Here is a 57,316-nt window from a genome sequence, read left to right as displayed (position 1 = left end):
CAAGTTCCTTTTTCTTTCCGAAACGGGGGCTAAATCGGTGCCGAACTGGGCGCTGCCCGACAACTTCAAGAACCACGGCAACTATGTCATCAGCCTCGCGAACGTCACGCGCTGGCTGGGCCAGCAGGCGGAAGCCCTGGGCGTGGAAATCTTCCCCGGCTTTCCGGCCGCCGAAGTGCTCTACAACGACGATGGCTCGGTCAAGGGCGTCGCCACCGGCAACATGGGTGTCGGCAAGGACGGCGAGCCTACCGGGAACTTCCAGCTCGGCATGGAGCTGCACGCGAAGTACACGCTGTTCTGCGAAGGCTGCCGCGGGCATCTGGGCCGTCAACTGAACGAGAAGTTCAAGCTCGGCAAGGATTCGGATCCGCAGGTCTACGGCATCGGCATCAAGGAACTGTGGGAGATCGATCCCTCGAAGCACCAGCCCGGCCTCGTGATCCACACCGCGGGCTGGCCGCTCGAATCGGACACCTACGGCGGCTCATTCCTGTACCACATCGACCACAACCAGGTGATGGTGGGCTTTGTCGTGGGTCTGGCGTACCAGAACCCGTATCTCTCGCCGTTCGAGGAATTCCAGCGTTACAAGACGCATCCGGAAATCCGCAAGTACCTCGAAGGCGGCAAGCGCGTGTCGTACGGCGCGCGCGCGATCACGGCGGGCGGCCTGATGTCGCTGCCCAAGCTCGTGTTCCCGGGCGGCGCGCTCGTGGGCGACGACGCGGGCTTTTTGAACGCCTCGCGTATCAAGGGCAGCCACGCGGCGATCAAGACCGGCATGCTGGCCGCGGATGCGGCGTTCGAAGCCGTGCAGGCGGGCCGCCAGAGCGATGAACTCGCGGCTTACCCGGAAGCGTTCAAGCAGTCGTGGCTTTACACGGAGCTGTACAGGGCGCGCAACTTCAAGCAGTGGATGAGCAAGGGTCTGTACCTGGGCACGCTGATGGTGGGCATCGAGCAGAAGCTGCTGGGCGGCAATGTGCCGTGGACGCTGCATCACCAGCATCGCGACCACGAGATGCTCAAGCCCGCTTCGCAGTGCAAGCCGATCGAGTATCCGAAGCCTGACGGCAAGCTCACGTTCGACCGGCTCTCCTCGGTGTTCATCTCGAACACGAACCACGAAGAGAACCAGCCTGCGCACCTGACGCTCAGGGACGCGAGCGTGCCCGTGAACGTGAACCTGCGCACCTACGCGGGCCCCGAAGCGCGCTTCTGCCCGGCCGCGGTGTACGAGTTCATGAAGAACGACGACGGCAGCGACCGCCTGCAGATCAACGCGCAGAACTGCGTGCACTGCAAGACCTGCGATATCAAGGACCCGACGCAGAACATCGTGTGGGTCACGCCCGAAGGTGGCGGCGGCCCGAACTATCCGAACATGTAAGCAGTACGTGGTTAAGTCTCAGAGGCAAGATCCTGCATGAAACTGATTCGGTCTGTCGAGGAACTGCGAGCTCAATTGCGCGGGCAAAACCGCACGGCCTTCGTGCCGACAATGGGCAATCTGCACGAAGGACATCTTTCGCTGATCCGTCTGGCACGACAGCATGGAGATCCTGTCATTACCAGCATTTTCGTGAATCCGCTGCAGTTTGGACCGGGTGAAGATTTTGAGCGTTATCCGAGAACGCTTGAGGCGGACCTGGAGAAGCTTCAGAAGGAGAATGTCTACGTCGTCTTCGCCCCTACGGAACGGGACCTCTATCCGCAGCCGCAAGAGTATCGCGTGCAGCCTCCTGGTGGGCTTGGCGACATGCTCGAGGGGGAGTTCCGGCCGGGCTTCTTTCAAGGCGTTTGCACAGTCGTAATGAAATTGCTGTTATGCGCGCAACCGCGCGTGGCGGTGTTTGGAAAAAAGGACTATCAACAGCTGATGATTGTTCGGGAAATGTGCAAGCAGTTCGCGATGCCCACGGATGTTGTGGCCGGCGAAACCATCCGCGACATAGATGGACTTGCGCTGTCCTCTCGCAATCGTTTCCTGACGCCGGAGCAACGCGTGGAGGCCACTACGCTACATCGGCTCCTCAACAGCGTGCGCGAGGACATTTTGAGCGGTCGACAGGATATCCAGCGAATCGAACGGAGCGTGTTCTCAACGCTGGTCGATCGCGGCTGGAAACCCGACTACATCTCGGTCCGAAAGCAGGCCGACTTACGCTCTCCAATGGAGTCGGATGTCGTCGATCGAAAGCTCGTCGTGCTGGCGGCGGCGCGCCTCGGCAGTACACGCCTTATTGACAACCTTGAGATTTGAACCCTTGATGCTATGCCTTGCCACGGTGACTGGAGGGTAGGGCGAGAGCGCAACTCGAAGGCGCACCCTGCGCCTGCCTGACATTGGCGTTTCGTTATGACTGAACCAGCAATTCATTGCGGCGGCTCTCGTAGGCAATCGGTGCTTGTGACCGGAGCGGGCCGGCGAATCGGTCGCGCGCTCGCCCTTGGTTTTGCCGCGCGAGGATGGGACGTTGCCTTGCACTATCACGAGTCGAAGCGCGAAGCGCAGGAGGTTGTCGATCAGATCGCTGCGCGAGGCGGAAGAGCAATTTCCCTTTGCGCGGATCTTTCGAAAGAGGAACAGGTGAGGCAGCTTGTGCCCGCTTGTGTGCAAGCGTTCGGACGACTCGATTGCGTTCTGAATTGCGCGTCGCGGTTCGAGGAAGATACGGCCCAGACCTTTACTTACGATCTCCTGCTGGCGCTCATGAAGATCAACGTCGCTGCGCCGCTGGCTTTGGCGCGTGAACTCTACGATGCGATACCGGACTGTGCAGTTGCCGACGAGGCGCAGCGCGGCGTCGTTGTCAACGTTCTGGACCAGAAGCTTTACAACATGAATCCAGACTACATCTCCTATACCTTGACGAAAGCAGCGTTGGCGAATGCAACGATAGCGCTTGCGCAGGCGCTAGCGCCGAAGGTCAGAGTGGTCGGATTGGCCCCCGGACTTACGCTTGTCTCCGGCGATCAAACGCAAGAGCAGTTTGAGACAGCTCACCGAAAGACCCCGCTTCGGCGCGGGTCGCGGCTTGAAGACATCGTCAACGCAGCCGTCTATCTTGCCGAGGCCCGTGGAGTGACAGGGACGACCTTGGTCGTCGACGGAGGTCAACATCTTGTATCCAGCCAGCGCGACGTGATGTTCGCGAAATTTGAGTAGGCTTGCGGGACAAGGCCTCACATCTCGCGGCAAAGAGGGCGGATAGCTGTGCAGCGCGACAAGAGAACGCGTAGAAGACCGAGGGGACACGGTGAAGCGAAAAGTACAGGGACTCGTAACACGGGAAAAGATCCTCGACAGCGCGGAGATTTTATTTTTCGAGGGTGGCGTCAGCTCTACGTCTCTTGAAGACATCGCTCACGCGGCTGGTATGACCAGAGGCGCAATCTACGGTCACTTCTCAAACAAATGGGCCCTCGTGACGGCTTTGTTCCAGCGATCAGCTTTGCCTCTGGACCCGTTCACAATTCCGCCTGAGAAGTCGAACGGGACAACGCTTAGCGCTTTGCGCTCAAAACTTGAAAGGAGATTGGCCGACGTCCTTCACACCGGCACACAACGGCGCCTGTACTCCATCGCATTCTCCACTGCGAAATCTGAAGGAGGTACCGTTGTTTCTACATCGACGTTGGGGGAAGCTGCGCGAATCGCGCAGTCATCTATCGAGTCTGCGTTAAGGCTCGCCGCGGCAGATCGTGGCACCACTGATCACGTCGACTACGCCGTGGAAGCGATATACATTCACTCACTATTGACGGGTTGCTTTCACCTGAGTTTGCTCATGCCTTCGCATCAGGGCGCGGAGCAAGCCCTTGCGTCGGCTGTTGTAGCAAGGGCGCTTTCGACCCTTCTCTGACAATCTTGGCGGCCCGTTCTCTTACTACTTCTTCCAGTAGCTGAGCTGTTTGCCGGTCAATGATCGATGTGATCCAGTTGAGCCGATGTGTATCGATGGATTCCCAGCCTAGAGAAAGCATCCTCGATCGCCGTGTGAGGTGAATTGCTACGAGCTGGCCGGTAATGGTCAGGGCGCTCTTCATGGCGCGGGAGCAGGCGGGCCTGGGACCTCAGTTTCCCAACGCTCAATTGCACGATCGTATCTTTTGCATTCTGCTGATGCTGAACGAGATCAATCCGGTCAAGCCGATTTATTTCCCGCCCATTAAACCTCCGAATTGAAGAGGCTTGACAGCCGAGTCCTCATAGAAGCGGACATCTGAAAATGGCTTTGACATCAATTAGGGTTCGAATGACCGTTCGTTTTCAATGAGCCTCACTGCTGGCGAAGCTCCGGAGCCGGCACCGCACCGACGCAAAATACATAGGACCGCAAACTAAGCTGCGACTGTTATATTTATGTATCGTCGTGACGACGCTGTACAGCAACCCGCCTGACGATGTGGCTGGACGGCGACGAGCAATCCAGCCACCCACCTGAGCCGGCTAACTTCATCCTGACGGCCAGGTTCGTGCGGGTTACAGAAGCGTCGCATGATGGCCTTGCCTTGTCAGCAGCGACACGGCCCTCCTGTCAAACGAGTAGAACATTTCCCCCCCGAGCCATTTGCCGTCCCAGGCTATGACCCCGTCGGCAAAATCGCCGCCAGCCTCAAGCAGATCAAGTCCGGCCTCCGCCGCAGGCCGGTTGGCGACGACGTTGCGCGTATTCAGGATCGAACGGATCGCTGCCGCGATATCGGGCCGGTCAACCTTGTATGCGCTGCGCAGCACCGAGACCAACTCGCACAGTGTCTGCAGACTCACTGCCACCATGTCTGCCGTGTCCAGAAGCATGACGGCCCTGGCCGCCTGCTCTTCGTCGTCGTCAACGATCGTGCGCAGCAAAACATTCGTATCCACCGCGATCTTCACGCTTTACCCGCCCCCGCCCTGGTGCCGGCTTCAGCAATCGCGTCGTTGATCTCCTCGATGCTCAACCGCGCACCGTTAGTCTTTCCCTTGAGGACGCCCCGAAGTTGCTGGAATGATCCCCCGGGCCGCGCGGCCCGCAGTTCGGCCCGGCCGTCAGGCAGCAGGTCCAGCTCGATCTTTTCACCAGGCTGGATGCCCAGGTGCTGCAGGACTTCCTTCCGGAACGTAACCTGACCCCGGCCGGTGACAGTCAATGTGCTCATCTCTCACCTCTTCAGTAATACGCACACTGTAATGCATATTTGCATTACCTGCTATCAGACTCCTGGCACGGCAGCCGATTTGGCCGAAGGAATTGCGAGCGCGTCGATGCGGCGATTCTCGGCCTTGTCCTCCATGCGCTTGCCCTCCATGTCGACCGTCCAGAAAGCAGGCAAAACGTCGCGTGAGCCCGGCGCTGACATCGGGCCACCAATGAAACTACCCCCCCGTATCCGGAACGCTGCCGTCCTCCCGGCACGTCCGTTGCGGCACCGAAACGGTAACGGGGCGCTGCATTCGCTGCCGCGCACACCGGTCGCGAATGAATTCGACGGAGTATCCATGGCCAACGTGCTGTTCGTTGACGACGATCCGGAAAACGTCTGGCCGCTTGCGCTCGCGCTGGAAAGTCACGGTCACCGGGTGAGCGTTGTCGCTGACGCCAGCGCTGCCATGGCTTTCATGCGGCGGGAATTCGTTCAGTGTCTCATTACCGACTACCAGATGCCGGACATCGACGGCATCAGGCTGTGCCAGATGGTGCGAGCCTCGCCCACCATCGCCGGGTTGCCCGTCGTACTGCTTTCGGCTGCGCCGGAGCCGGATGGGTGCCCCCGGTGCTGGTCCCGGTTCCTGCGCAAGCCAGTGCAGGTGGGCCAGCTGATCGAGGCCGTGGATGCATATATCGCGGAGCGTCTGACCGTCGCCCGCCCTCCCTGCCGCCACGCCGCGGGCAGATTCCAGTATCTGTCGGCTGCGAGGTGGGCGCCCGTGAATAGCGCCTGCGGACCGTAGCGGGGAGTCGGCAAGGGTAGGACCAGATGGTGCCGTTGGCCGGCCGGTCCGCAGGCGGCCCCTGTCGCCGCGGCCATCGCCGTCGCGCCGGTCACGTCGCCATGTCACGATGCCAGAAGGTGTCGGAGCTGCTCGAGGTCCACCGGTTTGCCCAGATGCTCAATGAAGCCTGCCTGAATGGCGGCGGTCCGGTCGTGGCTCGAGACGTGGCCAGTCAGTGCGACGAGTTGAAGACCGGTTTGGTTCGCCATTGACCGAATGCGGGCTGCAAGGGCATAGCCATTCATGCCAGGCATTTCGATATCGACGAGGGCGAAGTCCGGTCGCCATTCTTCGAGAATCTTCAGCGCCTCGGCGCCGTCGGCGGCCGACCGCACCTCGTGACCTTCGAGTTCGAGCAGTCCGCCGAGGGCAAATCGGGCGTCCGCATTGTCGTCCACTAGCAGGACACGCCGCCGAGGCTGCTGACCGGTTGCCAGCCGGCCACCGCATTCGCCGACGATGTCGCTGCGGCGCAACGGGATCGTCAGGCGGGCTTCCGTTCCGAGGCCGACCCCGTTGCTGGTGATATCGACTACGCCGCCATGCAGCTGCGCGAAGCGCTGGGCCAGCGCCAGCCCGATGCCGAGGCCACCATCCTCCCCGGTGCGCGCCCGCGCGAACTGGGCGAAAGGCTCAAAGATGTGCGGCAACGACGCCAGCGAGATGCCGATGCCGTTATCGCGAACTACCACCGCGACGTGGGGTTCGCCGTTTCGCATGAGCCGTTCGACACTGACGGCAATATTTCCGCCCGGCGGGGTGTAGCGCACGGCATTTGACAGAAGGTTCGCAATGATCTGCGTAAGGCGAACCGGATCGGCAATCAGGCACAGGCCTTCTGGGGGAGTGGTTACGGACAGCGTGTGATGCCGCTCAAGCCGTCTTTCCTCCACGGCGCCCACCGCGTCGGCGAGCACGTCGTTCAGGGAAGTTTCGACTGGCGCGATGGTGAGCTTGTTGTGGTCCAGCCGGCTTGCGTCCAGCAATTCGTCCATTAACCTCTCGAGGTGCCGGATCTGCCGATGGGCGACAGCGAGATACCCACTGAGCGGCTCGCGGCCTTCGTTGACGACCTGTATCGCGTCGATTGCATTCCGGAGCGGACCGAGCGGATTGCGAAACTCATGAGCGAGGACGGCGATGACCTCGGAGTAGCGCTGCGTCTCGCGGCGGCTGCGGTCACGTGCTCGCACGAGCTCAAGCACGCCGCCGGCTACAGATGCCAGGTCCGTCAGCACACGCTGGTCTTCCTGGGTAAACCGGCAGTCCTCTTCGAGCGACGCCACCCACATCGCTCCCACCCGTCGGCCGCCGGATACGATGGGCAGTATCAGCGCCTCATGCACGACGCCGCACGTGCTCGCGAGAGCAGGAAAGTCGGTGGCAAGGGCTGTGAACAGCAGCGGCTCGCCGGCTTCAACCACTAAAGCGCAGGGGCATTCGCTCCATGGGGTAACCAACCCGCTCAGATGCGCGAGCCGGCCCGCAACTGTGCGCCACCGGAAGACGTTTTCCTCTCCTGCGCGCTCTAGAAGGCTGATGCCCGCCGTCTGCGCGCAGCATAACTCCATGGCGAACTCGGCTGTTTTCTGCAGGAGGGCATCACGCGAATCGGTCTGCGCGCTGGCGAGCGCAAGCAGGGCGCGGCATTCGCGCTCATAGTCGGGCTTTCTTGCCGCCCGGACGGCGAGGTTAGCCAGTGAAATACCGCCGAACCGTGTTCGCATGGAATCGCTGCCCTCTCTGATCACACCAATGCAGACGGACTTGCCTTCCGGCACACCTATTAGAGGATAGCCCGTTCCGGGCGGGCACCACCCTGGAAACGCGTCTGCAGTGAGGTTTGTCTCACAGCAACAACGAGGGAGGACGCACCGGTGCGGGAACTCCCCAAAGCCCCGAAGCGATAAGGGAGTATCGCCGCTTGGGGCGGCAGCCTGAGCGTTCGAGCAGCCGATCAGCCGTCAATCGCGACGATGCCGCGCGACATTGGTCATTCGCGCCAGCGCGCGGCCTTCGCCGCGTCGCTGGACCGGATCGCGGCTGTGGCTTGAGCGGCCACTCATCGCTGCTCGCCGGACGTTTCGTCGCTGGGCACGTCAACAATTGTTCCCCGGAGCGACTTCCGCGGCCCGCGCCACGACGTCCCGGGACATGCCAAAGCGAGCCGAACGCGAGGCGCGATGTGGCTACGATGACACCCATTTCGGGCCGTCACCCGCGTTGGCTGAACCGGACGTGCCGCACCGTGTTTTCCGCCGTCGGCGTTTCCACAGCGGCTCCGCTTTTGCGAAGGCGTTGTCAAGTTGGCTGCTGTAGGTCAATGTATCGACACACGCGTAGTTATCCTCATTAGATAACTGTCTGAACCGGGTCTGAGACGGTCCAGCCACGCCATGTTGCGAGACGCTCTTTCAGGATAGCGCGATGACGAGCAGCGTTCGTCTGATGTCTTGGTAGCGCGAAGTGCTGACGGATCGGGCCGAAGCACGAAAGAAAAGCCTGCGTGCGACGCGCATCGCGAAACCCGCACATCTGGCGTTCCCGCCAACGGGTCGGCTGGTGGCTGTTCTCGGCGCGGTTGTTCACGCGTGCGGCCGCTTTGACGAAAACGTGCTTTACCTGAGCAAGCTCAGGGATATCAGCCTTCGCCGCCGTGATAAAGCGATTTCATCTTATTCATCACTTCATTTTACCGCCCCATCTCCAGCAACCTGACAGTGCCACTCCCCGTGTGTCCTGTCATCGCGAGCGCGCTTTTCCTGTGTATGCGCCAGAGAGGAAATGGCCATAAGTCGTCGTAGTTGCAGCAGAAGGAACGACCGACCGCGATTGTTGCGCGTGCCGACCATGGCGCAATGCTCGAGCAGCGCGCGCGTAGCGCACCGTGAAGTATTACTCCCGAATTTCCTCACCCAATTGATATGCTCTGCGTCGTCCTTCCCATCAGGAAATCTTCATTGGCTTCCGCAACTTCCCGAATGTAGTCCCATAGCGCCTTGACGCGCGCCAGCTCGCGTCGCTCCGGCGGAGCCACCAGCCAGAAGGTGCGAGTGATGTTCACCGAATCGGGTAGCACAGGGATCACGTTGCCGATCACGCTGCCAAGGAAACACGGCAGCACCCCGATTCCGAGGCCAGCTTTTACGGCTTGTGCTTGTGCGATGACGCTCGTGCTTCTCAGGCAAGGCTTAAGTGTGGGGAGCCATTTTTGCAGCGAGAACTGCTGAGGCGAGAAGATGAGGTCGTCGACATAGTCGATCCATCGATGACCGACCAGGTCATCGATCGTTCGGATAGACGGATGCTTGTCGAGGTACTCAGGCGTTGCGTACGGCAACATGCGGTACTCGGACAGCTTGCATGTCACAAAGCTGTTGGCGCTCGGGCGGTCGATTGCAACCGACGCGTCGGCTTCGCGCTTTGACAGATTCAGCGTGCGAGGCAGCGGCAGGATGTCGACAGTGATGGCGGGGTGCCTCGTGCAAAACTGGGTCAGATGCGGGGTGAGGAAGAAGGTGCCGAAACCCTCGGTTGCACCCAGCCGGATTTCGCCGGTCAATGCGACGTTGTCGCTGAGCATGCTCGACTCCACGGCCGTGACCGTGCTTTCAAGCTTTTCGACATGCTCGAGTAACCGATGGCCAGCACTTGTCAGGCGAAGCCCTTGAGAACTGCGGTCGAATAGCTTCGAGCCTGTGTCACGCTCCAGTCGCTGTATCCGTCTGGAGATTGTCGACTGACTCATCTTCAACGTGTGCGACGCCTCCAGAGCCGACTGAGACCGAGCCGCCGCCAAGAAGATCCGCAGGTTATCCCAATCGAAATGATTCATCTTTTCCTCAGCGCTTCGCTATGCAAATTTGCATAGCTCAGTTCCATTTTATCCTATATCAAATGCAGAAACGGTGAAATACCATGCTTACCAATGCATAGAAATCAGCGCCGAGTTCCCGCCGGACATTCGCGCGCAATGACACAAGATTCCTACCAGGAGGCAACCCATCGTGAGCAGTTACATCGAGCATTTCATCGCAGGTAAGCCCTACTCGGAACCGGCGGCCCGATCCGGCGCGGTCCACAATCCTTCGACGGGCGAGGAGATTGCCCGCTGTGAGTACGGCACGCGTTCAACCGTCGATCATGCCGTTGCCGTCGCCACGGAAGCCGGGCGCCGCTGGGGGCGCGCCTCGCATGCCGCACGTCAGGCGGTGATCTTCAAATTGCGCGATCTGATGATCGCCAACATGGATGTGCTGGCCGAGGCGATCGGGCGCGAGCACGGCAAAACGATCCCGGACGCAAAAGGGGAACTGGGGCGCGCCATTGAAGGGATCGAATTCGCGTGCAATGCGCCGCACGTGACCAAGGGCGAATACACCAACAACGTCGGCGGCGAAATCGAAGTGTTCTCCATGCGGCGACCAATCGGTGTGGTCGGCTGTATCACGCCGTTCAATTTTCCCATCATGGTGCCCGCCGTCATGATGACCATGGCTGTCGCCGTCGGTAACAGCATTGTCTGGAAACCCTCCGAAAAGGTTCCGAGTGCGGCACTCGAATTTGCCCGGATCTGGAAGGAAGCTGGCTTGCCCGATGGGATCTTTAATGTCGTACAGGGCGACAAGGAAGTGGTCGATGCGATTCTCGAACATCCCGGCATTGCCGGGGTCAGCTTTGTCGGATCCACTGCCGTAGGCGAATACGTCTACCAGAAAGGGACGAATCATAACAAGCGCGTGGCCGCATTCACTGGCGGTAAGAACCACATGGTCGTCATGCCGGACGCGGACCTCGAAGCCGCTGCCAGCGCTTTCGTGTCCGCCGGATTCGGGTCGTCAAGTCAACGTTGCATGGCCGTCTCGTTGCTTCTGCCAGTTGGTACAGAAACAGCTGAGCGCTTGCGCGAGATCGTAATTCCGAAGATCCGCGCGCTGAAAGTTGGCTCTTATGACGACCCTGGTGCTGATTTCGGTGCGGTTGTTTCCCGCGAATCGAAGGTGTCCGTCGAGCACGCGATCGGCCGTTGTCTCGAAGAGGGCGGCGAGCTGGTGATCGATGGGCGTGGCTTTGCGGTACCAGGCCGTCCGAATGGTTATTACCTCGGACCGACGCTTTTTGATCGGATCACAACGGACATGCATCTGTATCGAGAGGAAGTGTTCGGCCCGGTGAGAGGCATCATGCGACCAGCGACGTTCGACGAGGCGATCGATATCACCAATCAGCACGAGTATGGCAACGGTTCGGTGATCTTCACGCGAGACGGGAAGTCGGCGCATCGCTTCATGATGGAAATCGAGTCCGGCATGATCGGCGTGAACGTCCCCGTGCCGCTGCCGTCCGCCTTCTTCAACTTCGGCGGCCTGCGTCGTTCAAAGTTTGGCGACGGTCACCTGTACGGTCCCGATGCGGCGCGTTTCTATACGAAATTCAAGACCGTATCTCAGCGCTGGCCGGAACCCGACGACGGAGCACTTCCGGTTTCACTGGCATTCAATCCGAGCGCCTGACATCGCCCCCCCGAACTATCGACCGCATTCGCCACGCGCCGGTGTGGCGATCGCGGCGCAAGGTACCGCAATTGACGTACGGAAACGAAGGAACAGCAATGAAGGCAATTGTGATTGTTAGTCAGGAAGGGCAAACGCGCCCGACATTGGAGTATCAGACAGTGCCGGACCCGCAGGTCCAGCCGAATGAATTGCTGGTCGCGGTCAAGGCGGCTGGGATCAATCGGATCGACCTTCAGCGTTCGACGGCGCATGGCGGCCCGGCTGCCGGCAAACCGATGATTGCGGGCCTCGAAATGGCGGGGGACGTCGTCGCCGTCGGTAGCGAGGTCAGCGGATTCAAAGTTGGTGACAGGGTGTTGGGCATGACGACCGGAGCCTATGCCGAACTTGCCACTATTGACTACCGATTTGCCACGCCAATTCCTACGTCATTTTCGTACGACCAGGCGGCAGCAGTCGCCACTATCTATCCGACAGCCCACAATGCATTGGTGACTAATGGTCATTTCGGGGCGGATAAGAGTGTCCTGATTCAAGGCGTTGCATCGGCTGTTGGCATCGCGACCCTGCAAATTGCAAAAGCGCTCGGCGCGAAGAAGATCATTGGTACCGGCCGTGCGACCCGCAATGTCGACAATCTGATCGGACTCGGTCTCGACCGGTTTCTCGTGAATGGCACCGACGACGTTGCATCTGAGGTCACGGCGCTGACGCGCGGACAGGGCGTCGACGTCGTAGTCGACATGGTCGGCGGCCCCGCGATCTCAGACAATCTGGCCTCTGTCGCATTGGGCGGCTACATCGTGAACGTTGGCTGGGTCGGCGGAACGACCGGAGAAATCGATCTTGACACGTTGGCCCGCAAGAGAGTTTCGTTGGTCGGCGTTTCATTTCGCACAAGAACTGTCCAGCAGAAAGCTGAACTTTTCACGCAGTTCAGACGAGACGTCTATCCGCTCTTCGAATCCGGCGCAGTACTCCCAATCATTCAGACAACGTACCCGCTGGCTGAGGCGTTGGTGGCACAGGACGCGATGGCGCGCGACGAGCACTTTGGCAAGATTCTGTTGCACCCCTGAAAGTTGGCGATCGAATTCGGGTTAACTAAATAAAATTGGAGACATGATGGATATCGGGTTTATCGGCTTGGGGCACATGGGGCTTCCAATGTTGGGCAATCTGTTGGCAACTGGCCATACGGTGCGTGCTTTCGACACGTCGTCCGGCGCGATCGCGCAAGCTGTCGAGCGCGGCGCCTTGCCATCTCGCTCCGTTGCGGAACTTGCTGCATCTGCCGACGTCGTGATTACGATGTTGCCGACTCCGTCTGTCGTGCGCGGCGTGATCTGTGGTCCGGATGGTGTGCTCGCGCATGCAAGGCAGGGGGCACTCGTGATCGACTGCAGCACAAGCGATCCGCATACTGCCGCAGAGATCGAAATGATCGGGGCGGCAAGCGGCAAGACTGTTGTCGATGCACCAGTGTCAGGCGGTGTGCCGGGAGCCAAGGCGGCTACGCTGACGTTCATGGTGGGCGGATCGGACCTCGGCTTCGAGTCCGCCAGACCAATTCTCTCCGTCATGGGCAAGAACATTGTTCATTGCGGCCCTGCTGGCAGCGGACAAGCCGCCAAGCTTTGTAACAATCTCCTGCTCGGCGTATCGACGATTGCGGTGTCCGAGTCGATGTGCCTCGGTGTTAGCCTCGGGCTCGCTCCCGACGTGCTTGCACAGATCATCAACACATCGTCAGGCCGGTGCTGGGTGTCTGAGGTCTACAACCCTTATCCAGGCGTCGTTGCAGATGCTCCGGCATCCAACGGCTTTTCCGGTGGCTTTGCCTGCGACCTGATGATCAAGGATCTCAGTCTTGCATTGGATTCCGCGCACAATTCCCGACAACCGCTGCCCATGACCGCATTGTCCAAGCAGTTCTTCCAGGTATTAAGTCACCAAGGCGGCGGCAGTAAGGATATTTCCGCGGTCGTGGGCTTGTTCAAAAAATAGAGCACGCGAAGACGTGCCGAAGATACAAGATAAACACAGGAGACAAGGATGCACATCCATTTCAGAAGGACCGCCATTGCACTGGCTTGGGGTTTCGCCTGCGCTTCAGCGCAGGCGCAGCCACCGAAAATCTCGGATGATGTCGTAAAGATCGGTATCCTGACGGACCTTTCGGGAAACTACTCCGAATTTGCGGGTCCGGGTGCGGTGACAGCAGTCAAGATGGCCGTGGAAGATTTCGGCGGCAAGGTTCTCGGAAAGCCGATTGAGGTGGTGGTGGCAGACCATCTCAACAAGACCGACGTGGCATTGACAAAAGCGCGCGAATGGTTCGACACGCAGAAGGTGGACGCCATTGTTGACCTGACAAACTCGTCTGTCGCCATCGCCGTCAGCAAGTTGGCCAGGGACAAGAATCGGATAGCCATCGTGGCAGGCGCGATGACGGAGAAAATAACGAACGAGGAATGTTCTCCGAACACTGTGCACTACGTCGCCGATTCCTATGCGTTTGCGAACGGCACTGGCAAGGCTGTCCTGGATCAAGGTGGAAACACGTGGTTCATTCTTGCCGCTGACTATGCGTTCGGCACGCTGATGCTCAATCGGCTGACCGCGACGGTAACAGCGAATGGAGGCAAGGTCGTGGGGTCGGCCAAGCATCCACTCGGCGCACCGGATTTTTCATCGTTCGTGATGCAGGCGCAAACGTCGAACGCGAAGGTGATCGGACTGGCAAACGCCGGTGTCGACACGGTCAACGCGATGAAATCAGCGCAGGAGTTCGGTATCACACGAGGAGGAAAGCAGAGCGTCGTCGGTCTTGCAACGACCATCACTGACGTTCACGGCATGGGCCTCAATGTCGCACAGGGTCTTTTGCTGACGACACCGTTCTACTGGGATCTGAATGACGAAACGCGTCAGTGGTCGAAGCGCTATTTCGCCAAGATGAAGAAAATGCCCAATATGGTGCAGGCTGGAGACTACTCGTCAGTCATGCACTACCTCAAAGCAATTGAGGCGGCCGGAACGGACAATGCCAAGGACGTAATGGCAAAGATGCGGGAAATGCCGATCAACGACTTCTTTGCGAAGAATGGCAAGATTCGCGAGGATGGGCGCATGGTGCACGACATGTATCTGGCTCAGGTCAAGACGCCGAGCGAGTCAAAATATCCTTGGGATTACTATAAGATCAAGAAAGTCCTGCCGGCCAGCACGGTCACGATTCCGGTCGAACAGAGTAAGTGTCCTCTGCTCAAGAATGGACGCACGTAAAACGAAAAGGCGTAATCGATACAATCGATGATTTAGCTTCGATTAAATCACCGGCTTATCAGCGTTCGCATCGCGACGTTTTGAGAATCCAGGGAGATCGGCCGGGAGCTGAGCGCGCGCTCTCGGTCAAATCACTCATGTTGGCGCATCGATGCGCTCACTACAGTTTCGATCGATGGGTTTCACTACCGGTTTGAGGTGACTATGACTGATGTCATCCTGGAGACGCGCGGCCTGACTAAGGAATTCGGAGGGCTTGCTGCAGTGTCCGATGTCAATTTGCGTGTCCAGCGTGGCCATATCCACGCGTTGATCGGCCCAAATGGCGCCGGCAAAACAACCTGCTTCAATCTCTTGACGAAGTTCATGGCTCCAACGGCCGGGACGATTCTTTTCAACCAACGCGATGTCACTGCCGCGCGGCCGGCGCAGATCGCGCGGCAAGGCATCATCAGGTCGTTTCAGATATCGGCCGTATTCCCGCACCTTACCGTTCTCGAGAATGTGCGGATTGCGCTGCAGCGATCGCGCGGTACCTCCTTTCATTTCTGGAAAGGCGAGCGCACGTTGTCTCGACTGAATGACCGGGCAATGGATCTGTTGACCCAGGTCGACCTTGCCGATTTTGCGGATACGTTGACCGTCGATCTTCCGTATGGCAGAAAACGCGCGCTGGAGATTGCGACCACGCTTGGCATGGAGCCCGAACTGATGCTGCTCGACGAGCCGACGCAGGGGATGGGACATGAAGACGTGTCGCGTGTCACGGAGCTCATCAAGCGTGTTTCGTTGCAGCGCACGATCCTGATGGTGGAGCACAACATGGGCGTGGTGGCCGGTATCTGTGATCGCATTTCGGTATTGCAACGCGGGTCGATATTGGCCGAGGGAACTTATGCGGAAGTATCCGCGATACCTGAAGTCATGGAAGCCTATATGGGTACGGCTGACGGAACGCTTGAAGGTGTTCTTTGACGCTCAGCAGCGGCGAGTCGAGTTCACCTTGGGGAACGACATATGGAAAAAGCGCTTGAAGTAACGAACCTGAACGCCTGGTACGGAGAGTCTCATATTCTTCACGGCCTGAGCTTTTCGGTGAATAAGGGCGAGGTCGTTACGTTGCTTGGGCGCAATGGCTCTGGCCGTACGACGACGCTGCGCGGAATCATGGGGCTGACGGGTACGAGAAGGGGATCCGTCAGGATCAACGAGACAGAATCCATCCATCTGCGCACCAGCAAGATTGCCCGTTTGGGTGTCGGTTATTGTCCCGAGGAACGCGGCATTTTCTCGGCGCTGTCGACCGAGGAAAACTTGATGTTGCCGCCGATGGTTTCCAGGATCGATCGCGGCATGTCGATCGACGAAATCTACGACTTGTTCCCTAATCTTGCTGAGCGCCGGCGCAGCCCGGGAACGCGTTTATCTGGCGGAGAACAGCAGATGCTCGCCGTAGCGCGCATCCTGCGTACCGGCGCGAGGCTGCTTTTGCTCGACGAGATTTCGGAAGGGCTCGCACCAGTCATCGTGCGTGCGCTCGCATGCATGATCCGCAAACTAAAGGAGAAAGGCTACACCATCGTGATGGTGGAGCAGAACTTTCGGTTCGCCGCGCCTTTGGCAGACCGCTTCTATGTCGTCGAGCATGGGCGGGCAATCGAGCACTTCACCGCCGATGAACTGGAGAAGAAGAAGCCTGTTCTGACCGAATTGCTTGGTGTGTAGTGGGGGAAACATGGAAGAACTACTGGGAATTCCGCTGCCGGCACTGACGAGCCAATTGTTGATCGGTCTCGTCAATGGTTCATTTTACGCACTGCTCTCGCTCGGCCTTGCGGTGATATTTGGGATGCTCAACGTCATCAACTTTGCACACGGCATGCTGTACATGCTTGGTGCGCTACTGACGTGGATGGGATTGAGCTACCTGGGGCTTAACTACTGGATCATGTTGATCGCCGCGCCGATTGTCGTCGGCGTATTGGGGGGCATTTTTGAAAGGACCATGTTGCGTTGGCTTTACAAGGTCGACCACATCTATGGTTTGCTGCTGACATTTGGCGTCACGCTGGTAGTAGAGGGCCTGTTTCGGTCGATCTACGGCGCATCGGGGCAACCCTATTCAGCGCCAGGTGCGCTCGGTGGCACGCTCGATCTCGGTTTCATGCTGCTTCCTGCCTATCGTGCCTGGGTCGTCGTTCTTTCTCTTGTCGTTTGTTTGGCGACCTGGTTTGTGATCGAACGGACGAAGCTCGGCGCCTATCTGCGCGCTGGAACGGAGAATCCGAAGCTGGTTGAAGCGTTCGGCATCAATGTGCCGGTGATGATCACGCTAACCTATGCCTTCGGTGCCGCACTGGCGGCGCTGGCTGGCGTCCTGGCCGCTCCAGTAGTTCAGGTGTCGCCGTTGATGGGAACGAACCTGATCATCACGGTGTTTGCTGTCGTCGTCATCGGCGGAATGGGCTCGATCGTTGGTTCGATCCTCACTGGCCTTGGATTGGGCGTCGTCGAGGGACTGACGCGCGTCTTTTACCCGGAAGTTTCAGCGACGGTAGTCTTCATTGTCATGGCGGTCGTGCTGATGGTTCGCCCGGCGGGGCTGTTCGGAAAAGTGAATTGAGGAGTATCCAGGTGAACAAGAAAATCGGCTATTCGATCGCGCTGATCGCGCTGTTGGCCGCACCGGTTGTCATCTATCCGGTGCTGCTGATGAAGTTGCTCTGTTTTGTGCTGTTTGCCTGCGCCTTCAATCTCCTGATCGGCTTCACCGGGTTGCTCTCATTCGGACACGCCGCGCTTTTCGGGGGTGCGGGCTATGTCACCGGCTACGTCTTGCGCGACATGGGCTATCCGTTTGAGATCGGGGTGATTGCAGGAACGCTCGGCGCGGCAGTGCTGGGTTTCGCGATGGGCACGCTGGCCATCCGCCGAAAAGGTATCTACTTTACGATGATCACGTTGGCCCTCGCCCAGATGCTGTATTACTACTGCCTACAGGCACGCTTCACCGGTGGCGAGGATGGTATGCAGGATGTGCCTCGGGGATGGTTGCTGGGCATGTTCGATCTGGCCAATGATATGACGATGTACTACGTCGTTCTCGTCATCACGGTCGCGGGATATGTCGCTGTCCTTCGCATAGTGCAATCACCGTTCGGCCATGTGTTGAGGGCGATCAAGGAAAACGAACCTCGGGCTATCTCCCTTGGCTACGACGTCGACAGGTACAAGCTGCTCGCCTTTGTGTTGTCGGCTGCATTGGCCGGGTTGGCCGGCGCGACAAAAACTGTCGTGCTTGGATTCGAGACCTTGGGCGACGTACATTGGACCATGTCGGGCCTCGTCATTCTGATGACGCTTGTCGGCGGACTGGGAACGTTGACGGGGCCGGTTGTCGGTGCGCTCGTTATCATTTTATTGGAAAATCGATTGAGCGATTTGGGAGACTGGCTGGCGAATCTGACGCAAATCGAATGGTTTCGTGACCTTGGCGAATCCGTCACGATCGTCACGGGTCTCATCTTCATTGTCTGTGTTCTTCTGTTTCGGAAAGGCATCGTAGGCGAGCTTGCCAGTCGCTCACACCTCCGGCGAAAGCGACGCGCGGCAAATTCCCCGCAGGCAATGTTGGACGCCGCCGGTGAATCTTCGTAATGAATCGGTCTTCCCTTGGCATCGAATTAAGAGCTTGCTCGAACCAACGTGACATTTTTTGGAACCGTGCTTGGATCAACGATACTCGGAAGCAAGACCCAGAGGCGAGGAAGGCAAGTTACTCCGTAGATAACGAATTCGTATCTATGTGCATATGGCGGTTGCCGTGTGGATGAACCAACTGGAGGAATCATGCGGGTTTATCAGGTTGAAAACGAATGGACCATGGCTAATCTCCGCATCGGCGAGCGCCCCATTCCCGAACCGCGCGACGGGCAGGTGCGCATCAGGATGCGGGCAGCGGCCCTGAATTACCGGGATTCGTTAATTCCGTTCCATGGCTATGGGAAGCGCATGCAGGAATTGCCGCTCGTTATGCTAAGTGACGGCTTCGGGATCATCGATGCGCTTGGTGCGGGAGTTACCCGCGTGCAACTTGGCGACCGGGTATGTCCCCTGTTCTACCAAAGCTGGCTGGGTGGCGCGCCCGCTAACGAGCGCTTCCGATATAGCCTGGGCTGCGAGCAGGACGGTACGATGGCGGACTATCTCGTACTGTCGGCCGAAGGGGTAAGTGCGGCACCGGTACATCTTGACGACGTGGAAGCGGCAACACTGCCGACGGCAGCGGTCACGGCCTGGCGTTCGTTGGTCACTGAGGGGAATCTCAGACCTGGGGAAACGGTGCTCATACAAGGAACCGGTGGCGTATCCCTGTTCGCACTTCAGTTTGCCAAGCTGCTCGGTGCCCGCGCGATCGTAACCTCATCCAGCGACGAAAAGCTTGCTCGAGTGCGCGCGCTGGGGGCGGACGAAACGGTTAACTATCGCGAGAATCCCCAGTGGGGAAAGATCGCGCGAGAAATCACTGGAGGGAAGGGTGTAGATCACGTCGTTGAAGTAGGCGGGGCTGGCACACTAGAACAATCATTGCGTGCGATTCGCACGGGCGGCACGCTGAGCATGATCGGCGTGCTTGCCGGTTCGGAGCCGACGATCCCGCTTGGCCAGATCGTGACGCGCCATATCCGCTTGCAGGGCATTACAGTGGGAAATCGGGACAATTTCGAGGCCATGGCGGCTGCAATCGCACTGCATGAACTACGTCCGGTCATTGACCGGGTATTTGAATTCGAAGCGTTGCGGTCGGCGCTCGATTACATGGCAAGTGGGCAGCACTTTGGGAAAATCTGTATTCGCCATGCATCAGATTGAGCGGAAGCGGCACGAGACAAGGTGTCACCTTGATTATCGTGCAAGTTTCCTGTTAGAGCGCCCAAGCCTGGCGGGGCACTGCCTTGGCTCCCCAAATATTTTCATTTAAAAATCAGCCAGTTGCTGTCCACCTGTATTGAGTACACATATAGCAGGTGCGGCGATGCATGCGCGCAACGCGTTCGCCGTAGCAACGGCTCGCCCATGCAAAATGGGCTTCACGACGACGACAAATCCTCGGCTGCCTTTGCTTCACGCGCTCGCCATTTCGAAACGCTGCATCCGAACTCGCGGCCAAACCAGTGCGAAAAGGTACTGGACGATGAAAAGCCAAGCAGCGTGGCGACATCCGAGAGCGGACGTTCGCGGTTTTCGATATAGCGCATCACCATGTCGACGCGTACCGCATTGAGAATGGACGAATAGCTCTCGCCGTAATCGCCCAGGCGGCGGTGAACGGTGCGCCGGTCGACGCCAAGGTGCATGGCAATCCGCTCCAGCGAGCAGACCCCTGCCGGCAGCAGCGCGAAGACCAGCTTTCTTACCTGATCAGGCATGGTCGTGCCCGACTGTACCAGTAAGGTATCGAGGTATTGGCGCACCTGATGCGCCATCGCAGGGTCGTACGTCGGCAGGGACTGCTCGAGATCGGACGCGCGACACACGATGCCGTCGAAGTCCTGATTGAACTGCGCCGGCATGCCAAACACCCGTGTGCAGATCGCGAGGTTGCGTGGCGCCGCGTGCATGAAGCAGATGCTGCGCGGGCGCCACGCCGCGCCCAGAAAGAGTGAGATGGTCCGGTAGAGCACGCCGACTGCCAGCTCGATGGCCTGGCGTCGGGTACCGGCCGCCTGGATCTCCTCACTGATGATCACGAGGCCCTCGGCTTCGTCGATGCGGATCAAGAGTGCCTCGTTCTGCAGGTGCAGATAGCGCACCATCGATTCGAGCGCCTTGCGCAGTGTTGGCTCCTCGCGCACCGCGAACGCGAGCGGACCCATGTTTGAAAGCTGACGCGTTTCCGCCATGCGCAGACCCAGATCATCGATGTCAGCCGCCTCGGCCGACGCCTCCAGCAGGCGCACGACGCTATCCACGGGGATCTTCATCTCAGGGTCCAGCAGCGCATACCGGCTTATGCCCGCCTCAGCCAGTTCCTTGTACGGATCCAGTCCTACCGAGCGCGCGATCTCGATGTAGTTGGTCAGCGCAGTGCTCCGCAGCATGTACGCCATGGGGCTTTCCCGAGGTGTCCGAAAATCCAAATGAAATGTCACAAAAAAGCAAACGTCATTCTAGCCGATTTTCGATACTAGGTCCATGCCAGCCACTTGGCCCAATGCAATTCCAAACAGGAGCAGCCATGAACTTCATCGACGGATCTCTTTATCCCGAAAATCAGGAAAAACTTGTTATCACGGTCGCCCCCTATGGCCCTCAGTTTGAGGTCAGCGATTTCCCGGAAGACATTCCGGTCACGATGGCCGAGCAGATCCAGAAGGCAGTCGATTGCTACAAGGCCGGTGCCACTGTGTTGCACCTGCACGTGCGCGAACTCGATGGCAAAGGCTCCAAGCGCTTATCCAAGTTCAATGAATTGATCGCCGGCGTGCGCGAGGCGGTGCCGGACATGATCATCCAGGTGGGTGGTTCCATTTCTTTTGCACCCGAGACCGAAGGCGATATCGCCAAGTGGCTCTCCGACGATACCCGCCACATGCTGGCCGAATTGACACCCAGGCCGGACCAGGTGACCGTGGCCATCAATTCGAACCAGTTCAACATCATCGAGGCACTATCCGAAGCCGATGTCGCGGGCACCTCGTTCGCCGACCCGGCGAAGCAAATCGCTTACAGGGAGATGACCATCCCCGCTGGCCCGGCATTTCTTGAAGAGCACGTCAAACGCCTCACGGATAACGGCATTCAGATCCAGTTTCAGCTGGGTAACATCAATTCCCTGGAGACGGTTGAGCGCATGATGCGCCGCGGTGTCTGCAACGTGCCGTTGATTCTGACCTGGATCCCGATTGGTGGCGGTGCCGACTCGATGACCCCGTACAACATGACGAACTTCCTTAACGCCGTGCCGGACGGTGCAGTGGTGACCTTCGAAGCGCAGATGAATAACGTGTTGCCGCTCAACATGATTGCCATCGCGCTCGGCCAGCATGTACGTTGCGGGATTGAAGACACAATCTGGGCGCCAGATCGTTCACGCAAGATGACCAGCGTGGAGCAGGTCGAACAGTTGGTGCGCATTGCCAGGGAATGCGGCCGTCCGGTCGCCAGCGCCAGGGAGGCGCGCGAGATCTACAAAATCGGCACTTTCTACAAAGATGCCGATGAAACTCTCGCTGCAAACGGTTTTGCGCCGAACCGCAAACCGGGCCAGAAGGGCTTCGCGCGGCAAGCTTGATTCTGAAGAGGTGGCCGGTGCGGAGCCGGCCACCGGGCGCATCAGTGCCCATTCCACGGCGCATCCACTGAGTATCCTTTTCATGTGGCGGCCAGCGAGCAACAAGCCTTGCATCCGCTGGCGACCGTGGCCGCCCGGCAGGGCTTCATTGACTTCCATAGTCGGCCATTTACCTCGTGAGTTCGTTTATGAGTGCCCAGAACAAAGTCATCATCACCTGCGCTGTCACAGGCGCGATCCATACCCCGTCGATGTCGCCCTACCTGCCGGTGACGCCTGAAGAAATTGCGGATGCGGCAGTCGGGGCTTGTGAAGCCGGCGCTGCCATCATTCATCTTCACGCACGGGATCCCCAAACGGGCAAACCTGATCAGCGCCCCGAAGCATTTGAACCCTTCCTCAAATCGATCCGCCAACGCAGCCCCGCCATCATCAACCTCACGACAGGTGGCTCGCCCTACATGACGGTTCAGGAGCGCATGCTCCCTGCCAAGGTCTTCAAACCGGAAATCGCGTCCATGAACATGGGAACGATGAACTTCGGTTTGTTCCCGATGCTGAACCGTTTCAAGGAATTCAAACAGGATTGGGAGCGGCCGTTCCTCGAAGGCAGCAAGGACCAGGTGTTCCGCAATACCTTTGGCGATCTGGAAACCGTGTTCGAGGAGCTTGGGCCCAACAACACACGCTATGAGTTCGAGTGCTACGACACCGCTCACCTCTACAACCTGGCGCACTTCGCACAGCGAGGCCTGATCAAGCCGCCATTCTTCATCCAGACCGTGTTCGGCATTCTGGGCGGTATCGGCACCCACCCGGACGATGTAATGCACATGAAGCGTACTGCCGACCGCCTGTTTGGCGACGCCTACCGTTGGTCTGTGCTGGGCGCCGGCGTAAGCCAGATGAAGATCGCGGCGATGGCAGCTTCCATGGGGGGGCATGTGCGCGTAGGTTTGGAAGACAGCTTGTGGCTTGGCAAAGGTCAATTGGCCAGGACCAATGCGGAGCAAGTTACCAAAGTACGCCAGATTCTCGAAGGTCTGGGCCTTGAGGTGGCAACGCCCGACGAAGCGCGCCAAATCCTGCAACTCAAGGGTGCAGACCAGGTAGCGATTTGATACCCGCGTAGACGTCTCGAGGCTGGCTCGAGGCCGCAAGGTGCGGCATGCATGAAGCAGATGCGACGCGGGCTCCGACCGTCTGCATTTCCGCCTCAGTCAGTTCCCTGTACGGATCCAGCCCAAACCGGGCGCGTGGTCTCGACGTAGTTGGGCAGGGCGATGCTTCGCAGCATGCACGACATAGTGCTTTCCCCAAGTGTCTTAAAAACTAAAAATAATGTCACAAAAAAGCAAATTTGTTTCTGCCTGATCTTCGATACTACGTTCCATGTTATCCCGCGGGTCCATTGTGGCGGGCCGGAACACATAGAGAAACAAACACGGAAGCTCTCGACGCAAGAGCGTCCTCTCTGGAGACAGTCATGAATTTACTCCCCGGCACACAGTCGGACGGCGCCGGCGACGACTACCTTGTCGGCCGGACACACGCATGGTTCGCGTTCGCAATGACATTTGCCCTGATGCTGTTCGACTACATCGACCGTCAGGTCGTCGTATCGCTGTTTCCGCATCTGAAACTTGCCTGGAACCTGTCGGACAAGCAACTGGGCGCGCTCGTCTCGGTCATCTCCATTGTCGTCGCAGCAGGCGGCATTCCGGTTGCGCTGTGGGCGGACCGCTTCAGCCGCGTCAAGAGCGTCTTCGTGATGGCCGCGCTGTGGAGTCTTGCGTCGATTTCTTGCATGTTCACGCGCAATTACGGCCAGATGTTTGCCGCACGCGCACTGGTTGGCGTAGGCGAGACCGGCTACGGTTCAGTTGGCGGCGCATTGATCGCGAGCCTCTTTCCGCAGCGGCTGCGCGCGACCCTGCTGGGCGCTTTCTTTGCGGCTGCCTCGATCGGCTCCGTGCTGGGTGTCGTGCTGGGCGGTGTCATTGCGGCACGCTGGGGATGGAGGTCGGCCTTTGGTGTCGTTGGTGTGCCGGGACTCGTGCTGGCCTTCCTGTACCTGCTGGTTCCGGATTACAAGACGGTCGCGCTTGCACCCAGCACGGGGAATGCTCCTCAGACCGCGCAGAAGTTCTCGACGCAGATCGTGAAAGCGCTGCGAAGCTCCCCGGCGATGTGGTGGACGTGCCTCGGCGCCGCCTTCCAGCTCATCGTGGTCTCCACGATCTGGGCTTGGCTGCCGAGCTATTTCGTTCGCTACCATGACGCCCGGCCAGATCAGGCCGCCATCCAGGCGGCGGTAATCGTGCTGTGCGGCGCGGCGGGATCGCTGGTGTGGGGATTCGTTGCCGATCGCCTTGCCTCACGCAGGCCCCGCAACAACCTGAATCTGATGGTAGTCCTGCCCGTTCTCACCACGCTGGTCCTTGCCGCCGCTTTCGGCGGCGTGGTTCCGGCCAGCCGGGAATACGCGGTAATCGCGCTCGGAGGGTTCCTGATGACGTGCACGTTGGCACCGTCGGCGAGTGTCGTGCTTAGCGTGATTCATCCTGGTTTGCGTTCCACCGGGGCTGCGCTCCTCTCGCTGTTCCAGAACCTCTTTGGCCTCGCGGTGGGTCCGTTCGTGACGGGTGTGCTGTCCGATACCTGGGGACTCAAGGGCGCGCTCGCCATCATGCCGGCGTTCGGGTTGCTCGCCATGGTGTGCTTCCTGTTTGCAAGGCGGACCTATGAAGCGGAGGTGGAGGCTGTGACGACGGCGGTCCATCTGGAAGCCGCGGCCGCGCCTGCCGGCGCGCATACCGCGCTCTCTGCTTAATGACGCAAGAATTGACCGCCATCATCCGCGAGCGCATCAATGTCGCGCTGTCGGCACGCGGCGAGAAGCAGCCGGGGCGGGCGCAGCAAGCGCTGCTCGCCCCCCATCGGCGATTTATTTGACATCACGGAATACAGGAGCAGCACATGGCAATGGCAATCCGCTTTTACGAAACCGGGAGCCCCGAGGTTTTGCGTTACGAGGATATCCAGGTGGGCGAGCCCGGGCCTGGGCAGGTGCGCATGCGTAACGAGGCGGTCGGGCTGAACTTCGCGGACATCTACTTCCGCACCGGCCTGTATCCGGCGCCGCTGCCATCCGGTATCGGCACCGAAGCCGCCGGCGTAGTCGAGGCGATAGGCCCGGACGTCACCAGTGTCGCCGTGGGCGACCGCGTGACGTACACGGGCGTGTACAACACGCTCGGCGCCTACACGACGGAGCGGATTATCGATGCCGCGCCGCTCATCAAGCTGCCGGATGCGATCAGTTGTGAGACGGCCGCCGGCATGACGATGCGAGGCTTCACCGCCTCGTACCTGATGCGCCGCATCTACGCGTTCAAGAGCGGCGACACCATCCTGCTGCACGCAGCGGCAGGTGGCGTGGGCCTGATCGTGTCGCAATGGGCGAAGCTGCTTGGACTGACCGTGATCGGCACGGTGTCGAGCGAGGCCAAGGCCGAAGTCGCGCGCGCGCATGGCTGCGACCACATCATCAACTACAGCCAGGAAGACGTGGCGAAGCGCGTACGCGAGTTGACGGGCGGCGTAGGGGTGAACGTGGTTTTCGACAGCGTGGGCAAGGACACCTTCGAGGCCTCGCTGGACTCGCTCAAGCGCCGTGGTCTCCTCGTCTGCGTGGGGACGGCTTCGGGTCCGATTCCGCCGTTCAACCCGCACATCCTCGCGCTCAAGGGGGCGCTCTTCGTGACGCGCCCGGCGCTCGCCGATTACATCGCCGACCCCGCGGAGCGCGCGGAACTCGCCGGTGAGCTCTTTGGCCATGTTGCGGCCGGCCGCATCAAGATCGGGATCAACCAGCGCTATGCGCTCGAAGACGCCGTCCAGGCGCACCGCGATCTCGAATCCCGCAAGACGACCGGTTCATCCGTCTTTGTGATCTGACGTCAGGAATGCCAATATCATGCGCATCGAACAACTGACTCATGCTCTGGGCGCGGAGCTGACAGGAGTCAATCTGGCCGACGCTGTCCACGACGACGGATTGTTTGGCGAAATTCGCGCCGCACTGTTGCAGCACCGCGTGCTGTTTCTGCGCGACCAGGAACTTGGTCGGGCAGAGCACGTCGCGTTCGCGCGGCGCTTTGGCGAACTCGAAGACCATCCCGTCGCCGGGAGTGACCCCGATCACCCGGGTCTCGTGCGTATCTACCGCACGCCGGAACAGCCGAACGACCGCTACGAGAATGCGTGGCACTCGGACGCCACCTGGCGCGAAGCTCCGCCGTTCGGTGCCGTGCTGCGCTGCGTGGAGTGTCCGCCGGTGGGCGGCGACACCGTGTGGGCAAACATGGTGCTCGCCTACGAGAAGCTCCCGGCGCATGTGAAGGCAGACATCGCCGACCTGCGCGCCCGACACAGCATCGAAGCCACGTTCGGCGCGAACATGCCGCTCGAGAAGCGGCTCGCGCTCAAGGCGCAGTACCCGGACGCTGAGCACCCGGTGGTACGCACGCACCCGGAGACTGGCGAAAAGGTTCTCTATGCCAACGTCTTTACGACGCACTTCACCACCTTCCACACGCCGGAGCGGGTGCGCTACGGCCAGGACGCCAACCCGGGCGCCGCGGACCTGCTGCGTTACCTGATCAGCCAGGCTTACATCCCCGAGTACCAGGTGCGCTGGCGCTGGAAGCCCAACAGCGTGGCGCTCTGGGACAACACCTCGACCCAGCACTATGCGGTGATGGACTATCCCCCGAGCCACCGCAAGATGGAGCGAGCCGGGATCATCGGCAGCAAGCCATTTTGATCAACAGTATGACGTAGCATTTTTCGGTAATCGGATATGACACCCACCGTCCTTATCGTGCCCGGACTGCGCGACCATGTGGCCGGACACTGGCAGACGCTGCTCGAAGCGAGTCTGACCAATGCGGTCAGCGTACCGCCGCTGGACGCCGACAAGCTCAACTGTGCCGCGCGGGTAGCCGCGCTGGACCAGGCGCTTGCCGCTATTGATGGTCCGGTGATTCTGGTCGCGCATAGTGCGGGTGTCATCACGACCGTGCATTGGGCGCGACGCCATGAGCGCCGTATTCACGGCGCAGTGCTGGCCACGCCCCCCGATCTCGACACGCCAGCGCCGGAAGGCTACCCGACAAAGGACGTCCTTGATGCGAACGGATGGTTGCCCGTTCCCCGTGAACGGCTGCCGTTTGCGAGCATCGTCGCAGCGAGCCGGAACGATCCGCTGGGTGCCTTCGATCGTGTCTCGGATCTTGCCACGGAGTGGGGCAGCCGGCTCGTCGATCTGGGCGCGGTGGGACATCTGAATCCGGCATCGGGGTTCGGGGAATGGCCGCTCGCGCAATCGTTGATCCAGGAATTGCAGTGAGAGCCCAGTGGGCGTGAACACCCCGGCGCCCGCCCAACTTCCCGTTAAAACCCGTCAGTCATGTCACGTCAGATACCGGTCGCATCAGTCGACGAACTCACCCCCGGGCGGCGCAAGCTTGCCTTTGTCGACGGCCGCAGCGTTGTCCTCTTCAACATCGAGGGGAACGTCATCGCCATCGAGAATTCGTGCCCGCATAACGGGGCGTCACTCGCCAATGGCCCGCTCGATGGACATGTTCTGCGTTGTCCGGCCCATGGACTGCGTTTCGATCTTCGCGCCTGCCCTGACCCGGATGCCCCAGGCTTATGCCCCACGCGTCTGCAGGTACTGGAGCGCGATGGACACTTCGAACTACTGATCGAAGATCAGAGTGGTCCGGAATAACACAACACCGGTTCCACCCGAAGTTCTACCGATCGAAGACGCAGGACGAGCGACGTGGACAGCAGTCGACGCCGCCACCCAAACTCATCCCGACTTGAACAGACATATCTGCCTCCAGAGGAGGAGACAAGCATGCACGCAAACGAAACGCTCATCACGCCGACGCCTTCGGCCTATTCGTACCCGCTTGTGATCAAGCAACTGCTGCTCAACTCGCTGAGCCTGTATGGGGATCAGGAAATCGTCTATCGAGGCGAACTGCGGTATGGCTTCCGTGAATTCCACCAGCGGATCTGCCGGCTCGCCAACGCCCTGAGTGCGCTTGGCGTTCATCACGGCACGACAGTCGCGGTCATGGACTGGGACAGCCATCGCTATCTCGAGAGTTACTTCGGCATTCCGATGATGGGCGCAACGCTGTTTACGGTAAACGTTCGCCTGTCGCAACATCAGATTCTCTATACGCTGAACGACTCCCGGGCGGAAGTGGTGCTGGTCCACGCCGATTTCGTCCCGATGCTCGAGCAGATCCGGGCGGAACTGACGTCGGTTCGTCACGTGATCGTGCTCGCGGACGGCGAACCAGTGCCGCAAACGGTCATGGCGTTAGCGGGGGAGTACGAGGCGCTGGTGGCCCGCGCGCAGCCCGAGTTCGAGTTTCGCGACTTCGACGAGAACACCCGTGCGGCGATGTTCTATACGACCGGGACGACCGGCGACCCGAAGGGCGTGACCTACAGCCACCGCAACCTTGTCATGCACGCAATGGCGACGGCCATGAGTCTGTGCGCGCCGCGCGAGGGGCAGCGGCTGCACCGGGAAGACGTCTACATGCCGATTACGCCCATGTTCCATGTGATGGCCTGGGGCATGCCCTACATCGCGGTGATGCTCGGTCTCAAGACGGTTCTGCCAGGACGCTACGTGGCGGAGCGGCTGCTGGAGCTGCGCGAGAAGGAACGGGTCACGTTCTCCCACTGCGTGCCGACGGTGCTGCAAATGCTGCTGCAGGCCGCACGCAGCGCGGGCAAGAGTTTGTCGGGGTGGACGCTCATCATCGGCGGGTCGGCGTTCTCGCCTGCGCTTTGCGACGCAGCCCTGGAACTGGGGGCCGACGTGTTCTCCGGATACGGCATGTCGGAGACCGGCCCGATCGTGGCGCTGGCGCAGCTGCCGCCCGGATACAAGTCCGCGAGCCATGAGGAAGTGGTGCGGCTGCGTTGCTCCACCGGGCGCCCGGTGGCGATGGTCGATTTCCGTGTGGTCGACGGGAGCATGAAGGACGTGGCGCGCGACGGGAAGTCCCACGGCGAGATCGTACTGCGCGCACCGTTTCTGACGATGAGTTATGCCAACAAACCCGAGGCGTCGGAGCAGCTGTGGGACGGTGGTTACCTCCATACGCAGGATATCGCCGTAACGGGTCCGGACGGTTTCGTGCAGATCGTTGATCGCATGAAGGATGTCATCAAGACCGGCGGCGAATGGGTCTCATCGATCGAACTGGAGCGACTGATTGCTGAGGTAGTGGGGGTGCAGGAGTGCGCGGTGGTGGGCGTGGCGGACGAGAAGTGGGGAGAACGCCCCGTGGCGCTCATCGTGCGCCGCCCGGAAGCGGGTGTCACCACCCAGGCCGTTCGCGAACACCTGATGACCCATGCGCAGGCGAACCGCATCAGCCCTTATGCGGTGCCTGAAGCGGAGCGCATTGCCTTTGTCGAGGAAATCCCCAAGACGAGTGTTGGCAAGATCGACAAGAAGCGCATCCGCGAATGGATTGAGTGAGCACCGGATTTCACACAACGCGGGGCGACAACGGATCGCTACGCATAACTAAATCAAATGGAGACAACATGAAAGTCAAACTCGCCGCTGCCGCGGCACTGGCAGCATTCGCTAGTACGACGTACGCACAATCGTCGGTCACGCTCTATGGCGCGCTCGACTCCGGTCTGCTCTACCAGAGCACGTCCGCGTCGTACGCGGCGGCGCCGTTTCTGCCGAACACCAAACTGAACGGCAACGCAGGCCATGTGGTTCAGCTCAAGGACGGTGGCATTTACTCGAGCATCTTCGGTATGAAGGGCTCGGAAGACCTGGGCGGCGGGTACGCAGCCAACTTCAAGCTCCAGGGAGCGTTCAACAGCTCCAACGGCCAGCCGGGCAAGTCCGGTACGCCGACTGCAAGCTCGATTTTCACCCAGGTCACAACCGTCGGTGTGTCGGGCCCGTTCGGCAAGATCGACTTCGGCCGCCAGTTCGCGCCGATGGCCTACGCGATGGCCGAAACGGACGTACGTGGTGCGCAATACTTCGGCAGCGTCCTGACCGCCTGGCTGACCATGAACACGATGTCGGGCTGGACCGGAAGCAACTCGAACGCCCAGATAGGCGCGCTGTATGACGACAATGCGATCGTCTACAACTCGCCGTCATTCTACGGTGTGTCCGCAGCGCTCGAGTTCGCGCCCGGCGGCGTGGCAGGGCAGGCCCAGGGAGGCACGCGCGAGTCCGCGGTGCTCAAGTATTCAGGCTTTGGTCTAAACGCAGATGCCGTCTACTACAACGGGCACGATGCCAATCCGTTCTCATATGCCGCCGCCGGTAACCCTGCGACTGCCCAGACCGGTATCCCGCCGACTGGACAGAACAACAACCGCTTCGTCTACTTCGGCGCGAAATACACGTGGCACGATATCTCGGTCTCCGGTTCGTTCAGCAACGGTCGCAATCCGGCCAACTCGAATGGCGTTCCGAAGGCATTTGTTGTCTCAGGTGATTTCGACATGTGGACGGGCGGCATTGGCTACCGTTTCTCCCCGGCGCTTAACTTCACCTCGGGTGTGTACTACCTGAAGGACAACAAGAACAGCGCGAACCACTCTACTGCCTACGCAATCGGCGGCGACTACAGCATCTCGAAGCATACGCTGGTTTATGCCCAGGCCGGCTACGTGTCCAACCGCGGCCAGATGAACCAGGAACTCATTTATGGGACGCCTGTAGCACCGGGCCGCAACACCACGGCCGTCAACATCGGCCTGCGCCATACCTTCTAGGTCGCGTCTGGGATTGGGTCGGTCCCGCACTGGCCCACCGTGGCGAGGTCTGCCAATCAACCCGAAGCTGGCGTTGGAGTTGCTTTGATATTTTTGCGTCACCTGCGATCTCGCAACGGGCGCGAGCAGGCCCTCGACGCGCCCAGCCTGTCGGCGCGATGGCCGACCGGATAACAGCGTTTCACCCAGCAGCAGCAACCACAGGAGTATGTAATGAACACGACTACCAGGACCCTCAGCCTGGCGCTCTGCACACTGCTCACCGCGGCGTCCCTGATCGCGTCGGCCCAACCCGCAGCCAGCGAGCCTGGCGCCACGGCCGCTGCGACGTCTGGCACGGCGGCGCCCGCTACGCCAAGTAACACCAGGCTGCGCCGCGCAGTGTACACCGCGATCGCGAAGCACAAGGAAATCCACGGCGGCAGTATCGGTGTTACCGCCAAAAATGGAGCGGTCACGCTGAATGGCTCGGTCACCGATGCCGCGCAGGTCGACAAGGTCGCCGAAATCGCCAGGGGCGTTCCTGGCGTGACCTCGGTGACAAACAAGCTGACGGTCCAGAAGCCCCTGGGCGGTATGTAAGGATGAACGGTACGCCGGGGGTACGTTAGTCCGCCGGCGCCCATAGTGGTGAGGCGAGATTCAGGCGATCTCTCATATTATTCGGATTACATATTGAATTTTTGATGCCGTTGATTTTCAGGGGGGTTCTTGTAATGCAACGCGGTGTAGTTGTTGTGAGTGGCGTGCGCACCGCCATTGGAAAATTTGGCGGCAGCCTGAAGGATTTGTCGACGACCGAACTCGGCGCTCTGGTGGTGCGCGAAGTGCTCGCTCGCGCCGGGGTGGCGGGGGATCAGGTCGGCCACGTGGTCTTTGGCAATGTGATCCCGACTGAGGCCAAAGACCTCTACCTCTCGCGCGTGTCCGCGATCAATGGCGGCGTGCCACAGTCGACCCCGGCCTGCAACGTCAATCGCCTGTGCGGCTCGGGGCTGCAGGCGATCGTCTCCGCCGCCCAAACCATTTGGCTCGGCGATGGCGATGTCGCCATCGGTGCCGGCGCCGAGAACATGAGCCGCGCGCCGTATCTTTCCACCGACACGCGCTTTGGCTCCCGCATGGGCGACAGCAGCCTGGTGGACATGATGCTCGGCGCGCTGAACGATCCGTTCGACACCGTGCCGATGGGTGTCACCGCCGAGAACGTGGCGGAAAAGTTCGGCATCACGCGCGAACAGCAGGACGCGCTCGCAGTGGAGTCGCACCGTCGGGCGGCGCGTGCAATTGCCGAGGGCCGCTTCAGGGACCAGCTCCTGCCCATCAAGTGCAGGGTAAAGGGCAAGGAGATCGTGTTTGACACCGACGAACACGTGCGCGCGGACATCGATCCCGCCGACCTGAGCGCCATGCGCCCCGTCTTCAGAAAGGAAAACGGCACCGTCACGGCCGGCAACGCGTCAGGCATCAACGACGCCGCGGCCGCCGTGCTGATGATGGAGCGGCAAACCGCCGAGCGCCACGGCATCAAGCCAATGGCGCGGCTCGTTGCGTATGCGCACGCCGGGGTCGATCCGCGCTACATGGGCATCGGACCCGTGCCGGCCACGCGCATCGCGCTCGGACGCGCGGGCCTGTGCATCGGCGACATCGATGTTGTCGAGGCGAACGAGGCCTTCGCCGCGCAGAGCCTGCGCGGTGAGCCAGGAACTGCAGCTCGATCCGGCGAAGGTGAATCCCAATGGCTCGGGCATCTCGCTCGGCCATCCCATCGGCGCAACGGGCGCGCTCATCACCGTCAAGGCGCTTTACGAGCTCAAGCGTACGGGCGGCCGCTACGCACTCGTCACGATGTGCATTTGCGGCGGCCAGGGCATCGCGGCCATCTTCGAAAACATCCGGTAAGCAGGATCCGCGAGGAGCGGTCGTTGATGCGGGTATCCCCACAAACCAGGCCATCGAACTCACAGTCGGCGTGCTCGCGCGCCACTCCAGTGCGCTGCTTGGCGAGCAGTGGAAACCTCGCGCCGTGCATTTCGTTCATCAAGCGCCACGAAGTCTCATGTTTCACCGGCGCTTCTTCGGCTGTCCGCTGGAGTTCGGCAGCGACTTCAACGGTCTGGTGTGCGCGACAGCCGACCTCGACTGCCCTAACCCCGCGGCCGATCCTGAACTCGCGCGCTATGCGGAAGATCTCGCCGAGTGGCTGAACGTGACGGATGACGGTTCAATCGCGCTCGAAGTGCGCAAGGCGATCTACCTGTTGCTGCCGCTTGGGCAGGCCTCCGTCGAGCAGGTTGCCGCACATTCGCATCTGAGCGTTCGCACCATGCAGCGGCAGCTCGAGCTTGCCAATACCAGCTTTTCGCGCTTGACGGAGGGTGTGCGGTACGAACTCGCCGTACGTTTCATGAGCAACTCGCGCTATCCGATCGGACGAGTGTCGGGACTGGTGGGATATGCGCACCAGGGGACGTTCACGAACTGGTTTGTCGGACGTTTCGGCATGACGCCGCGCGACTGGCGCAATAACCACACAAGATGGCTGTGCTGATCGACCTTTAATTTTCAGGAACCCGAATCGAGGTGAATAACCACGATGAATCGGGAAGCTTTGTGCGGGCATCAAGGCAAGCGAAGACATCGGGGTCGGCTACAGGATCAACTTCAAGCTGCAGGGGGCGTTCAACAGCACGAACGGGAAATTTGGTCTGTCCGATACACCCGGCACCATGGCTATCTTCAACCAGTTTGCGACCGTTGGGGCGTCGGGACCGCTTGGCACGTTCGACGCGGGCCGGAAAATCATCCCGATGATCTATGCGATGGCCGATACCGACGTGCAGGGCGCACAGTACCTCGGCAGCATCCTGACGGCGCGGCTGGGTATCAACCAGGCGGCGGGCTGGCCCGGCACGATACACTCGAAACCATCACTGCGCGAGGGCCCTGGCACAACTTACCGGACGAATGTGTCGCCTGACGATTTGGCCAAATTTGTCACTAGATGGGCCGGTTTGGATAGTGGAATCTTCCCCCTCCAGCGCTACGATGTCCCCAATCATCGTTCCTGTTGGCGTTTGCAATCACCGACATGGCCAGGTTTGCCTGAGTCAGATCGCGGTATGTACCGGTTCAGCGTTGATCTGACTGTTTTCGTGTAGGAGAGTTTTGTGAGAGTTCTTGTCCCAATCAAGCGCGTGATCAACTACAACGTGGAGGTTCGGGTGAAGTCGGACAACACGGGTGTCGACATCGCGAATGTGAAAATGTCGATGAACCCGTTCGACGAGATAGCCGTCGAAGAGGCCGTCCGCCTGAAGGACGCGGGTGTGGCGACCGAAGTGATCGCCGTGTCGGCCGGCGTGAACCAGTGTCAGGAGACGCTGCGCACGGCGCTCGCGATCGGTGCGGATCGCGCAATCCTGATCGAATCGAACGAAGAACTGCAGCCTCTCGCGGTCGCGAAACTCCTGAAGGCGCTCGTCGACAGGGAGCAACCGCAACTGGTGATCCTCGGCAAGCAGGCCATCGACGACGACAGCAATCAGACCGGCCAGATGCTCGCCGCGCTCACCGGCCTGCCGCAAGCGACGTTCGCCTCGAAGGTGACGATCGCCGACGGCAACGCAACGGTCATGCGCGAAGTGGACGGCGGTGCGGAAACGCTGTCGCTGAAACTCCCCGCGGTGGTCACGACCGATCTGCGCCTCAACGAGCCGCGCTATGTGACGCTGCCCAACATCATGAAGGCGAAGAAGAAGCCGTTGGAGACCGTGAAGCCCGAGGACCTCGGCGTGGACGTCGCGCCGCGTCTGAAGACGTTGAAGGTCGCCGAGCCGCCCAGGCGTAACGCGGGCGTGAAGGTGCAGGACGTGAAGACGCTGGTCGAGAAGCTGAAGACGGAAGCCAAGGTGCTGTAAAGGGAGCGGAAAGAGATGACGATTCTGGTAATTGCCGAACACGACAACGCGTCGATCAAGCGCGCCACGCTGAACACGGTGGCGGCCGCTGCGAAGATCGGCGGTGACATCCACGTGCTGGTGGCAGGCCACAATGCCAAGGCCGCGGCCGACGCCGCCGCGGAGATCGCAGGCGTTTCGAAGGTGCTCCTGGCCGACGCGCCGCAACTCGCCGAGGGGCTCGCGGAGAACGTCGAAGCGACAGTACTGACCATTGCAAAGGACTACTCGCATATCCTCGCACCGGCGACCGCCTACGGCAAGAACATCGCACCGCGCGTGGCGGCGAAGCTCGATGTAGCGCAGATTAGCGAAATCACGGCAGTCGATTCGGCCGACACCTTCGAGCGCCCGATCTACGCGGGCAACGCGATCGCCATAGTGCGATCGAGCGATGCGATCAAGGTCATCACGGTGCGCGCAACCGGTTTCGACCCGGTCGCGGCCGAAGGCGGCAGCGCGGCGGTGGACGCGATCGCGGCAGCGGCCGACGCAGGCATTTCCCAGTTCGTGAACCGCGAAATAACGAAGCTGGACCGTCCGGAACTGACCTCGGCAACGATCATCGTGTCTGGTGGCCGGGGCCTGGGGAGCGGCGAGAACTACACGAAGGTCCTGGAGCCGCTTGCGGACAAGCTCGGCGCCGCGCTGGGCGCCTCGCGCGCGGCAGTGGACGCGGGCTTCGTGCCGAACGACTGCCAGGTCGGCCAGACCGGCAAGATTGTTGCCCCGCAACTGTACATCGCGGTGGGCGTCTCAGGCGCAATCCAGCACCTGGCCGGCATGAAGGACTCGAAGGTGATCGTCGCTATCAACAAGGACGAAGAGGCCCCGATCTTCAGCGTGGCTGACTACGGCCTCGTGGGCGATCTGTTCTCCTTGGTGCCAGAGTTTGTCGGTGCTCTCATGTAACCGTCGCTCAAACATTTGCATTTCACGCGCTGCCATTGCACTGCGGTGGATGTCGGGCGAATCGATACGTCAAGCTAACCTCACGGCATCGCGGAGGGCCTCAGCGGGTCAACTGCCGGCGCGTAGCGCCGCCGTCTTCGGGTTCGATTTTGCGACACCGGCGCGTATCAGCGGTTCATTTGCTCTGTCTGTCTGTCGCTGATGCCTGGCTTTCAGAAGCTGATGGCGCCGATCGCGTCGTTTCTGTGGACTCTGGGGCGGCGGGTATCGCAACGTGGACACGATTGCGCCCCGCGCTCTTAGCCGCATATAGCGCGGCGTCGGCACGCTCGTGTGCTGCCACGATGTCATCTTCGCCCTCGTGGTATGACGCGATGCCAATGCTTATGGTCTGCGAAATGGTCTGTCCTGCCTCCAGGGTAATCGGCGTGTTCTGGATAGAGGTGCGAATACGTTCGGCAACGGCCTGGGCCTGTTCTACTGTTGCGTCGGGCAGGATGGCGGCGAATTCTTCGCCGCCCAGGCGGGCGGCAAGATCCTCCGCGCGCAGCGCTCCTTCAAGCACGCGTGCCACAACTGCCAGCACGCGATCCCCGGCTGCGTGACCGTACGTGTCATTGACTAGCTTGAAGTAGTCCAGATCCAGTGCCAGCAGCGATAGCGGCCGGTGCTGTCCACGAGCATGCGCAACCGCCTGCGCGGCAGCCCTCGCGAAACTGCGGCGGTTCGGCAGTCCAGTGAGCGAGTCCACTTCGGCTTCGGAGCGTAGCTGCGTGAGCTGCTGGTATTGATGACTGACATCGACGAGTGTGACCAGCAGTGCATCGGATTCGTCGGCTTGCACGCCAAAGGGGAGTCGCGTGCTGCGCAGCAGCATATGCCGGGGTCCGTCGCGGGTGAGCATCGCGACCGCGTCGTTCTGACCGGCCGCCTGTGTCTCCGGCCATGCTGCGGGGTCCACGAACAGCCGGGCAAACGGTTGCCCCGCGCCAGCAACCGCACCGAATACAGCCAGCATAGATTCATTGGCGACAAGAACTTTACCTTCGCCGGGTTGTACCACAACAACCGGTGTGGGCATGTTCTTCACAATGGTCGAAATCAGGCTGGCAAACTGTTGCACCTGATCGAACAGGTGACGCTCACGGCGCACGAGCAGGATCGCGCTCGCCAGCATGACCAGGACTGTGGCCGAGCCAGCGAGGTTGATATACAAGCTTTGTCGTACACTCGCGCGGTATACATCGACCGAAAGGCCGACATCAAGTGTCCAGTAGCTTGCTGTGGGTCCGAGCGGAATCCTGCGTGTGGCCACCAAGTGTTGCGTACCGTCCGGAGGAAAGAGCAGATAGCGGGTCGTCGGCGTGGGGCCAGTCGTCGCCGTGCCGTCGATCAGCTTCTGTCCTGGCGCCACCGCGAGGGCGGCCGGGTAGCTTGCGATGACGCGGTCCGCACTGTCGCGCAACAGGACGGAAGTGCCCGCGGGCAAATTCATGGCTTCGAGCGGGCGCGGTTCGACATTGACCACCTGGACGATGACCGCGTCGAGTTCACCTGCCCGGTTATGATGCCCCTTTGCGAAAATGACGACTGCCTCTTGTGCCCAGGTCGCAAGCTCTGTGACGAGGTCAGACGGATCATTCCGCACACGGAAAAGCACTGATTCAAGGCCAGGCACCTGGTTGCCGACACTCGCACTCGATCCGGCAAGCAGCCGGCCGTCAGGCGCGAAGACAGCAATGAGCACTTCACCGAGCGCTGGACGCATGATCATTGCCAGTTGCGTCAGCTCGACATCGGCGAGCGTCTGGCTATCCAGCATGTTCTCGATCTGTGCCGTCGACACACTTACGCGCTGCAAACGGTCCTCGATGCGTGCTGTGATAAGCGAGGCCTGGCCATTCAGCCGCTGTGCTGCAAGGGTATCTGCAGCTCGGAAGTCGTGCCACGACTGCCATGAGTTAATCAGGATATTCAGAGTGACAAGCAGGGCGAGTGCGAGCAGCGCCCGTCGCAGCCACGATTTGCGCGCAATATGATCAAGCGACCAGCGAACGGCGGTAGTGAGTGAACGCGCCATGATGTCCGACTTCCGGTGCGGGCTTGTCTATCATCGTAGGCGATCGACGGCGCCACCACATTTCAGGACGGCATCACCTCCAGGACACTTCCCCAATTCTTGCCCGTCAGTTCGTTCCAATATGGCTGTCCGGATGCGGCTGACTACAGCTCGACACGTTCGCGGTAGCTGACCCGATATAGCGGTCCTTTAACCTACAGCGCAATCGGTGGCGGTGACCTGCCGGTATCGGCCATACATCTTGCCGGAGTCGTCTATCTCTTCTGGAAATTTCGCAAAGCCAGACTTGGCCATTCAGGGTTGCAAACGCCTCTGGCAACGCTTTTCAACATGTCTCGGTCATGTGAGGACGCCTGACTATGCTTCTTCGAAAATAAAGGCCTCAGCGCGCTGAACGGGGGTGCGGAGTTCGGGCTGCCCAACGTGACGATATTCTTTTGCCGTTTGGGTGCTCCAGCCGGCTGATTGATGGGTGCAGTGCTTCGAGGTGACGCTCATGAGGCGCCAATGACCCAACTCAATGATCGAACCAGCGATACTGGATCGCGACGGAGACGATCTGATAGTTGCCGCCCGCGCGCACGACAAAGCCGCGAGAGTAGGCGAGCTTCGCAGACCAGCCGCGACCGAGCGGCACGGCAAGCGTGACACCGCCGCGCGCGTTAGACTGGCGACCGCTGCTTGATCCACCATTGACTTCGGTCGCGCCACCGAGCGCATAGCCGAGATCGGCGGCGAGCCAGAGCCCCGGCCGAAAGGTGTATCCGCCATGGAGCTGTGCGACCGTGAGCGGAGCCTGGCCTTTTTCCTGTCCGTTGAAAAAGTTCGTGTTGTTCGCGAACAACCAGACACCGGCCGAGGCCTCGATGAACCAGTTTCCCCATGGCTGTGATATCCCGAACTCTGGCTTGAATGCCCATCGGTTGTTACCGACGTTGACGAGGCGTGAGGGGACGTACTGGCCTGTGGGCGCCTGAATCGTCACGCTCGCACCGAGCGAGGTGACCGGCGGCGCACGGGAAAACGCTTCGGGTGAAAGCGCGGGGTTGCCGATCAGATTCAGCGCGAAGCGAAACTGCACGTCACCGAGGCCGGCGCGATGCACCTCGGTCGGTGCACCAATGACGAGCCCGTTCAGGTTGCCGCTCACGAATGGCACGGCAACGCCGATCGACGCCGTGCGGTCTGCCAGCGCGAACGTGCGCACGTAGCCGAGAACGAGGTTGTTCAGTTGTGTGCTCACACCCGTGATGGGGAGGGACGGGTCGGTGAGCACGTCGCCGCTTACGTGGGCGTAACCCAGGAGGAGAAAGTTTGTGCCGGTCGGCGAGGGAGAATAGGTGCGCGGCTCCAGTTCCTGCGCGCGCGGTGCGTTTGCCAGCCACGACAGCACCGCAGCGCAGTAACAGAGACGCAACCCGAGAGCGGTTCGCCTGCTCATGGCGGTTCAATCCCGTTTGCCGGCAGGAGGGGGTGAATGCGATGCGGCTGCATACGCCTCGCGAGTTCGGAACCCAGGATAGCAGCGACGTCCCCGCCGGTGAATAGGACAATGGTCTGATTGTCGTGGGGGGCGGCGCGTGAACGGGCTCGTCTGACCTGACGGGTGGAGCAATGATTGCCCTCGACCTGCCGTCCCCGGAGATCGCCGTGTAGGACCATAGGCCGATTTTCACAAGCCACCATAGTGGCAGTATCGGGATGTGCCAGTGCCGTGAGGCCGTCGCCAGCGCGCAGAAGGTGAGGCGGGATTCCTGACCGCACCGGAATCACGTTGCGGCGTCTCGGCTCGAAAGACGAGCATGGCACGGCGATTGGTACAGACACGGGCACTACCGGGGTTCGTTCCAGCCTCCGGTTTCGGAGGGGGTCTTAACGATGCGCATCATACATGCGTTGATGTACATTGCGGCGTTCTGCGCAGGCATGTCCGCGGGTGTGGCGACGTGCTGCGCCGCGCAAGGCGCGGTGTCGCAGCCTGCCGCTTCCGCGTCTACCCCAGCACCCGCTGCTGCCCCCGCGTCGGCTACCGGGGCGCGCCGTATCGACCTCGGCAACCAACCATGGAAGGGTGACTTCGACGCAATGCTCGACCGTCGTTTGATCCGCGTACTCGTTCCCTATAGTCGGACACTCTATTTTAACGACCAGGGTCACGAGCGCGGGCTGACTGCCGGGCTCATGCGGGACTTTGAGCGCTACGTGAACAGGAAATACAAATCGACGCTTGGCAAGCGCCCGCTCACCCTGGTCATCATCCCGACAACGCGCGACCAGTTGATCCCGGGGCTGATCGCCGGCCGGGGCGACATCGCGGCCGGCAATCTGACGGTGACCGAGGCGCGTCTCAAACAGGTCGACTTCGTGGCACCACGCGACCGAACGCCGGTGCGGGAAGTAGTCGTTACCGGGCCGAAGTCGCCATCTCTTGCGAAGCTTGACGATCTCAGCGGAAAGACGGTCCATGTACGCGCCAGCAGCAGTTACTACGAGAGCCTGAATACGCTGAATGCGCGCTTTCGCAAGGAAGGCAAGGCTCCGGTAAAGCTTGCGCTGCTCCCCGATGCGCTTGAGGACGAGGACGCAATGGAGATGCTCAATGTCGGGCTCATCCAGATCCTCGTGGTGGATGACTGGAAAGCGAAGATTTGGGCGCAGATACTGCCTGAAATCGCTGTGCACGACGATATGGCGGTGCGCGACGCCGGCTATATCGGATGGGCGATCCGTTTGCAGAGCCCCAGGCTGAAGGATGCGATCAACGACTTCTACGTCAATTACGTGAAGAAGCAGAGCGTCGCTGAGGTCCGTCTCCAGCAGGAAATGAAACGCATCAAGCAGATTTCCAACAATACGGAGACGGAGGACATGAAGCGGTTCAGGCAGACCGTCAGATTATTTGAAAAATACGGCGCGCAGTACCGCTTTGATCCGCTTTTGCTTGCGGCCCAGGGATATCAGGAGTCCCAGCTAAATCAGGCCGCACGCAGTCACGTTGGGGCGATTGGAATCATGCAGCTCATGCCGGCCACCGGGAAGGAACTTGCAGTAGGCGACATCCGGGTGACGGAGGCGAATATCCATGCAGGAGCAAAGTATCTCGATTCCCTGATGGTCCGTTACTTTCAAGATGCTCAATTTTCGGAGAGAGATCGCTCGCTCTTCGCATTCGCAAGCTACAACGCGGGACCTGCAAAGATCGCGAGGATGCGCAAGGAAGCGGCGGCACGCGGTCTGGATCCCAACAAGTGGTTCAACAATGTCGAGATCGTGGTTGCCGAGAAGATTGGCACCGAGCCGACGACCTACGTACGTAATGTTTTCAAATATTACGTTGCCTACCGGCTGGTGCAGGAAGCCGAGGCGGCGCGCTCTCGCGCGATTGGACAGATGCGCAAGAAGGGATGAACGGCAAGCTGAGCGAGAGTTGGATTCGGCCTGCGTAGTCCACTGAAGCTGCAGGGTATTACTCCGGTGGACCATTTGTGCATGGCTTGCAAGCGAACACCCGATCCGGCCTGTGATGGACGGTCCGGCTGGCCTCGGGCGTCTTGCGCTGGTCTCTCTGTTCCCGGTTTATCAAAACAAGGATATCGAACGGTTGTCTCTTTCATATACTGCTCGTACCAGCACTCCATGTTGGGAGCTAGCGCAACGTCTCGTTGTCTACCATGAGTCGAGGCCATATGAGCACTATCATGCCGGCCGGACACGCCGAACCCGAACGACGCGCACCGATTCTCAATACCGTCGACCGTGTCTGTGAAATATGTTTTGGTCTGTTCATGGCCCTGACGTTCGTCGGCGCCGTCAAGGCGGTCACCGCAGGCGAAGATGAAGGGTACAAGATGTTCTTCGCGGCGCTCGGCTGCAATCTCGCGTGGGGCCTGGCCGACGCCGTGATGTATCTCGTTCGTACGCTCGCTGATCGAGGGCAGCGCCTGAAACTCGCGCAGACCGTTAAGCGCGAGCAGGACCAGGCCGTCGCCGTACGGGTGCTGCGCGATGCATTGCCTGAGAAGCTGGAGCCGCTCGTCGAAGATGCCGACCTCGAGCGGATCCGCGCGCGTCTCGCGGCGGCATTGACGCTGCCGCCTCGGGCGAATTTTGTGAGGGGTGACTTCGTCGGCGCGCTGGGCATCTTTCTGCTTGTTGTCCTGGGAACGTTTCCGGTCGCACTGCCGTTTCTCGTCGTCAGGGACGTTACAACGGCGCTCATCGCCTCGCGCGTGCTCACGCTCGTGATGCTTTTCATCGCCGGCTTTGCGCTGGGGCGCTACACCGGCGCAGGGGCAACGAAGGCCGGTATCGCAATGATCGCGCTTGGCATTCTGCTTACGATGGCAATTATCAAGCTGGGCGGCTAACCGACCCTTCTACATATGGCCGGCGCGCTTTCCATGTGCGAATGGAGACCCGGCAGGGCGAACAACAATATTCTGAGAGGTTTGCGTCATGAAGAACGCCAGCAATTCCGTGCACGACCCGCTGAAGCCTCACCAAGTCGTGGCGGAATTCTCCAGGGCACTTTGGCAGCTACGCGGCCCAATCGCATTTCTCTGTGTGCTTTACCTCCTGCTTGCCGTCGTAATGTATAACTTCGGCGGGCCGGTCGACTCGGGAAGCGGAACACGATGCTCGTTCGGTGCAACCCTCTACCTTTGGGCGATGAGGGCGATCACGATTGGTTACAGCAACATTTTGCCCAACACAACCGGTGGCTGCATCGCCTCGGCGTCGCTCGGCGTGCTGGGGATACTGATTGCGTGTACGGTCGCTGCCGCGGCGGTTCGCGGTGTCGGTGAGGCGATAGAAAATGCTGGCACGCGGCGCCAGGCCAGTTCTCGCGCTGAGCAAATAGTTAGACTGAGCTCGAATTCTCACGGTTGACGGCCCTGATGGAAATCGTCTTCACCGTTTTGATGTTGCTGCTCGCGGTTGCCGTATCGGGCGTCGTCGTGCGGCTTGTGCGTGGCCTGTTGCCGTTACCGCTCGTCCAGATAGCAATCGGTGCATTGCTTGCCTGGCCAAAATTCGGTCTGTACGTCACCTTCGACCCCCAACTGTTCCTGTTACTCTTCATCCCGCCGTTACTTTTCGCGGACGGATGGCGCACGCCGAAACGCGAGTTCTTCATGCGGCGCCGTTCGATCCTGCTGCTTGCGTTTGGCCTGGTGTTCATGACGGTGCTCGTGGTCGGCTACTTCGTGCATGCGCTCGTGCCGACAGTTTCGCTCCCTATCGGGTTTGCGCTCGCAGCGGTGCTGTCGCCGACAGACGCCGTCGCGCTGGCGGGCATTGCCGGCAAGAATCGCATTCCAGCGCAGCTGATGCATATTCTCGAGGGCGAAGCGCTGATGAATGACGCCTCCGGTCTCGTTGCACTCAAGTTCGCGATTGCGGCCGCGCTCACTGGCGTGTTTTCGCTTCGCGAAGCCTCGTTCAGCTTCGTGATCATCGCCGCAGGGGGCCTTGCGATCGGCGCCGCGGTGAGCTGGCTTTTCAGCTTCGTGATACGGCGCCTGCGCAACGTGACGCGCGAGGGCGATCCAGCGCCCGGCGTTGTCTTGACGTTGCTGATTCCGTTCGCCGCCTATCTGTTCGCCGAACATTTCCATTGTTCCGGCATTCTCGCGGCGGTTGCTGCCGGCATGATGATGAACTACGTGACCGTCAGCAGCGCCGGCTCGGTATCGGCACGCGTGAGGGCGAACAGTACGTGGGCAATCGTCGAATTCGTCTTCAACGGAATGGTGATGCGGGAAGTGGATTTTTCGGAGACGGCGCTGACCACCCGCGAACAGGCGGGTACGTGACCACCCGGAGCATGGGCCGGATCAGTTCGCAAGAACCGGATCTCGCATTTGCAGGTCCCAAACTTCGGGTCACGATGGTCAGCGTCCGAGCGCGCTACTGCTGGTGGGAAACGGACGACGGCTGTGGCTTGCTGGTGCGCTGGCGCCCGATGCGATCGGCAGAAGTCGGGCAAATTTCTCCGCCGATGACCTGTCGCGCCGCCGACATTGCGCCATGCTGGACAAGCACAAGCTCCTCCAGTCCGCCGCGCAATCGGCTTTGTCAGGGAGAAGCCCTATGGCGCCTATGTGCGGAGCCTGCGATAAAGCGGAGGGTGGCTTGCGTTTCCGGGATCGCTTAGCCCCGGTCGTGTCAAATGCGGCGTCCGGTGATCTCGAACTTTTCGCTTCTGCGGGCGGTCCTGACCACAAGGTCGGGTGAGGGGCGGCAGCCAGAAGGAATATCTTTGGGCCGCTTCGAGGGACGATGAGCAATTCTCACCAGCGAGGGAAACTCCTGGGGCAATCAGGCTTTGCTCCCGTTGTAGCGCTACTGCATGCCGTTGATCGTGCGAACGGTTTCGCGCCTATGGGGCAACCCTCCGGCGCGGATAGTGGCTCGGTCTTGCGCCGTCCGAGTTCTGCGTTTGCGGGAAGGATTTGTGCGGTCCCCGATGCTCACTGTTCTGGATCGTAGACACCGAGTGCTTGTAGATGGTTTGAATGCCCGTTGCGGAATCGAGGAGGACGACCCACTGATCGTATGAACGTATCGTGCCGGAAAGCCGGATCCCATTGATCAGGAAAATGTTGACAAGCGTTTGCTGCTTGATCAGGCAGTCCAGAAACGATTCTTGTTCGGCGCAAGTTTCATTCATTTTTTCGGCCATGGATTGGACACAAATGGCGGGCGCCGCGCCAATGAATCGCACGACACAGTCGAGCCTCGCCATATGTTACGCCTACCTTGATCACCAGCCATCATTCGTCAAGGATGCCTGAAGGGGATTGAGCGCGCCACTGATGTGTCTGCCATGCGAACGTCATCGCTCGGCATCGGCCATTGCCTGACGTCCGGTTAGGCGATGCTTCAATCTGACAAACCGCCTGCTATCGAAGACCGCTGGGAGGCCGGCTACATGATCATTATTCGACGTGCGGCATCGAACGTCTGCAGAGCGGGCTTTGAGAGCAACCCCGGATTCTGGATGTGCGTGTCAATGGAAGAGTTCGGTCGAAGACAGGTAGCCTGGGCCGAGTCCCCCTACAGCGAGTACCCGGCCGTCGGGCAGCAGTGTGGCCGTATGTCGGCTGCGCGCCTGGCTCAGGCTGCCGGTCGGTGACCAGGTCCCTGTGGCCTCGTCGTACAGTTCGTCTGAGGCCAGGTTGCTTTGGTTGGTCCCGCCCGCGGCGAGCACCTGACCGTCGGGCAGCAGCGTGGCGGTATGGTAGTAACGCGCCTGGTTCATGCCGCCGGTCGGCGACCAGGTGCCCATGGCCGGATCATACAGTTCGGTTGAGGACAGCGCGGCGGTTCCACCGTATCCCCCTGATACCAGCACCTTGCCGTCGGGCAGCAGCGTGGCGGCGAAGATGCTGCGTCCCTGACTCATGCTGCCGGTCGGCGACCAGGTCCGCGTGGCCGGATCATACAGTTCAGCCGAGGCAAGCCGGCTTGCGCTGCCAAAGCTTGCGCTGCCGACGCCCCCCGCCACCAGCACCCGGCCGTCGGGCAGCAGTGTGGCGGTGTGGAAGTAACGCGCCTGGCTCAGGGTGCCGGTCGGCGACCAGGCCCGCGTGGCCGGGTCGTACAGTTCGGCCGAGGACAGCGGGGCGCCGGTCGCGTCCAGCCCGCCTGCCACAAGCACCATGCCGTTGGACAGCAGCGTGGCGCTATGCGTGTCACGCGCCTGACTCAGGCTGCCGGTTGGCGACCAGGTTCGCGTGGCCGGATCATACAGTTCGGCCGAGGACAGCGGCGCACGGGTCCGGTCCTCGCCGCCCGCCGCGAGCACCATGCCGTTGGACAGCAGCGTGGCACTATGGAGGTCACGCGCCTGGCTCAGGCTGCCGGTCAGCGACCAGGTATCCGTAGCCGGCGCGTACAGTTCGGCTGAGGACAGCACGCCTTTGTTGAATCCTCCCACGGCGAGCACCGTACCGTCGGCTAACAGCGTGGTGGTGTGCAGGTATCGCCCCTGGTTCATGGCATCGGCTGGGAGCCACGCGCCGATGGTGGCGTTGTCCACATCAATGACGATCTGCGCTGTGACGCTGCCCGCGGGGTTAGTGCCGGTCACGGTGAAGGTCGTCTGCGCCTGCACCGTGGCTGGTGTGCCGCTGATCGCCCCGGTCAACGCATCGATGCTCAATCCGCCCGGCAGCGCTGGCGACACGGTGAACTGGGTAATTTCACCACCGGAGTACTGAGGCTCGTTGACCACGATTGGCCGGCCGATGATATACACCGGCACCAGATCCACATACGTGAGCCCTGCCGGCGGCACGAACTGCGCCTGCACCTCGATACTGAGCTGGGCCTGGATGCTGTCCACGCTGTTGCTGCCGGTGACGATGTAGACCGCTGGCGCGGTTACTGCCGTCGGCGTGCCGGAAATGATCCCGGTCTGCGGGTCAAGGGTCAATCCCGCGGGCAGCGCCGGCGACACACTGTACTGGGTGATCTCACCGCCCGTGGTGATCGGCGTGTTGGGCGTGATCAACTGGTTGGTCACATAGATCACCGAGCTGTCCAGATAGGCCAGATTTTCCGGCGCTATGACGTCGTCCTTGACCTCGATCTCGACCCGGGTGGAGGCGCTGCCCGTCGCGTTGGTGCCCGTGATCGTATATTCGGTGGCATGGCTGACCGAGGTGGGCGTTCCGGTGATCACGCCGGTCTGCGGATTCAGGCTCAGGCCCGCAGGCAGCGCGAGCGACACGCTGAATTGCGTGATTGCTCCGCCGCTGCTGCCCGGCATGTTGGGAACTATTCCGGCATTCGCCGCGTACACCACTGAACCCTCACGTTCGGCCAGCCCGGCCGGCGGGGCCGGCTCGACGCCGTTGTCGCCACCACCATGGCATGCGGCCATCAGCATGGCCAGCAGCATCGGCAGGCCTGTCAGGCGACGCTTTATCTGCATGACCTCACCCTCCATCTTTTTCTATCAGGATAGGTTCTCTGGCCGTAAATGTAAGTCGAATGCGCTACCAGCGCTTTTCACGTTCCCGCACACCGCTCCGATCATCGGATCGCATTCGCGTCGTTCCGTGGCCTAGCGTAAAAATCCCTTTCTTGAGGGCACCCCTTCATGAGCAACTCGCGCTATCCAATTGGGCGAGTTTCGGGGCTGGTGGGATATTCGCACCAGGGGACGTTCACGAACTGGTGCATCGGACGTTTCGGCATGACCCCGCGCGACTGGCGAAATAATCGCGTGAGACGGCTGTGCTGATCGGTCTGTATTATTTAGGATACTAAATCAATAGTCCGTTATTGGGGGCGGTGCCGTCTTTCGAATGTCCGCGTTGTGCGATCGCCCAGCGTCTGGTCCTGGCCGGCTACTGCCTGACACGCGCGCTGCAACACGGCTCTTGCCCGGGCGATCTGCTCGCTGATGCTTGCGCCCTGCGAAGCACCTCCGACGCAATGATGTCCGCACGCTGTTCCTGCTCCCGCAACGCCTGGTGGTAGCTCAGTGCGAGTGCCATGGCAACCGGCACGATACATGCAACGACTACGGCAACGTAGATTAACGGGCGGGCTGCGACGCGCGATATTGTCACGATGATCTTTCGCGTGGGTCATTGAAATAAGGCGTCCCGCGACGGGGATGAGCAGCATACCAGAGCGTAATCGGGACGCTGGGTCGCGCTGGTGGAGTCATCGGGAATGAAGCGAGACCTGAAGGGGATACGGATCTCTGTGTATCCATGCTCGCGCAACGAGTTCACAGAGGTTTCGGGTGATTCGCGCATTAGCATGGACGAACGTGCGCCACAATTTGGTATTCTCCGGCGCTAGCATGTACTCGACGACTCGATCGTTGTGCGATGCATGACCATCATCCCGGGATCCGATCCCTGCTGTTGAGCAATCGGACAAAGGTCCGATATCGCCGTCGCGCTGCCGCCCGTATTCTGGAAGGCCGCCCCGTCGATAGAGGTCGCGATGCATCCAGTGTTTGCAGGGTCCACAAACCTGGACGTTGCCATAGCGGCGTTTCGCTCATTTCCATTTTCTTGCTTCCGGACAGCCGCTGGTGCGCTGTGCGCGCTTTTTCCGAAACCGACTGCGCGGAAGCCGGGCCGGGACCATAGTGCGCGTGGTCCCGGAGAACGCAAATGAGAATGGAGTGCGACGCCGATATCGTTCAAACTCGCGACGCCATCCGTCAAAAGGCATTCGAGTTGGCCGACAGCGGCATGCTCGACGGCTGGCAAGCCGTCAGGCGGACGCTTCGTGCCTGCTTTGACATCGAAAGCGTGGAACACGTCCACCGCACGGATTTTCGCGCGCGCCCCCATGATCCGGGAGGTGAGAACGCTGCCAGCGGCGCGACATCATGCTGGCCGAGGGTGGATCACGTCGTTCTCCGCGCCATGGATGCGCTCGCCCGTCACGCGTGAGATTTATTCCGGTCGTGGAGACGGCCGCCTGAGTCCACAAGTCAGAGGTCGGGACCGTGGGGTAAGCGCCGTCGCGCTGTCCCGGATCTGAAAGTCTATTTGCATGCCACCTTGAAGACGACGGACACCGCGGTCCCCGCTGCAACGAGGCGATAGAGAATCTCATCCAGAGCCTGCCGGAACATCGTCATGACGCATTGCGCGTTGAGCTAACACTGATCGACCGCGCGATCGCCGCGACTCATCCATTTCCGGAGGACCTGGCGTTGGCGCGCATCCCCGACTCGCAAGGGCTTGGAGGTTCGGCAGTCTCGACGGCAAACAACTAGCCATTTCGGAGCCAAGCCATGCGCAAACTCATCATGGGCATCGTTGAATTTCGCGAGAAGATGCTGCCGCAATACGCGAAGCAGTTCAGCAAACTGGCACTGGCTCAGACACCGGATGCGCTCTTTATTACGTGCTCGGACAGCCGGGTTGTGCCTGATCTACTTGCCTCAACCCATCCGGGCGATCTGTTCACGATGCGTAATGTCGGCAACCTGATACCACCTGCTACTACGGAGGGAGTCTCTACCGGTGACCTCTCCGAGGCGAGCGCTATCGAGTATGCAGTGCTGGTGCTGAAAGTCGCGGATATAGTCGTATGCGGGCATTCCGAGTGTGGTGCGAAAAGTACGTTAAGTTGCGACAATTGATCGTGCGGCTTCAGCCTGTCATCGAGTGGGCCTTCGTGTTCGAGACGAAACGCTGCGTTGCTGGCGTGGTACAGCCATTTGTCGAGATTAGGCGCCTTCAGCTTGCGTGTAACTCTTCTGCGCAGATCTTTATCGTTGCTATGGGCCGGCCTGGAGCGAGGCCACCGATCGTCCGCTTAGTGCATGCGACCCGGACTTTCGAGCGGCACAATCATCGTCCGCGCGAACGTCGCCGCATGGCCGACTACCGCCCGACGTAGTCGCATCGAACATCGAACCAGCGCCTTGGCGCTTGTAAATTGCTGGATGGCTAAAGCCCTGCGAACTATAGCCGGAAGTTTCGACTTTGAACCTCGACTATATGAGCGAGACAGGTCCGCTGCACGTGCGACGTCGCACTCAGGTGGGGCGGAGCATCGTTCCATGGCAGCGCCTCGTGCCACAGCGGCAGGTGTACTCGCTGAGTGAATCACTTCTAGCTTTCGGGGGAATCTCGAGCGCGTAGTCGATGAGTAATTCTTCGCCTACCTTAATGATTCTGGTTGCTTCGATGTACACCCTGCCTGCTTCTTCAATGGCTTCGCAGTTTGCGGCGCAGGCGTGGTTTTCGTGACCCGCAACGCACCCAGGCCTTCCTGTCAAGCTTCGGGCCAATCCGGGCAACACTTCGCGCTGACACGACATTTGCTGCGCGCCTCTCTCTATCGCAAACAGCTCGCGGTGAGGTTCGCCGCATGGCGGGAATTTACCGACGTCACCCAAACTCCGTCGATCGGTTTCTGAGCCACAGGCGCGTTATGCGTCGTCGTCGAACTTGTGCAAGTTGACAATGCCGGTTGATGGTGTACGGTCCGGGTATTTCTGAAAGCTCACCTTAACCGTGGCTTCAGCGGCTTACATTCCGTGGAACCAATTAGCGCCAGATGGGGGCGATGGAAGGTGGCCGTCGGCGGGGAAATGGGTGCCACGCGGTCACTTTCACCCACTCCACATCAAACCTTGGGAAGTGCACCGGATCTTTGTCTATCCTTCCGGTGTAACAGCGGCCTGTTGCCAGTCTTGCGATTGCAGGGGGACGTATGCGTGTTCGGACGGGTTTTGTCGGGTGCGTGGGCGACACGCCGCTTATGAGGCTCGCGCGGCTCAGCGAGGAGACCGGCTGCGAGATTCTCGCTAAAGCCGAGTTCATGAACCCGGGTGGTTCGATCAAGGACCGAGCCGCGCTGTACATTATTCAGGACGCCGAGCAGCGAGGCGAACTTAAGCCCGGCGGCACGGTGGTGGAGGGTACTGCGGGCAATACCGGCATTGGCCTTGCCCATATTTGCGCTGCTCGTGGCTATCGCTGCGTAATCGTCATTCCGCAGACGCAGTCTCCCGCGAAAATGGAACTGTTGCGCGTCCTGGGTGCGGAAGTCCACCCGGTACCGGCTGCCCCATACAAGGATCCGGATAACTACCAGAAGATCGCTGGAAGGCTCGCTCAGGAACTCGACAATGCGATCTGGGCGAACCAGTTCGACAACCTTGCCAACCGCAGGGCTCATTACGAGACCACCGGACCGGAAATCTGGCGTGATACCGCTGGCACGGTCGATGCGTTTGTCTGTGCCACCGGTACCGGCGGCACCCTGGCTGGGGTCGCCCGCTTCCTGAAGGAGAAGAGGAGCGATGTGCGGATCGTTCTCGCCGACCCGCTCGGTAGCGGTTTGTACAGCTTCGTGAAGACGGGCGAGATTCACGCAGAAGGCAATTCGATTACCGAGGGTATCGGCTCCAGCCGCGTCACTGCAAATCTCGACGGCACGCCGATCGACGACGCTTACCAGATCGATGATCACTCATGCGTCGCAATGGTATACCGATTGCTGCGCGAAGAAGGACTCTATGTGGGCGGTTCGACGGGCATCAACGTCGCGGCCGCTGTAAGGCTTGCCCGGGAAATGGGCCCAGGGCATACGATCGTCACCCTGCTGTGCGACGGCGGCGAACTATACCGATCCCGCCTTTTCAATCTGGATTGGTTGAAGCAAAGGGGGCTGGTTCCGGCCTAGGCGGCCAGTCGATCAAACGCGCCAACGCATTGCCTGAAATGAAGTATCGCACGGGGCAGGCGCAACTGGGCCGTACCCCGCGCGGTTGTCGCGTAACGTTCACTCGTTAAGAGGAACCGTAATGGCGACTTATGTAGTGCTCGGACAATTCACCGATCAGGGCATCCGCACAAGCAAGAACAGCACGCAACGGGCCAGCCAGGTCGAGAAAATGGTTAGGAGATTTGCCGGCAATGTCCGCACGTAAATGCTACGAGCCTTCAACAAGAGCGAATTCGGCCCGATCATCGGCAAGTTGCCTTGATCTGTGGCCTGTTGACCGCGTAACCCATGTTCCCCTCTGTGCGGCATGGGCGACGCTCCCTGTGTTTTTCCATTGAGGAGGTCAAATGAAAACCAAGGACAAAGGCAACATGCGCGCATTCGTGCAGACGGCCGAACAGATCGGCGGCTGGGTGTGGGTCATCTCGCTTGTCGACTTCGATGCGCGCGAAGTGCGGCGCTCGCTCGTAGCCGAAGAACCCTTCTCCACGGAGCGCGCCGCGAAAGACGCGGGCTACGCTCGTCTCGAAGCGCTCGCGCACGATCAGTAGCTGCGCTGGGAGAGTCTCCATGTCCAGTCCACAAGGTGCATCGGCGTTCGATGTATCCATCGATGCCGGCAGTTATCGAGTTTCGCGTCCTGATAGCCCGCAGCAGGTTATCGAACTACTGCGCGAGCACAAGATCCAGATCGTCGACCTCAAGTTCACCGATCTGCCCGGTCTCTGGCAGCACTTTTCCATCACGCTGCCCGAGGTGCACGAAGACCTCTTTGCCAACGGGATCGGCTTCGACGGTTCATCGATTCGCGGATTTCAGGAAATTCAGGAATCCGACATGCTTCTCAAGCCGGATCCGACGACCGCGTTCATCGATCCTGTGAGCGAAACGCCCACACTCTCCATGATCTGCGACGTGATCGATCCTGTGCTGCATCAGCCGTACTCGCGCGATCCGCGCTACATCGCGAGGAAGGCCGAAGAGTACTTGAAGCAGACCGGAATTGCGACCACGTGCTACTTCGGGCCCGAGCTCGAGTTCTTCATATTCGATTCGATCCGCTTTGACCAGGATGCCCACTGCGGCTACTACTATGTCGAATCTGCCGAAGGGGGCTGGAATACGGGACGCGACGAAGGAGCGTATGGCGGCGGCAACCTTGGTTACAAGCCTCGCTTTAAGGAGGGGTATTTCCCGGTACCCCCGCACGATACGCTGCAGGACATCCGCTCTACGATCGTATTGTTGCTGCAGCAGGCCGGCGTGCAGGTGGAAGTGCATCACCACGAGGTGGCGACTGCGGGACAGAACGAAATCGACATGCGGTTTTCCACGCTCCTGCGGATGGCTGACAACGTCATGATCTACAAGTACGTCTGCAAGAATGTGGCGCGCCAGCATGGCAAGGTGGCGACCTTCATGCCGAAGCCGCTCTTCGCCGATAATGCGAGCGGCATGCACTGCCACCAAAGCCTGTGGAAGGACAACGAGAATCTGTTCTACGATGCACACGGCTGGGCGCTCACGTCAGCCATGTGTCGCTGGTACATTGGCGGCCTGCTCAAGCATGCGCCGGCGCTGATGGCATTCTGCGCACCGACGACGAATTCGTACAAGCGACTCGTGCCCGGGTACGAAGCGCCGGTGAATCTGGCGATGTCGCAACGCAACCGCTCGGCGGCCGCGCGCATTCCGATGTACTCCGATTCGCCGAACGCGCGGCGCGTCGAGTTCCGGTGTCCCGATCCGTCGGCCAATGCGTACCTCGCATTCTCAGCGATGCTGATGGCCGGGCTCGACGGCATCGAAAACAGGACAGACCCAGGCGATCCGCTCGATGTCAACATTTACGACCTGCCGCCCGAGAAAGCGAGGAACGTCCGCCAGGTGCCGGGCTCGCTCGATGAATCCCTGAAAGCGCTAGAGGCCGACAACGAGTTTCTGCGCAGAGGCGACGTCTTCACTGAAGATGTAATCGACACGTGGCTTGAGTACAAACGCAAGCGTGAGATTGACGCGGTCAGGCTGCGCCCGCATCCATGGGAGTTTTATCTGTACTTCGACGTCTGATACGGCGTGGAAAGCGGTCGCAATGGCCCCCATGCGCCGAAACTTCCCGGCGGGAGCCCAGTCTCGGACGCTCAGCCGCGCGCAGCAATAAAGACAACTCCCCAATTCGCGAATTGTACGCAACGCTGTTTGGGAGATCACGGACGTATGTGTCGTTTGGCACTGACTCTCCAGGGGAAGGTTTGCGGTTAGCCACACTGCGTTTCAATGTCCCCAGAGTGGTTCACTCATGGTGGTGTCATAGTCGGTGAACATGATGTTGAAGCTGACGCTCACGCGTGCTTGTGCGCTCGTGTTCACCGAAACCGAATGCGGTAGCCAGGCTGGAAACAGCAGCAACGTGCCTTCGCTGACTGGCAATACCACCTGATCCGTGTTGTATGCCGTCAACTCAGTGACGGGTGGGCGAATGACGGTCGTCTGTGGGCGCGGATCATGAAAATTGATCGTGTCGGCGCCAGCTTGCGAGCGCAGGTAATACACACCGCTCAGGAAATTGTTGGGATGGCTGTGCGTCGCGTGTGTTCCGCCTGGATCCAGTACATTGACCCAGCATCCAGTAATGTGAAACGGGGTATCAGCGACTTTGAGAAAAGCGAGTACGTCGCGTGCAGCCCGTTCGATATGCGCGATTAGCACAGCAAACTCTGGTCTTTTATGTTGCTGGTGACCAGATTGCCAGGTGGCGCCGGCAAGAGTGCCGCTGCTGCTGCGGATCAAGGTGTCTACATGCGCCATGAGTTCCCGATCGAGCGGTTCGTAGCACGCCTGCTCGAGGCGACACTTCCATACGAAAGTTGGGAAAAGTCGGATGATATCCGGGGCGGAGGCTTCCATTACCGGTCGTGCAACGCGCTAGTCGGGACGCTCATCCATCACTATAGATCTGGAAGCGGCAACGCGATCGACATTTCCGCACCGCCAGTCAAAGGCGCCGGCAATGCAAATACCTTGCCGGCGTTTGTTCCCGTCGTCTCTGCCCCGTTGTCGCCGTCGACACCGTCTATTCCGGTTCCATCGATGACGCTCGCGCTGCATGTTCGGTTACCTAACGGTGTCGAACTCAACTTCGGCGACCGAGGCGTGGGCGTCACAGCGTAGGTAACGGATCGAAGGCGTCGGCCATGACCTCTCTTAGCCATGAGCACATGTCGACGAGCTGCTTCGGCGAACCCTGCACCAATACCTCCACCGAGCCGTCCATCTGGTTGCGCACCCAGCCCGTAAGTCCCATTTCCCGGTCCAGAACGCGGACCTGCAGGGGTCAGCTTTTTCTCGCAGGAGCGAGAAGCTCGGAACGTCCAACCACTTCTCGCGTGCTCTCCGGCTTGTCTGAATCCGAGAATCCGGCCGCCTCAAGAATGGGTGTGAGGCCCTTGAGTTCTGCTTGCGGCTTGGCGCTTCGCACTGTCGCCATGCCCTCGTTCCACGCGTGCAGAATCTGCTTCGCAATCCAGTGCCATCGAGGTTCGTTCTTCGCAGCCTCGACAACCTCTTTCCCTGTTGACACGGCCGAATCGCAGAGCGCCTCGACCATCTCGCGGTAACGCCGAGGCGGGATACCCAGCCGCGTGTTGAAGAATCGCTCCAGTGTTTTGCCCGGCGTCCAGGTCTTGCGTCCGTCGACACTGAGCCCGGGTGGATTGCTGGCAAAGCGGGGGTACGCCTGGGTGGTCACAATGTCGTACACGGGGGTATACACGACGTCGTTGATGTTCGAGTAGAGAAGAGCAATGTTCTTCGAGTGGCAGTCCGCGTTGCGAACTACGTAGTTGGTCAGTATCAGCCAGCCAAAATGTTCGGCCTGCTGTCTCCAGTTCGCGCTGCTGATGTAGGGCTTCGTTGCGTTCAGCACGTGCTCTGTCGAGGGCCGATATTTCTCATGTGGCGGGAGACCGAGGAGACTGCACGCGTCCTCGACGCCGTATGCAGGCATCCCACTCTCATCGACATCAAAGCGGTCGACGACCAGCACACGCCCGTCGTCAGACATCGTTGTTTTGGCGACTCGAACGACGTCGAGTCTCGCGAGCACGCGCATCGTGTAATGCTCATTGAACCCAAGGTAGGGCGTCTGCTCGTCCGAACCTTTGATGATGTGCCGGCTGGTGCGCAGTGTCTGCTTGCCGACTGGCGTTTGCGCGGAGGAAACCTCCGGCGCCAGGAACTTCGGCACCGCGCCCGAGATGGCAGCGCGCGCGTAGTACCTCACCAGCTCTGCGAAGTGCTCGGTCGAGACGTCATGATGAAGCAGGGTATTCAGGTCAAGCGGGTCGAGCTCACCCCCGGGCTGACCGCCCTCAGGCGCCACTGTCACGCGGCCAATGCCGGCGCCGCCTATGACGGCGAGCAACGACAGGTCCGTTCCGTCGAGGAGGGGGCCGAATTCCTCACGAATGACCTGAAGAAGGAATCCTTCGGGCAGGTTCTGGCGAAAGAATGGGTGCAAATCGCGGGGCCACACCCACGGTTCTTCGCGAACAGGCATGGCCAGGCTGACGCAGTCCTCGGGTGACGCATCGGTGCTGTACCGAAGCGCATAATTGTCTTGATGGCGGTACAACTGCGCGACGGGCTTGCCCTTGACGTAGACGTGAAGGCGCATGCTCAGGCTCCGGATTGTTTCTGTTCTTTGAGCACGTCGTCGAGCGTGCGGGCATGACCGCGTTTGACGACCCGGAGGTCGTAGCCGGCCGCTTCGAGGAGCCGGACGAGCACCGCCACGCTCATGTCACCACGCGCGAGCGTCTCCATGCGCGCGAGCGTTGTGCGAGCGACGCCCGCGCGTTCAGCAAGGTCTTTTTGCGAGAGGCCCGCGTCGCTGCGCGCCTGCTTGAGCATCTCTCCAACGTCTGCCAGATTCGTCACTTGTAGCCCTAAGGCATCAAAATTTTCTAAAAACGAGGAAATTGTAGCCCAAAAGCTACAAGAAGGCAAGACGCGCTTGTATCTCCGGGGACACAAAAATCGAAGAATGGGTCCACTTGGTGGCCCACGTGCTACAAGGGCATTGCCGCCGTTTCCTTGGCGACCCACTCAGGGGTTCCGTCCTGCGCCAGTGAGCCTCAATAGAAGCGACAACGAGTGAACTGGCGCCGTTCCAGCAATGTTGACCGAAGCGTCGGGGTTCAACGGGCACTTCAATGGGCACTTCGGGATCATCAGCATGAGCATGCGCGAATTCGCGCAGGCGTTGCAATCAAGAAAACCAGCATGGGCGACGTGTGGTGCGCCTTGCAAAGGGCATCCGCACCGGAGGCCGTGATCAGCGACTGATGCAGCCGCCCTACTGGGTGCTCAGCGTGGTCGACCGCGATCGCGACGGCAATACGCGCTTCCTGGGAGCGTTCGCGCAGCATGCGTATTCGTTTGCGCGACCCGTACCGCTGGACAGCCGGTATGAGCGCGTCACGCTGAAATTGCTGTTCGACGTCATGGCGTGGGTCAAAAAGCACGGCGTAGAGGTGACGCTCTGGAAACCGCTGTTTGACCGGGAGGTGAGACAGACAGACACGCCGAGCCTGTGGTACCGATCCGACTTTGAATTGGCGTTCCGATCGGTGGCAGCCGTCGGCGTTGCGGCACGGCAGCACCGTGTCGTCATCGAGACGATGGGCGCCGACGCTCCTGACTACCTCGAACGCAAGTTGCGTTCTCAGGAAATCATGAAGCGCCGCGGCATTCTGATCGAGCATCGCGTCGCTGATGCTGCTGCCCAGAAAGAACGGGACGACGCATTTTTCCGCAGGGTCGCTGCAAAGATCCTGCATCTTGCCGGCGTGCCGCAGACAAGGCCAGTCTGAACGACCCCTGGCGTCATCATGGTCCCTGCCGGAAAGACAGGAGGTCATGGGTCATTTCCGTCAGCAGGCTTGCGGACCTTGTACAGACTGGAGACATGATTGACACATGTATGAGGACATCGTTGACACCTGATACTCACGGCAATGCTGCTTTCAGGTCAAGTGTCGCGACACGGTGATGGGCAAACCAGAGCTCGAATACACCGTCTTCGTCGTCCTTTGGACGGGCCGCCACGCGCAGCCCCTTGAGCGCAATCGAGAGCTTCAGTTTCTGCCCCCGCAAGCGCACCAGACCACTCGAATTGACCAGCAACACCTCATCGCCCGG

The 57,316-nt window shown here is 60.2% G+C and carries 49 protein-coding genes and 8 pseudogenes; 41 read left to right on the top strand and 16 right to left on the bottom strand.

Annotated features, from left to right (window positions below; translation table 11 throughout):
• From M3I56_RS32295 to M3I56_RS32275, 5 genes are all read left to right on the top strand, one after another.
• Window positions 1–1,393, top strand: a 1,393-nt coding sequence (locus tag M3I56_RS32295; protein WP_254357459.1) for an electron transfer flavoprotein-ubiquinone oxidoreductase, incomplete at its 5' end; no start/stop codon positions are given.
• Between the two features lie 36 nt (window positions 1,394–1,429).
• A complete protein-coding gene (gene panC, locus M3I56_RS32290) occupies window positions 1,430–2,266 on the top strand; it encodes a pantoate--beta-alanine ligase (RefSeq protein WP_254357456.1) in 837 nt (278 codons plus the stop codon).
• 96 nt (window positions 2,267–2,362) lie between these two features.
• The gene (locus M3I56_RS32285) at window positions 2,363–3,172 is read left to right on the top strand and encodes an SDR family oxidoreductase (RefSeq protein ID WP_254357454.1); all 810 of its coding nucleotides are present in this window, start codon (window positions 2,363–2,365) and stop codon (window positions 3,170–3,172) included.
• 91 nt (window positions 3,173–3,263) lie between these two features.
• Window positions 3,264–3,869, top strand: a complete 606-nt coding sequence (locus tag M3I56_RS41195; RefSeq protein ID WP_309249201.1) for a TetR family transcriptional regulator — start codon at window positions 3,264–3,266, stop codon at window positions 3,867–3,869.
• 164 nt (window positions 3,870–4,033) lie between these two features.
• The gene (locus M3I56_RS32275) at window positions 4,034–4,192 is read left to right on the top strand and encodes a hypothetical protein (RefSeq protein ID WP_254357452.1); all 159 of its coding nucleotides are present in this window, start codon (window positions 4,034–4,036) and stop codon (window positions 4,190–4,192) included.
• 297 nt (window positions 4,193–4,489) lie between these two features.
• Here the strand turns inward: M3I56_RS32275 and M3I56_RS32270 are convergent, their stop codons facing one another.
• Window positions 4,490–4,885 carry a type II toxin-antitoxin system VapC family toxin gene (locus M3I56_RS32270; RefSeq protein ID WP_254357450.1) on the bottom strand — a complete coding sequence of 132 codons (396 nt, stop codon included), beginning with the start codon at window positions 4,883–4,885 and terminating at the stop codon, window positions 4,490–4,492.
• Window positions 4,882–5,148 (bottom strand): AbrB/MazE/SpoVT family DNA-binding domain-containing protein, encoded by a 267-nt coding sequence (locus tag M3I56_RS32265; RefSeq protein WP_254357448.1) that lies wholly within the window; start codon window positions 5,146–5,148, stop codon window positions 4,882–4,884. The genes M3I56_RS32270 and M3I56_RS32265 overlap by 4 nt, the downstream gene beginning before the upstream one ends.
• A gap of 340 nt (window positions 5,149–5,488) precedes the next feature.
• Here M3I56_RS32265 and M3I56_RS32260 point away from each other — a divergent pair, with 340 nt between their 5' ends.
• On the top strand, window positions 5,489–5,941 hold the full coding sequence (locus M3I56_RS32260) for a response regulator (protein ID WP_254357446.1): 453 nt from the start codon (window positions 5,489–5,491) through the stop codon (window positions 5,939–5,941).
• 104 nt (window positions 5,942–6,045) lie between these two features.
• Here the strand turns inward: M3I56_RS32260 and M3I56_RS32255 are convergent, their stop codons facing one another.
• The 3 genes and pseudogenes from M3I56_RS32255 to M3I56_RS32245 all read right to left on the bottom strand — a co-directional run bounded on the left by M3I56_RS32255 (window position 6,046) and on the right by M3I56_RS32245 (window position 9,818).
• On the bottom strand, window positions 6,046–7,710 hold the full coding sequence (locus M3I56_RS32255) for an ATP-binding protein (RefSeq protein ID WP_254357445.1): 1,665 nt from the start codon (window positions 7,708–7,710) through the stop codon (window positions 6,046–6,048).
• Between the two features lie 625 nt (window positions 7,711–8,335).
• Window positions 8,336–8,650, bottom strand: a pseudogene (locus tag M3I56_RS32250) (IS6 family transposase); the annotation flags it as partial.
• 244 nt (window positions 8,651–8,894) lie between these two features.
• Complete coding sequence (locus M3I56_RS32245; RefSeq protein WP_254357443.1) at window positions 8,895–9,818, bottom strand: LysR family transcriptional regulator; 924 nt, start codon at window positions 9,816–9,818, stop codon at window positions 8,895–8,897.
• A gap of 172 nt (window positions 9,819–9,990) precedes the next feature.
• On the opposite strand from M3I56_RS32245, the gene M3I56_RS32240 reads away from it, so the two are divergent.
• The 9 genes from M3I56_RS32240 (at window position 9,991) to M3I56_RS32200 (ending at window position 19,659) form a co-directional block, all read left to right on the top strand.
• Window positions 9,991–11,496: a CoA-acylating methylmalonate-semialdehyde dehydrogenase gene (locus M3I56_RS32240; protein WP_254357441.1), complete on the top strand. Its 1,506-nt coding sequence runs from the start codon at window positions 9,991–9,993 to the stop codon at window positions 11,494–11,496.
• Between the two features lie 98 nt (window positions 11,497–11,594).
• Window positions 11,595–12,578, top strand: a complete 984-nt coding sequence (locus tag M3I56_RS32235; protein ID WP_254357439.1) for a zinc-binding dehydrogenase — start codon at window positions 11,595–11,597, stop codon at window positions 12,576–12,578.
• 46 nt (window positions 12,579–12,624) lie between these two features.
• Window positions 12,625–13,506, top strand: coding sequence for a 3-hydroxyisobutyrate dehydrogenase (mmsB, locus tag M3I56_RS32230; protein WP_254357462.1), 882 nt, complete (start codon window positions 12,625–12,627; stop codon window positions 13,504–13,506).
• A 48-nt stretch (window positions 13,507–13,554) separates the two neighbouring features.
• Window positions 13,555–14,787, top strand: coding sequence for an ABC transporter substrate-binding protein (locus M3I56_RS32225; RefSeq protein ID WP_254357438.1), 1,233 nt, complete (start codon window positions 13,555–13,557; stop codon window positions 14,785–14,787).
• A 204-nt stretch (window positions 14,788–14,991) separates the two neighbouring features.
• Window positions 14,992–15,762: an ABC transporter ATP-binding protein gene (locus M3I56_RS32220; protein WP_302057084.1), complete on the top strand. Its 771-nt coding sequence runs from the start codon at window positions 14,992–14,994 to the stop codon at window positions 15,760–15,762.
• A gap of 42 nt (window positions 15,763–15,804) precedes the next feature.
• The gene (locus M3I56_RS32215; RefSeq protein ID WP_254357436.1) at window positions 15,805–16,512 is read left to right on the top strand and encodes an ABC transporter ATP-binding protein; all 708 of its coding nucleotides are present in this window, start codon (window positions 15,805–15,807) and stop codon (window positions 16,510–16,512) included.
• A 10-nt stretch (window positions 16,513–16,522) separates the two neighbouring features.
• Window positions 16,523–17,410: a branched-chain amino acid ABC transporter permease gene (locus M3I56_RS32210; RefSeq protein WP_254357435.1), complete on the top strand. Its 888-nt coding sequence runs from the start codon at window positions 16,523–16,525 to the stop codon at window positions 17,408–17,410.
• A gap of 11 nt (window positions 17,411–17,421) precedes the next feature.
• Entirely contained in the window at window positions 17,422–18,444 is a 1,023-nt protein-coding gene (locus M3I56_RS32205) for a branched-chain amino acid ABC transporter permease (protein WP_254357434.1), read from the top strand.
• Window positions 18,445–18,636: 192 nt separating this feature from the next.
• The gene (locus tag M3I56_RS32200) at window positions 18,637–19,659 is read left to right on the top strand and encodes an NAD(P)-dependent alcohol dehydrogenase (protein WP_254357432.1); all 1,023 of its coding nucleotides are present in this window, start codon (window positions 18,637–18,639) and stop codon (window positions 19,657–19,659) included.
• A gap of 218 nt (window positions 19,660–19,877) precedes the next feature.
• On the opposite strand, the gene M3I56_RS32195 is transcribed toward M3I56_RS32200, so the two are convergent.
• Window positions 19,878–20,897, bottom strand: a complete 1,020-nt coding sequence (locus M3I56_RS32195; protein ID WP_254357430.1) for an AraC family transcriptional regulator — start codon at window positions 20,895–20,897, stop codon at window positions 19,878–19,880.
• A 128-nt stretch (window positions 20,898–21,025) separates the two neighbouring features.
• Between M3I56_RS32195 and M3I56_RS32190 the strand changes: the two genes are divergently transcribed.
• The 15 genes and pseudogenes from M3I56_RS32190 to M3I56_RS32115 all read left to right on the top strand — a co-directional run bounded on the left by M3I56_RS32190 (window position 21,026) and on the right by M3I56_RS32115 (window position 35,814).
• On the top strand, window positions 21,026–22,081 hold the full coding sequence (locus M3I56_RS32190) for a 3-keto-5-aminohexanoate cleavage protein (protein WP_254357429.1): 1,056 nt from the start codon (window positions 21,026–21,028) through the stop codon (window positions 22,079–22,081).
• A gap of 188 nt (window positions 22,082–22,269) precedes the next feature.
• Complete coding sequence (locus tag M3I56_RS32185; protein ID WP_254357426.1) at window positions 22,270–23,202, top strand: 3-keto-5-aminohexanoate cleavage protein; 933 nt, start codon at window positions 22,270–22,272, stop codon at window positions 23,200–23,202.
• A 365-nt stretch (window positions 23,203–23,567) separates the two neighbouring features.
• Window positions 23,568–24,914 (top strand): MFS transporter, encoded by a 1,347-nt coding sequence (locus M3I56_RS32180; RefSeq protein ID WP_254357424.1) that lies wholly within the window; start codon window positions 23,568–23,570, stop codon window positions 24,912–24,914.
• A 146-nt stretch (window positions 24,915–25,060) separates the two neighbouring features.
• A complete protein-coding gene (locus M3I56_RS32175; protein WP_254357421.1) occupies window positions 25,061–26,041 on the top strand; it encodes a quinone oxidoreductase in 981 nt (326 codons plus the stop codon).
• Between the two features lie 19 nt (window positions 26,042–26,060).
• The gene (locus tag M3I56_RS32170) at window positions 26,061–26,909 is read left to right on the top strand and encodes a TauD/TfdA family dioxygenase (protein ID WP_254357420.1); all 849 of its coding nucleotides are present in this window, start codon (window positions 26,061–26,063) and stop codon (window positions 26,907–26,909) included.
• Window positions 26,910–26,945: 36 nt separating this feature from the next.
• Entirely contained in the window at window positions 26,946–27,494 is a 549-nt protein-coding gene (locus M3I56_RS32165) for an alpha/beta hydrolase (RefSeq protein WP_254357419.1), read from the top strand.
• A gap of 60 nt (window positions 27,495–27,554) precedes the next feature.
• The gene (locus M3I56_RS32160) at window positions 27,555–27,881 is read left to right on the top strand and encodes a Rieske 2Fe-2S domain-containing protein (protein ID WP_254357418.1); all 327 of its coding nucleotides are present in this window, start codon (window positions 27,555–27,557) and stop codon (window positions 27,879–27,881) included.
• A 132-nt stretch (window positions 27,882–28,013) separates the two neighbouring features.
• Window positions 28,014–29,666 carry a fatty acid--CoA ligase gene (locus M3I56_RS32155; protein ID WP_254357417.1) on the top strand — a complete coding sequence of 551 codons (1,653 nt, stop codon included), beginning with the start codon at window positions 28,014–28,016 and terminating at the stop codon, window positions 29,664–29,666.
• A 68-nt stretch (window positions 29,667–29,734) separates the two neighbouring features.
• A complete protein-coding gene (locus M3I56_RS32150; protein ID WP_254357416.1) occupies window positions 29,735–30,940 on the top strand; it encodes a porin in 1,206 nt (401 codons plus the stop codon).
• A 213-nt stretch (window positions 30,941–31,153) separates the two neighbouring features.
• The gene (locus M3I56_RS32145) at window positions 31,154–31,522 is read left to right on the top strand and encodes a BON domain-containing protein (RefSeq protein ID WP_254357415.1); all 369 of its coding nucleotides are present in this window, start codon (window positions 31,154–31,156) and stop codon (window positions 31,520–31,522) included.
• Between the two features lie 134 nt (window positions 31,523–31,656).
• Window positions 31,657–32,845: pseudogene (locus M3I56_RS32140) on the top strand (acetyl-CoA C-acyltransferase family protein).
• A pseudogene (locus M3I56_RS32130) lies at window positions 32,814–33,494 on the top strand (helix-turn-helix domain-containing protein); the annotation flags it as partial. The pseudogenes M3I56_RS32140 and M3I56_RS32130, both read left to right, overlap by 32 nt.
• 67 nt (window positions 33,495–33,561) lie before the next feature.
• Window positions 33,562–33,858: pseudogene (locus M3I56_RS41765) on the top strand (porin); the annotation flags it as partial.
• 255 nt (window positions 33,859–34,113) lie between these two features.
• Window positions 34,114–34,863 carry an electron transfer flavoprotein subunit beta/FixA family protein gene (locus M3I56_RS32120; protein ID WP_254357413.1) on the top strand — a complete coding sequence of 250 codons (750 nt, stop codon included), beginning with the start codon at window positions 34,114–34,116 and terminating at the stop codon, window positions 34,861–34,863.
• Window positions 34,864–34,878: 15 nt separating this feature from the next.
• Window positions 34,879–35,814, top strand: a complete 936-nt coding sequence (locus M3I56_RS32115) for an electron transfer flavoprotein subunit alpha/FixB family protein (protein ID WP_254357411.1) — start codon at window positions 34,879–34,881, stop codon at window positions 35,812–35,814.
• A gap of 175 nt (window positions 35,815–35,989) precedes the next feature.
• On the opposite strand, the gene M3I56_RS32110 is transcribed toward M3I56_RS32115, so the two are convergent.
• Entirely contained in the window at window positions 35,990–37,894 is a 1,905-nt protein-coding gene (locus tag M3I56_RS32110; RefSeq protein WP_254357409.1) for a sensor domain-containing diguanylate cyclase, read from the bottom strand.
• A gap of 517 nt (window positions 37,895–38,411) precedes the next feature.
• A complete protein-coding gene (locus M3I56_RS32105; RefSeq protein WP_254357408.1) occupies window positions 38,412–39,335 on the bottom strand; it encodes a transporter in 924 nt (307 codons plus the stop codon).
• Between the two features lie 437 nt (window positions 39,336–39,772).
• On the opposite strand from M3I56_RS32105, the gene M3I56_RS32100 reads away from it, so the two are divergent.
• The 4 genes and pseudogenes from M3I56_RS32100 to M3I56_RS32085 all read left to right on the top strand — a co-directional run.
• The gene (locus M3I56_RS32100) at window positions 39,773–41,302 is read left to right on the top strand and encodes a transglycosylase SLT domain-containing protein (RefSeq protein WP_254357406.1); all 1,530 of its coding nucleotides are present in this window, start codon (window positions 39,773–39,775) and stop codon (window positions 41,300–41,302) included.
• A gap of 278 nt (window positions 41,303–41,580) precedes the next feature.
• A complete protein-coding gene (locus M3I56_RS32095) occupies window positions 41,581–42,261 on the top strand; it encodes a VIT1/CCC1 transporter family protein (RefSeq protein WP_375541826.1) in 681 nt (226 codons plus the stop codon).
• Window positions 42,262–42,349: 88 nt separating this feature from the next.
• Window positions 42,350–42,784 (top strand): ion channel, encoded by a 435-nt coding sequence (locus M3I56_RS32090; RefSeq protein ID WP_254357402.1) that lies wholly within the window; start codon window positions 42,350–42,352, stop codon window positions 42,782–42,784.
• Between the two features lie 8 nt (window positions 42,785–42,792).
• Window positions 42,793–43,650: pseudogene (locus tag M3I56_RS32085) on the top strand (cation:proton antiporter); the annotation flags it as partial.
• 626 nt (window positions 43,651–44,276) lie between these two features.
• Here M3I56_RS32085 and hfq read toward each other — a convergent pair.
• Window positions 44,277–44,642 (bottom strand): RNA chaperone Hfq, encoded by a 366-nt coding sequence (gene hfq / locus M3I56_RS32080; protein WP_254357401.1) that lies wholly within the window; start codon window positions 44,640–44,642, stop codon window positions 44,277–44,279.
• 264 nt (window positions 44,643–44,906) lie between these two features.
• Window positions 44,907–46,835 carry a kelch repeat-containing protein gene (locus M3I56_RS32075; RefSeq protein WP_254357400.1) on the bottom strand — a complete coding sequence of 643 codons (1,929 nt, stop codon included), beginning with the start codon at window positions 46,833–46,835 and terminating at the stop codon, window positions 44,907–44,909.
• Between the two features lie 1,201 nt (window positions 46,836–48,036).
• On the opposite strand from M3I56_RS32075, the gene M3I56_RS32065 reads away from it, so the two are divergent.
• Window positions 48,037–48,321, top strand: coding sequence for a hypothetical protein (locus M3I56_RS32065; protein WP_254357399.1), 285 nt, complete (start codon window positions 48,037–48,039; stop codon window positions 48,319–48,321).
• Window positions 48,322–48,668: 347 nt separating this feature from the next.
• Window positions 48,669–49,016, top strand: a pseudogene (locus tag M3I56_RS32060) (carbonic anhydrase); the annotation flags it as partial.
• 402 nt (window positions 49,017–49,418) lie between these two features.
• Here the strand turns inward: M3I56_RS32060 and M3I56_RS32055 are convergent.
• Window positions 49,419–49,577 carry a hypothetical protein gene (locus M3I56_RS32055; RefSeq protein ID WP_254357397.1) on the bottom strand — a complete coding sequence of 53 codons (159 nt, stop codon included), beginning with the start codon at window positions 49,575–49,577 and terminating at the stop codon, window positions 49,419–49,421.
• A gap of 32 nt (window positions 49,578–49,609) precedes the next feature.
• On the opposite strand from M3I56_RS32055, the pseudogene M3I56_RS32050 reads away from it, so the two are divergent.
• The 4 genes and pseudogenes from M3I56_RS32050 to glnA form a co-directional block, all read left to right on the top strand.
• A pseudogene (locus tag M3I56_RS32050) lies at window positions 49,610–49,802 on the top strand (IS6 family transposase); the annotation flags it as partial.
• 296 nt (window positions 49,803–50,098) lie between these two features.
• Window positions 50,099–51,073 (top strand): cysteine synthase A, encoded by a 975-nt coding sequence (locus tag M3I56_RS32045; RefSeq protein ID WP_254357395.1) that lies wholly within the window; start codon window positions 50,099–50,101, stop codon window positions 51,071–51,073.
• Window positions 51,074–51,462: 389 nt separating this feature from the next.
• Window positions 51,463–51,666, top strand: coding sequence for a hypothetical protein (locus M3I56_RS32035; RefSeq protein WP_254357393.1), 204 nt, complete (start codon window positions 51,463–51,465; stop codon window positions 51,664–51,666).
• A 19-nt stretch (window positions 51,667–51,685) separates the two neighbouring features.
• On the top strand, window positions 51,686–53,185 hold the full coding sequence (gene glnA / locus M3I56_RS32030) for a type I glutamate--ammonia ligase (RefSeq protein ID WP_254357391.1): 1,500 nt from the start codon (window positions 51,686–51,688) through the stop codon (window positions 53,183–53,185).
• Window positions 53,186–53,389: 204 nt separating this feature from the next.
• On the opposite strand, the gene M3I56_RS32025 is transcribed toward glnA, so the two are convergent.
• From M3I56_RS32025 to M3I56_RS32010, 4 genes are all read right to left on the bottom strand, one after another.
• Window positions 53,390–54,022 carry a 2OG-Fe(II) oxygenase family protein gene (locus tag M3I56_RS32025; protein WP_254357389.1) on the bottom strand — a complete coding sequence of 211 codons (633 nt, stop codon included), beginning with the start codon at window positions 54,020–54,022 and terminating at the stop codon, window positions 53,390–53,392.
• A 253-nt stretch (window positions 54,023–54,275) separates the two neighbouring features.
• Window positions 54,276–54,419, bottom strand: coding sequence for an acylphosphatase (locus M3I56_RS32020; protein ID WP_375541825.1), 144 nt, complete (start codon window positions 54,417–54,419; stop codon window positions 54,276–54,278).
• Between the two features lie 30 nt (window positions 54,420–54,449).
• The gene (locus M3I56_RS32015) at window positions 54,450–55,790 is read right to left on the bottom strand and encodes a type II toxin-antitoxin system HipA family toxin (protein WP_254357387.1); all 1,341 of its coding nucleotides are present in this window, start codon (window positions 55,788–55,790) and stop codon (window positions 54,450–54,452) included.
• A gap of 2 nt (window positions 55,791–55,792) precedes the next feature.
• Window positions 55,793–56,053 carry a helix-turn-helix transcriptional regulator gene (locus tag M3I56_RS32010; protein ID WP_254357385.1) on the bottom strand — a complete coding sequence of 87 codons (261 nt, stop codon included), beginning with the start codon at window positions 56,051–56,053 and terminating at the stop codon, window positions 55,793–55,795.
• A gap of 356 nt (window positions 56,054–56,409) precedes the next feature.
• On the opposite strand from M3I56_RS32010, the gene M3I56_RS32005 reads away from it, so the two are divergent.
• The gene (locus M3I56_RS32005; protein ID WP_254357383.1) at window positions 56,410–56,988 is read left to right on the top strand and encodes a hypothetical protein; all 579 of its coding nucleotides are present in this window, start codon (window positions 56,410–56,412) and stop codon (window positions 56,986–56,988) included.
• A gap of 136 nt (window positions 56,989–57,124) precedes the next feature.
• On the opposite strand, the pseudogene M3I56_RS32000 reads toward M3I56_RS32005, so the two are convergent.
• Window positions 57,125–57,316: pseudogene (locus tag M3I56_RS32000) on the bottom strand (IS481 family transposase); the annotation flags it as partial.

Origin of the sequence: Paraburkholderia sp. CNPSo 3281, from assembly GCF_024206515.1 — a bacterium.
GTDB lineage: Bacteria > Pseudomonadota > Gammaproteobacteria > Burkholderiales > Burkholderiaceae > Paraburkholderia > Paraburkholderia nodosa.
Note: the sequence above shows the minus strand (reverse complement) of the source record. Positions and strands in the feature narration are given on the sequence as shown.

What these genes read in the sequence shown, in the direction of transcription:
- panC (WP_254357456.1), top strand. Translation starts at nt 1,430, where the DNA reads ATGAAACTGATTCGGTCTGTCGAGGAACTGCGAGCTCAATTGCGCGGG.
- M3I56_RS32285 (WP_254357454.1), top strand. Translation starts at nt 2,363, where the DNA reads ATGACTGAACCAGCAATTCATTGCGGCGGCTCTCGTAGGCAATCGGTG.
- M3I56_RS32275 (WP_254357452.1), top strand. Translation starts at nt 4,034, where the DNA reads ATGGTCAGGGCGCTCTTCATGGCGCGGGAGCAGGCGGGCCTGGGACCT.
- M3I56_RS32265 (WP_254357448.1), bottom strand. Translation starts at nt 5,148, where the DNA reads ATGAGCACATTGACTGTCACCGGCCGGGGTCAGGTTACGTTCCGGAAG.
- M3I56_RS32260 (WP_254357446.1), top strand. Translation starts at nt 5,489, where the DNA reads ATGGCCAACGTGCTGTTCGTTGACGACGATCCGGAAAACGTCTGGCCG.
- M3I56_RS32255 (WP_254357445.1), bottom strand. Translation starts at nt 7,710, where the DNA reads ATGCGAACACGGTTCGGCGGTATTTCACTGGCTAACCTCGCCGTCCGG.
- M3I56_RS32245 (WP_254357443.1), bottom strand. Translation starts at nt 9,818, where the DNA reads ATGAATCATTTCGATTGGGATAACCTGCGGATCTTCTTGGCGGCGGCT.
- M3I56_RS32235 (WP_254357439.1), top strand. Translation starts at nt 11,595, where the DNA reads ATGAAGGCAATTGTGATTGTTAGTCAGGAAGGGCAAACGCGCCCGACA.
- mmsB (WP_254357462.1), top strand. Translation starts at nt 12,625, where the DNA reads ATGGATATCGGGTTTATCGGCTTGGGGCACATGGGGCTTCCAATGTTG.
- M3I56_RS32225 (WP_254357438.1), top strand. Translation starts at nt 13,555, where the DNA reads ATGCACATCCATTTCAGAAGGACCGCCATTGCACTGGCTTGGGGTTTC.
- M3I56_RS32220 (WP_302057084.1), top strand. Translation starts at nt 14,992, where the DNA reads ATGACTGATGTCATCCTGGAGACGCGCGGCCTGACTAAGGAATTCGGA.
- M3I56_RS32215 (WP_254357436.1), top strand. Translation starts at nt 15,805, where the DNA reads ATGGAAAAAGCGCTTGAAGTAACGAACCTGAACGCCTGGTACGGAGAG.
- M3I56_RS32210 (WP_254357435.1), top strand. Translation starts at nt 16,523, where the DNA reads ATGGAAGAACTACTGGGAATTCCGCTGCCGGCACTGACGAGCCAATTG.
- M3I56_RS32200 (WP_254357432.1), top strand. Translation starts at nt 18,637, where the DNA reads ATGCGGGTTTATCAGGTTGAAAACGAATGGACCATGGCTAATCTCCGC.
- M3I56_RS32195 (WP_254357430.1), bottom strand. Translation starts at nt 20,897, where the DNA reads ATGGCGTACATGCTGCGGAGCACTGCGCTGACCAACTACATCGAGATC.
- M3I56_RS32190 (WP_254357429.1), top strand. Translation starts at nt 21,026, where the DNA reads ATGAACTTCATCGACGGATCTCTTTATCCCGAAAATCAGGAAAAACTT.
- M3I56_RS32185 (WP_254357426.1), top strand. Translation starts at nt 22,270, where the DNA reads ATGAGTGCCCAGAACAAAGTCATCATCACCTGCGCTGTCACAGGCGCG.
- M3I56_RS32180 (WP_254357424.1), top strand. Translation starts at nt 23,568, where the DNA reads ATGAATTTACTCCCCGGCACACAGTCGGACGGCGCCGGCGACGACTAC.
- M3I56_RS32175 (WP_254357421.1), top strand. Translation starts at nt 25,061, where the DNA reads ATGGCAATGGCAATCCGCTTTTACGAAACCGGGAGCCCCGAGGTTTTG.
- M3I56_RS32170 (WP_254357420.1), top strand. Translation starts at nt 26,061, where the DNA reads ATGCGCATCGAACAACTGACTCATGCTCTGGGCGCGGAGCTGACAGGA.
- M3I56_RS32165 (WP_254357419.1), top strand. Translation starts at nt 26,946, where the DNA reads ATGACACCCACCGTCCTTATCGTGCCCGGACTGCGCGACCATGTGGCC.
- M3I56_RS32160 (WP_254357418.1), top strand. Translation starts at nt 27,555, where the DNA reads ATGTCACGTCAGATACCGGTCGCATCAGTCGACGAACTCACCCCCGGG.
- M3I56_RS32155 (WP_254357417.1), top strand. Translation starts at nt 28,014, where the DNA reads ATGCACGCAAACGAAACGCTCATCACGCCGACGCCTTCGGCCTATTCG.
- M3I56_RS32150 (WP_254357416.1), top strand. Translation starts at nt 29,735, where the DNA reads ATGAAAGTCAAACTCGCCGCTGCCGCGGCACTGGCAGCATTCGCTAGT.
- M3I56_RS32145 (WP_254357415.1), top strand. Translation starts at nt 31,154, where the DNA reads ATGAACACGACTACCAGGACCCTCAGCCTGGCGCTCTGCACACTGCTC.
- M3I56_RS32115 (WP_254357411.1), top strand. Translation starts at nt 34,879, where the DNA reads ATGACGATTCTGGTAATTGCCGAACACGACAACGCGTCGATCAAGCGC.
- M3I56_RS32110 (WP_254357409.1), bottom strand. Translation starts at nt 37,894, where the DNA reads ATGGCGCGTTCACTCACTACCGCCGTTCGCTGGTCGCTTGATCATATT.
- M3I56_RS32105 (WP_254357408.1), bottom strand. Translation starts at nt 39,335, where the DNA reads ATGAGCAGGCGAACCGCTCTCGGGTTGCGTCTCTGTTACTGCGCTGCG.
- M3I56_RS32100 (WP_254357406.1), top strand. Translation starts at nt 39,773, where the DNA reads ATGCGCATCATACATGCGTTGATGTACATTGCGGCGTTCTGCGCAGGC.
- M3I56_RS32095 (WP_375541826.1), top strand. Translation starts at nt 41,581, where the DNA reads ATGAGCACTATCATGCCGGCCGGACACGCCGAACCCGAACGACGCGCA.
- M3I56_RS32090 (WP_254357402.1), top strand. Translation starts at nt 42,350, where the DNA reads ATGAAGAACGCCAGCAATTCCGTGCACGACCCGCTGAAGCCTCACCAA.
- hfq (WP_254357401.1), bottom strand. Translation starts at nt 44,642, where the DNA reads ATGGCGAGGCTCGACTGTGTCGTGCGATTCATTGGCGCGGCGCCCGCC.
- M3I56_RS32075 (WP_254357400.1), bottom strand. Translation starts at nt 46,835, where the DNA reads ATGCAGATAAAGCGTCGCCTGACAGGCCTGCCGATGCTGCTGGCCATG.
- M3I56_RS32065 (WP_254357399.1), top strand. Translation starts at nt 48,037, where the DNA reads ATGAGAATGGAGTGCGACGCCGATATCGTTCAAACTCGCGACGCCATC.
- M3I56_RS32045 (WP_254357395.1), top strand. Translation starts at nt 50,099, where the DNA reads ATGCGTGTTCGGACGGGTTTTGTCGGGTGCGTGGGCGACACGCCGCTT.
- M3I56_RS32035 (WP_254357393.1), top strand. Translation starts at nt 51,463, where the DNA reads ATGAAAACCAAGGACAAAGGCAACATGCGCGCATTCGTGCAGACGGCC.
- glnA (WP_254357391.1), top strand. Translation starts at nt 51,686, where the DNA reads ATGTCCAGTCCACAAGGTGCATCGGCGTTCGATGTATCCATCGATGCC.
- M3I56_RS32025 (WP_254357389.1), bottom strand. Translation starts at nt 54,022, where the DNA reads ATGGAAGCCTCCGCCCCGGATATCATCCGACTTTTCCCAACTTTCGTA.
- M3I56_RS32020 (WP_375541825.1), bottom strand. Translation starts at nt 54,419, where the DNA reads ATGGGACTTACGGGCTGGGTGCGCAACCAGATGGACGGCTCGGTGGAG.
- M3I56_RS32015 (WP_254357387.1), bottom strand. Translation starts at nt 55,790, where the DNA reads ATGCGCCTTCACGTCTACGTCAAGGGCAAGCCCGTCGCGCAGTTGTAC.